This window comes from [Borrelia] finlandensis (genome assembly GCF_000181875.2).
GTDB lineage: Bacteria > Spirochaetota > Spirochaetia > Borreliales > Borreliaceae > Borreliella > Borreliella finlandensis.
In genome coordinates, this window is record NZ_ABJZ02000005.1 from 576,715 (window position 1) to 634,385 (window position 57,671).

Annotated in this window: 43 protein-coding genes and 5 tRNA genes (2 of these 48 only partly in view); 34 read left to right on the forward strand and 14 right to left on the reverse strand. The window is 28.7% G+C overall.

The window, feature by feature from the left end; genetic code table 11:
• Both BSV1_RS04035 and BSV1_RS04040 read left to right on the forward strand, forming a co-directional pair.
• A protein-coding gene (locus BSV1_RS04035; protein ID WP_008882670.1) for a BB0569 family chemotaxis protein crosses the window boundary here: on the forward strand, positions 1 to 1,404 show its 3' portion. It extends 369 nt beyond the left edge of the window; 1,404 of the gene's 1,773 nt are visible here — the last part of the coding sequence; the start codon falls outside the window, past its left edge; the stop codon is at positions 1,402 to 1,404.
• Positions 1,405 to 1,444: 40 nt separating this feature from the next.
• Positions 1,445 to 1,819 carry a response regulator gene (locus BSV1_RS04040; protein ID WP_002557158.1) on the forward strand — a complete coding sequence of 125 codons (375 nt, stop codon included), beginning with the start codon at positions 1,445 to 1,447 and terminating at the stop codon, positions 1,817 to 1,819.
• Between the two features lie 260 nt (positions 1,820 to 2,079).
• On the opposite strand, the gene BSV1_RS04045 is transcribed toward BSV1_RS04040, so the two are convergent.
• Both BSV1_RS04045 and pyrH read right to left on the reverse strand, forming a co-directional pair.
• Positions 2,080 to 2,163 (reverse strand) — tRNA-Leu (locus tag BSV1_RS04045).
• Between the two features lie 8 nt (positions 2,164 to 2,171).
• Positions 2,172 to 2,861, reverse strand: a complete 690-nt coding sequence (gene pyrH, locus BSV1_RS04050; RefSeq protein WP_008882658.1) for a UMP kinase — start codon at positions 2,859 to 2,861, stop codon at positions 2,172 to 2,174.
• Between the two features lie 199 nt (positions 2,862 to 3,060).
• On the opposite strand from pyrH, the gene BSV1_RS04055 reads away from it, so the two are divergent.
• The 4 genes from BSV1_RS04055 to pyrG all read left to right on the forward strand — a co-directional run bounded on the left by BSV1_RS04055 (position 3,061) and on the right by pyrG (position 7,648).
• Positions 3,061 to 4,137, forward strand: a complete 1,077-nt coding sequence (locus BSV1_RS04055; protein WP_008882777.1) for a glycosyltransferase family 2 protein — start codon at positions 3,061 to 3,063, stop codon at positions 4,135 to 4,137.
• Positions 4,138 to 4,199: 62 nt separating this feature from the next.
• On the forward strand, positions 4,200 to 5,006 hold the full coding sequence (locus BSV1_RS04060; protein WP_008882779.1) for an ATP-binding cassette domain-containing protein: 807 nt from the start codon (positions 4,200 to 4,202) through the stop codon (positions 5,004 to 5,006).
• Positions 5,007 to 5,012: 6 nt separating this feature from the next.
• The gene (locus BSV1_RS04065) at positions 5,013 to 5,864 is read left to right on the forward strand and encodes a hypothetical protein (protein WP_008882825.1); all 852 of its coding nucleotides are present in this window, start codon (positions 5,013 to 5,015) and stop codon (positions 5,862 to 5,864) included.
• 179 nt (positions 5,865 to 6,043) lie between these two features.
• Positions 6,044 to 7,648 (forward strand): glutamine hydrolyzing CTP synthase, encoded by a 1,605-nt coding sequence (gene pyrG / locus BSV1_RS04070; RefSeq protein ID WP_008882402.1) that lies wholly within the window; start codon positions 6,044 to 6,046, stop codon positions 7,646 to 7,648.
• 16 nt (positions 7,649 to 7,664) lie between these two features.
• On the opposite strand, the gene BSV1_RS04075 is transcribed toward pyrG, so the two are convergent.
• Positions 7,665 to 8,189, reverse strand: coding sequence for a DUF1761 domain-containing protein (locus BSV1_RS04075; RefSeq protein ID WP_008882472.1), 525 nt, complete (start codon positions 8,187 to 8,189; stop codon positions 7,665 to 7,667).
• Positions 8,190 to 8,328: 139 nt separating this feature from the next.
• Here BSV1_RS04075 and BSV1_RS04080 point away from each other — a divergent pair, with 139 nt between their 5' ends.
• The 5 genes from BSV1_RS04080 to recG all read left to right on the forward strand — a co-directional run bounded on the left by BSV1_RS04080 (position 8,329) and on the right by recG (position 16,577).
• Positions 8,329 to 8,916 carry a hypothetical protein gene (locus BSV1_RS04080; RefSeq protein WP_008882483.1) on the forward strand — a complete coding sequence of 196 codons (588 nt, stop codon included), beginning with the start codon at positions 8,329 to 8,331 and terminating at the stop codon, positions 8,914 to 8,916.
• Between the two features lie 257 nt (positions 8,917 to 9,173).
• On the forward strand, positions 9,174 to 10,343 hold the full coding sequence (locus tag BSV1_RS04085) for a methyl-accepting chemotaxis protein (RefSeq protein WP_008882612.1): 1,170 nt from the start codon (positions 9,174 to 9,176) through the stop codon (positions 10,341 to 10,343).
• Between the two features lie 88 nt (positions 10,344 to 10,431).
• Positions 10,432 to 13,917, forward strand: coding sequence for a DNA polymerase III subunit alpha (gene dnaE / locus BSV1_RS04090; RefSeq protein ID WP_008882335.1), 3,486 nt, complete (start codon positions 10,432 to 10,434; stop codon positions 13,915 to 13,917).
• An 11-nt stretch (positions 13,918 to 13,928) separates the two neighbouring features.
• Positions 13,929 to 14,507: a YggT family protein gene (locus BSV1_RS04095; RefSeq protein WP_008882421.1), complete on the forward strand. Its 579-nt coding sequence runs from the start codon at positions 13,929 to 13,931 to the stop codon at positions 14,505 to 14,507.
• Between the two features lie 9 nt (positions 14,508 to 14,516).
• The gene (gene recG, locus BSV1_RS04100; protein WP_008882842.1) at positions 14,517 to 16,577 is read left to right on the forward strand and encodes an ATP-dependent DNA helicase RecG; all 2,061 of its coding nucleotides are present in this window, start codon (positions 14,517 to 14,519) and stop codon (positions 16,575 to 16,577) included.
• Here recG and BSV1_RS04105 read toward each other — a convergent pair.
• Positions 16,574 to 17,362 (reverse strand): M15 family metallopeptidase, encoded by a 789-nt coding sequence (locus BSV1_RS04105; protein ID WP_008882753.1) that lies wholly within the window; start codon positions 17,360 to 17,362, stop codon positions 16,574 to 16,576. The genes recG and BSV1_RS04105 overlap by 4 nt on opposite strands.
• Before the next feature lie 118 nt (positions 17,363 to 17,480).
• Here BSV1_RS04105 and BSV1_RS04110 point away from each other — a divergent pair, with 118 nt between their 5' ends.
• The 3 genes from BSV1_RS04110 to murD all read left to right on the forward strand — a co-directional run bounded on the left by BSV1_RS04110 (position 17,481) and on the right by murD (position 21,715).
• The gene (locus tag BSV1_RS04110; RefSeq protein WP_008882846.1) at positions 17,481 to 18,830 is read left to right on the forward strand and encodes an MATE family efflux transporter; all 1,350 of its coding nucleotides are present in this window, start codon (positions 17,481 to 17,483) and stop codon (positions 18,828 to 18,830) included.
• A 165-nt stretch (positions 18,831 to 18,995) separates the two neighbouring features.
• A complete protein-coding gene (locus BSV1_RS04115; protein ID WP_002656270.1) occupies positions 18,996 to 20,330 on the forward strand; it encodes an MATE family efflux transporter in 1,335 nt (444 codons plus the stop codon).
• A gap of 29 nt (positions 20,331 to 20,359) precedes the next feature.
• The gene (murD, locus tag BSV1_RS04120) at positions 20,360 to 21,715 is read left to right on the forward strand and encodes a UDP-N-acetylmuramoyl-L-alanine--D-glutamate ligase (protein ID WP_008882535.1); all 1,356 of its coding nucleotides are present in this window, start codon (positions 20,360 to 20,362) and stop codon (positions 21,713 to 21,715) included.
• On the opposite strand, the gene BSV1_RS04125 is transcribed toward murD, so the two are convergent.
• Entirely contained in the window at positions 21,712 to 22,755 is a 1,044-nt protein-coding gene (locus BSV1_RS04125; protein WP_008882476.1) for a lipid II:glycine glycyltransferase FemX, read from the reverse strand. The genes murD and BSV1_RS04125 overlap by 4 nt on opposite strands.
• Before the next feature lie 9 nt (positions 22,756 to 22,764).
• Entirely contained in the window at positions 22,765 to 24,969 is a 2,205-nt protein-coding gene (metG, locus tag BSV1_RS04130) for a methionine--tRNA ligase (protein WP_008882759.1), read from the reverse strand.
• 155 nt (positions 24,970 to 25,124) lie between these two features.
• Between metG and BSV1_RS04135 the strand changes: the two genes are divergently transcribed.
• A complete protein-coding gene (locus BSV1_RS04135; protein WP_008882475.1) occupies positions 25,125 to 25,919 on the forward strand; it encodes a 5'-methylthioadenosine/adenosylhomocysteine nucleosidase in 795 nt (264 codons plus the stop codon).
• 105 nt (positions 25,920 to 26,024) lie between these two features.
• Positions 26,025 to 27,062 (forward strand): phosphate acetyltransferase, encoded by a 1,038-nt coding sequence (gene pta, locus BSV1_RS04140; RefSeq protein ID WP_008882399.1) that lies wholly within the window; start codon positions 26,025 to 26,027, stop codon positions 27,060 to 27,062.
• Here the strand turns inward: pta and rsmA are convergent.
• A complete protein-coding gene (rsmA, locus tag BSV1_RS04145) occupies positions 27,045 to 27,890 on the reverse strand; it encodes a 16S rRNA (adenine(1518)-N(6)/adenine(1519)-N(6))-dimethyltransferase RsmA (protein WP_008882372.1) in 846 nt (281 codons plus the stop codon). The two genes, pta and rsmA, sit on opposite strands and share 18 nt — an antisense overlap.
• Before the next feature lie 36 nt (positions 27,891 to 27,926).
• Positions 27,927 to 29,177, reverse strand: coding sequence for a ComEC/Rec2 family competence protein (locus BSV1_RS04150; RefSeq protein ID WP_008882510.1), 1,251 nt, complete (start codon positions 29,175 to 29,177; stop codon positions 27,927 to 27,929).
• Between the two features lie 115 nt (positions 29,178 to 29,292).
• Between BSV1_RS04150 and BSV1_RS04155 the strand changes: the two genes are divergently transcribed.
• Positions 29,293 to 30,006 carry a CPBP family intramembrane glutamic endopeptidase gene (locus BSV1_RS04155; protein ID WP_008882579.1) on the forward strand — a complete coding sequence of 238 codons (714 nt, stop codon included), beginning with the start codon at positions 29,293 to 29,295 and terminating at the stop codon, positions 30,004 to 30,006.
• A gap of 25 nt (positions 30,007 to 30,031) precedes the next feature.
• Positions 30,032 to 31,969 carry an AMP-binding protein gene (locus tag BSV1_RS04160; protein WP_008882613.1) on the forward strand — a complete coding sequence of 646 codons (1,938 nt, stop codon included), beginning with the start codon at positions 30,032 to 30,034 and terminating at the stop codon, positions 31,967 to 31,969.
• 28 nt (positions 31,970 to 31,997) lie between these two features.
• On the opposite strand, the gene argS is transcribed toward BSV1_RS04160, so the two are convergent.
• From argS to BSV1_RS04175, 3 genes are read right to left on the reverse strand one after another with little or no spacing between them, the layout of a single operon-like run.
• Positions 31,998 to 33,755: an arginine--tRNA ligase gene (gene argS / locus BSV1_RS04165; RefSeq protein WP_008882509.1), complete on the reverse strand. Its 1,758-nt coding sequence runs from the start codon at positions 33,753 to 33,755 to the stop codon at positions 31,998 to 32,000.
• A 20-nt stretch (positions 33,756 to 33,775) separates the two neighbouring features.
• Positions 33,776 to 34,402 carry a hypothetical protein gene (locus BSV1_RS04170; protein ID WP_008882738.1) on the reverse strand — a complete coding sequence of 209 codons (627 nt, stop codon included), beginning with the start codon at positions 34,400 to 34,402 and terminating at the stop codon, positions 33,776 to 33,778.
• Between the two features lie 21 nt (positions 34,403 to 34,423).
• The gene (locus BSV1_RS04175; protein ID WP_008882811.1) at positions 34,424 to 36,571 is read right to left on the reverse strand and encodes a methyl-accepting chemotaxis protein; all 2,148 of its coding nucleotides are present in this window, start codon (positions 36,569 to 36,571) and stop codon (positions 34,424 to 34,426) included.
• A gap of 268 nt (positions 36,572 to 36,839) precedes the next feature.
• Here BSV1_RS04175 and BSV1_RS04180 point away from each other — a divergent pair, with 268 nt between their 5' ends.
• A complete protein-coding gene (locus BSV1_RS04180) occupies positions 36,840 to 39,047 on the forward strand; it encodes a methyl-accepting chemotaxis protein (RefSeq protein WP_008882729.1) in 2,208 nt (735 codons plus the stop codon).
• 9 nt (positions 39,048 to 39,056) lie between these two features.
• Here the strand turns inward: BSV1_RS04180 and murB are convergent, their stop codons facing one another.
• Positions 39,057 to 39,965 (reverse strand): UDP-N-acetylmuramate dehydrogenase, encoded by a 909-nt coding sequence (gene murB / locus BSV1_RS04185; protein WP_008882348.1) that lies wholly within the window; start codon positions 39,963 to 39,965, stop codon positions 39,057 to 39,059.
• A 51-nt stretch (positions 39,966 to 40,016) separates the two neighbouring features.
• On the opposite strand from murB, the gene BSV1_RS04190 reads away from it, so the two are divergent.
• The 4 genes from BSV1_RS04190 to BSV1_RS04205 are packed head-to-tail and all read left to right on the forward strand — an operon-like array spanning position 40,017 to position 45,050.
• Positions 40,017 to 41,459: a cysteine--tRNA ligase gene (locus tag BSV1_RS04190; protein ID WP_008882767.1), complete on the forward strand. Its 1,443-nt coding sequence runs from the start codon at positions 40,017 to 40,019 to the stop codon at positions 41,457 to 41,459.
• A 3-nt stretch (positions 41,460 to 41,462) separates the two neighbouring features.
• Positions 41,463 to 43,019 (forward strand): IPT/TIG domain-containing protein, encoded by a 1,557-nt coding sequence (locus tag BSV1_RS04195; protein WP_008882647.1) that lies wholly within the window; start codon positions 41,463 to 41,465, stop codon positions 43,017 to 43,019.
• Positions 43,019 to 44,272: a serine hydroxymethyltransferase gene (gene glyA, locus BSV1_RS04200; RefSeq protein ID WP_008882549.1), complete on the forward strand. Its 1,254-nt coding sequence runs from the start codon at positions 43,019 to 43,021 to the stop codon at positions 44,270 to 44,272. The genes BSV1_RS04195 and glyA overlap by 1 nt, the downstream gene beginning before the upstream one ends.
• Before the next feature lie 25 nt (positions 44,273 to 44,297).
• The gene (locus BSV1_RS04205; protein WP_008882694.1) at positions 44,298 to 45,050 is read left to right on the forward strand and encodes a J domain-containing protein; all 753 of its coding nucleotides are present in this window, start codon (positions 44,298 to 44,300) and stop codon (positions 45,048 to 45,050) included.
• A 54-nt stretch (positions 45,051 to 45,104) separates the two neighbouring features.
• Here BSV1_RS04205 and BSV1_RS04210 read toward each other — a convergent pair whose 3' ends face one another.
• Together BSV1_RS04210 and BSV1_RS04215 are read right to left on the reverse strand one after the other, a co-directional pair.
• Positions 45,105 to 46,961, reverse strand: a complete 1,857-nt coding sequence (locus BSV1_RS04210; protein ID WP_008882776.1) for an integrin-binding adhesin P66 — start codon at positions 46,959 to 46,961, stop codon at positions 45,105 to 45,107.
• A gap of 235 nt (positions 46,962 to 47,196) precedes the next feature.
• Positions 47,197 to 48,699, reverse strand: a complete 1,503-nt coding sequence (locus BSV1_RS04215) for an L-lactate permease (protein WP_008882389.1) — start codon at positions 48,697 to 48,699, stop codon at positions 47,197 to 47,199.
• Positions 48,700 to 48,769: 70 nt separating this feature from the next.
• Between BSV1_RS04215 and BSV1_RS04220 the strand changes: the two genes are divergently transcribed.
• From BSV1_RS04220 to clpX, 11 genes are all read left to right on the forward strand, one after another.
• The gene (locus BSV1_RS04220; protein ID WP_008882426.1) at positions 48,770 to 49,987 is read left to right on the forward strand and encodes a D-alanyl-D-alanine carboxypeptidase family protein; all 1,218 of its coding nucleotides are present in this window, start codon (positions 48,770 to 48,772) and stop codon (positions 49,985 to 49,987) included.
• Between the two features lie 4 nt (positions 49,988 to 49,991).
• On the forward strand, positions 49,992 to 50,483 hold the full coding sequence (gene cheD / locus BSV1_RS04225; RefSeq protein WP_008882754.1) for a chemoreceptor glutamine deamidase CheD: 492 nt from the start codon (positions 49,992 to 49,994) through the stop codon (positions 50,481 to 50,483).
• 2 nt (positions 50,484 to 50,485) lie between these two features.
• A complete protein-coding gene (locus BSV1_RS04230; protein WP_008882828.1) occupies positions 50,486 to 52,465 on the forward strand; it encodes an ATP-dependent helicase in 1,980 nt (659 codons plus the stop codon).
• 116 nt (positions 52,466 to 52,581) lie between these two features.
• On the forward strand, positions 52,582 to 54,012 hold the full coding sequence (pepD, locus tag BSV1_RS04235; RefSeq protein WP_008882481.1) for a beta-Ala-His dipeptidase: 1,431 nt from the start codon (positions 52,582 to 52,584) through the stop codon (positions 54,010 to 54,012).
• Between the two features lie 132 nt (positions 54,013 to 54,144).
• Positions 54,145 to 54,217 (forward strand) — tRNA-His (locus tag BSV1_RS04240).
• 24 nt (positions 54,218 to 54,241) lie between these two features.
• Positions 54,242 to 54,315: transfer RNA gene (locus BSV1_RS04245), tRNA-Arg, on the forward strand.
• A gap of 79 nt (positions 54,316 to 54,394) precedes the next feature.
• Positions 54,395 to 54,475, forward strand: a tRNA-Leu gene (locus BSV1_RS04250).
• A gap of 5 nt (positions 54,476 to 54,480) precedes the next feature.
• Positions 54,481 to 54,552: transfer RNA gene (locus BSV1_RS04255), tRNA-Gly, on the forward strand.
• Positions 54,553 to 54,592: 40 nt separating this feature from the next.
• Positions 54,593 to 55,957 carry a trigger factor gene (tig, locus tag BSV1_RS04260; protein ID WP_008882404.1) on the forward strand — a complete coding sequence of 455 codons (1,365 nt, stop codon included), beginning with the start codon at positions 54,593 to 54,595 and terminating at the stop codon, positions 55,955 to 55,957.
• 14 nt (positions 55,958 to 55,971) lie between these two features.
• Positions 55,972 to 56,556: an ATP-dependent Clp endopeptidase proteolytic subunit ClpP gene (clpP, locus tag BSV1_RS04265; RefSeq protein WP_008882329.1), complete on the forward strand. Its 585-nt coding sequence runs from the start codon at positions 55,972 to 55,974 to the stop codon at positions 56,554 to 56,556.
• A gap of 23 nt (positions 56,557 to 56,579) precedes the next feature.
• Positions 56,580 to 57,671 carry the 5' portion of an ATP-dependent protease ATP-binding subunit ClpX gene (gene clpX, locus BSV1_RS04270; protein WP_008882385.1) on the forward strand. Its footprint extends 201 nt past the window's final position, so the window shows 1,092 of its 1,293 coding nt (coding positions 1–1,092); it begins with the start codon at positions 56,580 to 56,582; its stop codon lies beyond the right edge, outside the window.

Below are 57,671 nucleotides of genomic sequence, written 5' to 3' on the forward strand. Positions count from 1 at the left end.
TCTCTTGATATGGAAATAATGTCTATTAATACACTAACAGTTGCTATGAGAGCGGGTAAGGCTGGTGGAGCCTTTTCTTATATTACGAGTGAAATTAAGGTTTTAACCCAATCTATGATCAAACAGGCAGATCAACTTACAAGCAAGGGGCGCGAGGTTAAAATTGGTCTGGATAGAGCTAAAAATCAAGTATATGAAAGCAATACAGCTGAAAATAAAATTCTTGAAGAATTTAGAGATAATTTAATGAAAAAAATAGATGCTTTTTCAGATGGAATAGGAAGTGTTATTGCTCTTTATGATGATATTTTAAAAGTTTTATCTGAATTTAAGTTTAAACTTGTAAATTCTATTTCTTATCTTCAGTTTCAAGACAGGCTAACTCAATCTTTGCAACATTTAAATATTATGTATTCCAATATTGATGTTTTTAAATTTAGAGATATAAGTGAGATCCAAAAATTAAAAATTTTATCAGTTTTTACTGATACATCAAAAGTTATAGTAAAAGATGTTCTTGAAAAGCTTGAAAAAAATTATACTGTTTTTGAGAAATTTATTGATTCCTCTCTTAGTTCTATTCAAACCATTAACGATTTAAGGTCTGATAATTCTTTATACATAGATATTCCTAAAATAATAGAACAATTTTCTAGTATTTTGTCTGATCTGCTTAGAAGAATTGATGATGTTGAGAAGAATAATTCTAATTTTTTGAATTTATATTATGAACAGGTCAAGCTTATAAAATCATTAGAATTAATGTTTTCAAATATTTCAGCTATTTCTGCTAGGTTTCAAAATATTAATATAGCCTCAAAGATAGAAGTTGTCAAAAGATCTGAACTTAAAGCCATGGAGGGCAATATTTCAGAAATGTCTAAGATTATCAAAGAAATTGATTCTAACATTACCAAGGGAATAGAATTTTTAGATCAAATAATCTTTTTTCTTGAAAAAGTTGTTAAGGATTATGACAATAGATTTTATCTTGAAAAGAATTATTTTAATAAATTTAAAAAATTATTTATGGAAATTAAAAATGATATTCTTGATATTAAGAATATAGCTATTGATAATATTTTGTCTTATGAGGTTTTTTCAATTGAATTTATGGAAATATTTGAAGAGATGAAATTAGAAGTCTACAATGTTAGAAATTTAAAAAATTCTCTTTTAGATATAGATAACTTTTTAAGCAATATGGAAAGCAAAATAAATTTCAATCTTAATCTAGAATTATCTAAGATTGGAATTCAATCTGTTGAGATTGAAGATAAAGAATTTGTTAATAGAATTGCTAATCGATTTACTTTATTTGTTCACAAAAAACACTTATTATCTTTGATAGAGGAAGCCAAGGATGTTCATTCCTTTGATGAGGGTAGTGTAATTTTGTTTTAATTTTTATATACTTTTTAGGAGGGTTTTAGGAGAAAATTAGATGAAAAAAAGAATTTTGGTTATTGATGACAATAGGGCAATAAGGCAAAGCGTTGCTTATATTTTAGAACAAAACGGTTTTGGAGTCTCAGAAGCAAAAGATGGTTTAGAAGGGGTTTTAAAATTTAAAGAAGCAGTTGGGCAAGGGGATAAAGATTTTGACCTTGTTATTACAGATATCAACATGCCTAATTTAGACGGCATTGGTGTTATTAAGCAAATAAGGGAATTTGGCAGCTTTGTTCCTATACTTGTTCTTACCACTGAATCTGAGCAATCTAAGGTTGATGAAGGCCGTAAAGCGGGTGCTACTGGTTGGCTTGTTAAACCTTTTAATCCTGAAGCTTTAATGAAAACAATCTCAAAGATATTTTAAGTTTATATTTGCAATTAATTTGTAGACTTTAAAGTTTTATTATAATTAAAATGATTTTCAATATGTTATTTTAGAATAAGGACAACATATTGAAGGGGGTGTTTTATCCTTATTTTAATAATATTAAATTTTATTAATCATAACATTAGATTTTTATTAGTATAAGCAAGTAATTTATGAAAGAAAATTTTTCTTAAAAGAAGCAATTATTTTACTAGTAATGCTTGATAATCTTGAAGCTTCTAAAAAAGCAATCAAAATACCGGTAGTCGGAGTCGAACCGACACGAAGTTGCCCTCACCAGATTTTGAGTCTGGCGCGTCTACCAATTCCGCCATACCGGCATCAACTTTTATTTTACTATAACAGTGCCAAAAAAATCATTATTTTTGTTGAAAACTTTTTCTAAGTTTTCAATATTATTTCCATTTACTATGTAAAGGGTAAGTCCGAGTTTTGAAGAGAGCTTTGTTGCTATTGGGTCAAAAGGTAAATTTAAGCCCGGATTCCACTTTTGGCCCACAATGTTTTGTAATTGTGTCCAATTTAATTTTTTAAAAGCCGTTGCGTTTTTAAATTTTTTTGGATCTTTATCATAAACTTGATTTACGTTTGTTATATTTATGATATCTTTTTTATTAAATTTTTCTGCAAATTTTACGGCAATGTAATCTGTTGAGAATCCTGATTTCCATCCGGAAGCAATTAATATTTTTCCTTTAAAAGAAAAATTTTTTAAGGGATTGGTGACAATTTTGTCTTTACAAAAGGGATTCATTACTTTGCGCAGAAATTCTGCGTTTAGTCTTGTTGACATTATCCCAATCTCATCAAGCTCATGAACTTTAAAATCAGGATTGATTTTTTTATAAGCGTCTTGGTATTCTCTTGCAACTCTTCCTCCACCAACTATTAAAATGATTTTTCTTTTTTCATTTTCTAGTAGCCATTTAAAAACAAAGTTTTTAAAGTTTTTAATGAATTCTATGTTGATTTGATTTGAATTTATTACTCCTCCCCCAAGACTTATTATTTCAAGCATTCAAGCTCCTTATTTAGGTTAATGTTTTTTAAATTTTTTACTTTTAATAATATAGCAATTTCTGCTAAACTTTTCATTAAAACAAGTTTGAAACAATACAAACTTGTTAATTATATATTACAATTTAATTGTTATGCAAAAAATTAAAAGAATTTATTGTTAAGTATTTTAGCTTTGATTTTGCTTAGCAGTTTTTGTTTTGGAGGATATTGTGCATAAGTATAAAGTTTCTGTTATTATTTGTTTTTTTAATTCGGCTGAAACTCTTGATGCAATGATAAAGGATGCTGTTAATCAAACATTAAAAGATAAAGAAATTATATTAATTAATGATGGTTCTTATGATGGTAGTTTAGAGATAGCAGAAAAATATGCCAATAAATATAGCTTTATTAAGATTTTTAGTCAAAAAAATATGGGACTTTCTGCTTCTAGAGACAAGGGACTTTCTGAGGCTCAAGGGGAATATGTTATTTATTGGGATGGTGATGATTCTGTAGAGAGCACCATGCTTGAAGTTCTGTATAACAGAGCAAAAGCAGATAATTCTGATGTTGTTTGTTCTCAATTTTATATTTATTTTCTTGCAATAAATGTAAAAAGAAAATCTCTGCTTCCTTTTCCTAATTATCCATTAACAGGCAAGGAGGCGTTTAAAAATTTGCTTTTTACTGTTTATGCGACTTTTGGAAAGAAAAATTTTGTTGTTGGAACGTTATGGGATAAATTAATTAGACGGGAATTAATTTTAAAGAATAATATTCGGCAGCAAAATGTAGTATTTGAAGATATAGTTTTTGTTATGCAAATTTTCTTAAAAGCTTCTAAAGTTTCTTTTGTAAATAATTATTTTTATACTAATTTTCAAAGAATGGGAAGCATGAGCTCTTCTATTAATGTTTTACATAAATCTAAATTATCTCTTAATACAATGGAAACTTTATTAAAAAGAGAAGGTATTTTTAACGAATGTCAAAATTTGTATAAAAAATTTTTCTTGCAATTTTATTATTTTATTTCTTTTAAGCAAATTTATATTATTAGTTGGAATATTCCTGATAAGCTTGTTTATAGGGCTTATAAAGAAAAGCTTATTTCTGTTCTTAATGAGATTAAAGGATTACCTGAATTTCAAGATTGTTATGAATATGCAAAAAGTTTTGGATTTAATGAAATTCAAATTTTACCTAGAATTATGCTAAAAATTTGGAATTTTAGCTCAAGACTTTATGTAAATTTTTCTATATTTATTTATAAGTTTTTCATAAAAAATTGAATTTATATTTTTAATTTTATTATTTTTTTATGTTTTGACTTTTAATATATTAAGGAGTGTTTATGGCTATTGAGGCTGTTAATGTAAAATTTTCCTATAAGAGAAAAGAAGTCTATTCAGATTTAAATTTAAACATTGAGACCCCTCAAGCCTATTTGCTTCTTGGCAAAAATGGAGTTGGAAAAACAACTTTACTTAAACTTGTAAGTGGACTTTTGGAGCCCCTAAAAGGGAAAGTTTTATTTAACTCTTTAGCAGCTTTTCCAAGAAATCCCTTGAATTTAGTGAATTTGTTTTTTATTCCTGAAGAATTTTCACTTCCCAGATTGTCTTTAGCTGAATACAGCAAGGCTTTATCTATATTTTATCCAAATTTCAATGAGGCAGATTTTAAAAAATATTTATCGGATTTTGATCTTGATATTTCTCTTGATCTATCTTCAGCTTCTTTTGGACAGAAGAAAAAAAGTATTATTGCATTCTCTCTAGCTGCAAATGTTTCTTGTTTATTGTTTGACGAGCCAACAAATAGTCTTGATATTGTTTCAAAAAATGTTTTTAGAAATATGCTTTCTAATTTAAAGGATAGAATCATTTTTATTACAGGCCACAATGTAAGAGATTTGGCAGGGGTTGTGGATTATTTAATCATTGTTGGGGAAAAGTCAATTCTTTTTTCCAATTCAGTATCTTATATTAATAAAAATTATAAGATTAAAATTATCAGCGAGCTAAATGGAAATGAATTATATTATGAAAAAAATAAGGATGGATTTAAGGCGCTTTATTTTGAGAGTAGCAATGGAGCTGAAGTTGTTGATATTGAGTTTTTCTTTTTATATGTTACTGAAAATAAAAAGAAGAGGTAATAAAAGATGTTTAGCTTAAAAAGATTTTTGAATTTATTTTATTTTGATTTTATTTACAATAAAAAATTCTATACTTTATTAATAATTCAAGTTTTAGGAATGATATTTATATCTTATTTGCTTGTTAGATTTTATTTTAATTTTTCAGCAATTGATTTTTTAAAATTTTTTGCTCCTAAAATTTTTATTTTAACCTTGATTATATCGATTTTTACCATGTTTGATTATTACAAAGTGATTCATGATCCGTTTAGGAATATTCTTTATTTATCTTTGCCTGTTTCAACCTTTGAGCATTATTTTTTCAATTTAATTAAATATTTATTTGCGCTACCTTTAATTTTAATATTTATTTATTATTTAGGGGTTAATATTTTTTTATTCCTAGATAATGCATTCTTTTTAAGAGGTGGGGGTGCTGCATTCTTAGAATTAAGATATTTTTATGATTTTTTATTTGTTCGTTATTTTAATTTTTTATCTATTTTTCCAATCTTTATGTTTTTTAGAATAACTTTTAAAACGCATCCTTTTGTTAAGGTTTTGATATCCTTTTTAGGGACCATTGTGTTATTGTTTTTTTTCACGTCTTTTCTTTATTTGGGTTTTAAATATGTGCCATGTTCTTCGGATTTAATTTTTTCTTTTGACAGATTTTTAGGAGACTTATTTTTTAAAATAGTTTATAGTTTGGGATTTTTTTTATATTTGGCTTCATATTTTAAGATAGTAGAGTTTGGAAGTATTAGAAAAAAAAGCAATTTGTTTGCTATTCTTGGGTTTTTAGTTTTTTTGGCAATATTTAATTATTACTATTTAAGCAAAGGTTCATTATATTGTTTTGTTAATTATAATTAAAATAGTTTAAAAGATTTAAAACAATGGCTTAGAAATAGCTTTGTAGCTAAGCATTAATAATTTTTATTTTAATTTAATGTTTTTGTTTTAATGCAAGTCTGTTTTATTATGATTTGTGAATTCTTTTTAAGCATAAGCTTAATTGGATTTAAATTTAAAGTTTTAATTTTGGGGTATACATGAAAAAAAACTTAAAGATTTTAGTAATAACAGGAGGCGTGATCTCTGGAATTGGTAAGGGAGTTACATCGGCAAGTATTGCAAGGTTGTTTAGATATGATTTTAGAGTTACTCCAATTAAATGTGATGGGTATTTAAATACTGATCCTGGCACTATTAATCCTGTTGAGCACGGAGAAGTTTTTGTGCTTGATGATGGAGGAGAGGTTGATATGGACTTTGGCCATTACGAGAGGTTTTTAAATCTTAATGCCAAGTCTAGTTGGAACATTACAATGGGCAAGATATACAAAAAGATACTTGAAAATGAGCGAAAGGGCAAATATTTGGGAAGAACAGTTCAGCTTATTCCCCATGTTACTGATGAGATCAAATCTACAATTTTTCAGATTGCAAGTTCTGAGAATAGTGATATGTTGATAATTGAAATTGGTGGAACCGTGGGAGATATGGAAAATATTTTATTTATTGAGACAGTAAGACAAATAAGACAGGAGATTGGGGGTGGTAATATTTCTTTTATTCATTTAACCTATGTGCCAAGTCCAGCTGGAATTAATGAGCAAAAATCTAAACCTACCCAACAGAGTGTTAAAACCTTAAATAAAGCAGGTATTTTCCCCGATTTAATTATTGCTAGAAGTTCACAAGTATTGACAGACCAAATCAGAAAAAAAGTGGCAATGTTTTGCAATGTTGAGAGCACTTCTATTATTGACAATGTTGATGTTTCTACTATTTATGAAATTCCTATATCTTTTTATAAGCAGGGTGTACATGAGATTTTAAGCTCTAAGTTAAATATTAAGGTTGTTGATCCAAAGATAGAAGAGCTTTCAAAGCTTGTAGGAGTTATAAAATCTAATTTTTTTGCGCCTAAAAAAATTATTAATATTGCTATTTGTGGTAAATATGCTGAACTTGATGATTCTTATGCATCAATTAGAGAGTCTTTGGTTCATGTTGCAGCCCATTTGGATTTGCTTATTAAAAGCACTTTAATTGATTCTAATGATTTAAATGAAAGCTGTTTAAAAGAGTTTGACGGCATTATTGTTCCTGGCGGCTTTGGAGGCAAGGGGTATGAAGGTAAAATTATGGCTATTAAATATGCTCGTGAGAATAATATTCCCTTTCTTGGAATTTGTCTTGGTTTGCAGCTTGCTGTAATAGAATTTGCTCGCAATGTTTGTGGAATACTTGATGCTGATACGGAGGAAAATTTAGCAAAAGACAAGCCCTTAAAAAGTCCTGTTATCCATTTACTTCCTGAGCAAAAGGGAATTAAAGATAAGGGCGCTACAATGAGGCTTGGTGGATATCCTGTGATTCTTAAAAAGAATACAATAGCTTTTAAACTTTATGGCCAAGATCGGATAATTGAAAGATTTAGACATAGGTATGAAGTTAACAATGATTATATAGATTTATTTGCAAAAAATGGGCTTATAGTATCTGGATTTTCAAGTGATTTTAAAATGGCAAAATTAATAGAAATTCCTGAAAATAAATTTTTTGTAGCTTGCCAGTTTCATCCAGAACTTATTACAAGAATAGAAAATCCAGCCAAGCTTTTTCTAGGACTAATTAAAGCTTGCATTTGAGTGTCTATTTGATTGCTTAGTGAGTAGGCAGGTTTTCAAAATTAATGTTTGTAGTGCTCTCAAATTGGAATATTTTATAGCTTAAAAATAATTTAGAGAATATGGTTAGTAATATTATTGTTAAAAGGTCAAAAAAAGCATTAGCTATTGTTAAATTAAATGGTCTTTTTTCATAGATTATATCGTTTATTACTTTGGGTAAGCTAAAGGCAAGCCAAGTTATGCTAGATATTAGTATTGCAGATAATATATTGTAATTTAAGTCTGTTAAGCTTCCAAGAGAGTTGTTAGTAAGAGTTATTAGATTGTTGAATAAATTGATAAGAGCATTTATTAAAAAACTTTGTAATAAATGATTTAAAGCTAAAACAAAGATAGCAATTATTTTATATTGTTTTTTTTGAGTATTTAATGTGTTGGCACTAGTAATTATTTTTTTTAATAATATTTTTCGGTATATTGTTTCTAATAATATTTTAAATAAAGTCATGCTGACTATTAATATTAAATTAATATTTGAGAACATGAATTTGATTAACATAATTTTCCCTTTCATTTTCGGCAATGATTTAATTATAATTAGTATATAATAAAATATTTTGATTTCTTTAATAAGATTTGTATTTTATTATATTTATATAATAGCTTTAATTTTTGGCAATTTTTATCAGGAGGATTGAATGAAAGAAGAAGACATTAGAAAAACAATTTTAATGAAAAGGCTAGTTAAATATTTTTTTGATGAGCTTAAGTATAGAATGAAGATTCGTTGTCTTAGAATAAGCAATAAAGAGATGAGCACTAAGTACATACTTCTCAATCTTTTTAGGAAAATTGCAAATCTTCCTTTTAATAAGCAATATGAAATAGAAGAGCAGTTTGCTCTTGAAGTTGGCGAGAGAGTTGTGCTTACAGATGCTGTTTTGATTAAAAGAATTGATCATGAACGATGTGTTATTGTTGGGATTGTTGAGGCAAAAACGGATCAAGTTGATCTTGATTATGAATTTAATAGATTTTTTATTCAGGACAAAAAAATCAACGTTCTTTTTTGGCAACCCAAAAAAGTTATCCTCAAGCAAGATGATAAGTTGTTTACAGTAGAATCAGACGATATTTTTAATTTTGACAACGATTTTAACTTGCCAAAAGTTAAAGCTAAATTAGAAGAGTTTATTGATATTTTTTTATGTTTTTTTTCTTACAGAGATGTTCTTTTTGAGTATAATGAAGTTAGTGGGCGTTATTCTTGGGTAAAAAGAAAGTAAATTTAATTTAAAATTAGTTTTAAATTAAATTAAATTAAATTAAATTAAATGAGGAGAATGATTTGTATCTTTAGATGGTTTTATGGTTTAAGATGAAAGCTTAAATTTATTTCAAAGTAATTAATTTTTACCATTTAAATGTAAAAATATTTTTTGTTTATTGATGTATTTAATTTGATATTAAAAGTTGAAACAATGTGTCAAATTAAGTACTGGTGACTCTATTCAAAAAAAAGTTTTTATGGTAGAATCCCTTTATGAAAAAATTTTCGTTTTTTAAAAAAAAGAAAAAAGCTGTTGATTTAAATCTTTTAAATGTTGTTGGTAATGACAAAAAAGATTTGAGTACTTACGAATATAAGGCTCCTGTTAAGGAAATGCTAAAGGGATTTTATCATACCAAAGCTTCCATTTCTACTCTAAAAATAGGGTTTGAGTCATTACAAAGGATTTTGTTTTCTGAAATAGAAGATTTTGATCAGATATTTTCTACTTTTGTTGAGATGACAAATAATGCTCGTAATCAGATAAGCGTTATTTTTAGTGATCTTGGTAAAAATAATAAGGAAAAATTAAATCAAATATCTTCTGTTATTGTTGGAATTCAAGGCAGCTTAGAAACAATAAGTAATTTTTTAGGTGCTACCAATATGATTTCTCTTAATGCAAAGCTTGAGGCTGCAAGAGCTAAAGAATATGGTAAAGGATTTTCTGTTGTTGCAGATGAGATCAAGCGACTTTCTGATCAGGCAAAAGGTGTTATGAATATGATTTCTGTAAAGGAAATTGAGGAGGTTTCTAAAGATTTGATTTCTCATAACCTTAAGGATTTGCAGATTGATATTGATAAGTTCTTTGCCGAGATTCTTGAACAGCTTAATTATCTTGAGAACATATTTAAGCGCTTTTCAAGGAGTCAAGAGGAATTTTCTTCTTTGATTGAAAGTCTTGAGAGTATAGATGCTAATATGGCTTATTATTCAAGAAGCTGTGATTCTTTGATTGGCTCTGATACTTTTATGCTGTCTAATGATGAATTTTTAAAAGAGCTAGAATTTATTATCTCAGACCAATTTTCTTGGATTAATAATTTGAGATTACTTGTTGAGGGGCAAAGGACAATATTCATTCAGACAGATGCTTCCAAGCATGGGTTTGGATTGTTTTATAAAGGATTGTCCCCCAAGAATGATGCTATCAGGCAGTTGTGGGAAGAAGTATACATTCCTTATTTAAATATTAATAAGTTTGCAGCTGAAATTTTGATTATATTTAGGGTAGAGAATCGTAGTGATAGCGGTTTAAGGCAAGCTAAAGATTTTTTGTCTCAAGCTGAGAGTTTATCTGAAGAAATTGTTAGAAAACTTGAGCACATTAAAAAGATGGTAATTGAATTGGATGATCAAGGAATTAGTATTTTTTCTTGATTATTTTGATAAGATTTGTTGCAATAATTTAAATTAGAGATTTAAAAATTATTATGACTTTTTTAATTTTTATTTATTTGGCTAAGGTTTGTTAAAAATCAAGTTTTATTTTGATAAAATAATTTTAGGTATGAGTTTTAGGTCTAGGTTTATTCATCTTCATGTTCATTCAGATTATTCTCTTTTGGATGGAGCTGCAAAAATATCAGATATTATATCAAAAGCAAAAAAATGCAATATGTCGCATATTGCATTAACAGATCATGGCAATCTTTTTGGAGCTATTAAATTTTACAAAGAAGCTAAAAAAGCAGGAATTAAGCCAATAATTGGCATTGAAGCCTATATGGCAAAAACTTCTAAGTTTTTAAAAAAACAGGATGATCTTGGAAAAATGTCTTACCATTTAATTTTGCTTGCCAAGAATGAGTTGGGTTATAAAAACCTATTAAAGTTAACAAGTATTTCTTATCTTGAAGGGTTTTATTATCGTCCAAGGATAGATAAAGAGGACCTTGAAAAATATTCAGAAGGTTTGATTTGTACTTCAGCTTGCATTGGGGGGCTCATTCCAAGACTTATTTTGGCCAATAGATTTGAAGATGCTAAGAATGAAATTCTTTGGTTTAAAAAAGTTTTTGGCAATGATTTTTATCTTGAGCTTCAAAGGCATGGTATTAAAGATCAAGACATTGTAAATGAAAGGTTGGTTAAGTATTCTAGGGAACTTGGAGTTCCTTTAACAGCAGCCAATGATTCTCATTATGTTAACAGAGAAGATGCAACTGCTCAAGACATCATTGTTTGTATTGGTACTGGCGCTAAGAAAAGCGATGAGAATAGATTAAAAATGGAAACCAATGAATTTTATATTAAATCTCAAGAGGAAATGTGTGAACTTTTTAATGATTTGCCTGAAGCTTTAGAAAATACTGTAAGGATTGCAGAAAAGTGTGATGATTTTAAAATAACTTTTCCAGGCCCTATTTTGCCTGATTATCAAATTCCTGTTGAATTTAATACTCTTGGTGAATATTTGGAACATCTCACACTTGAGGGGTTGAAATTTAGATATAAAAATTTGACAAGCAAAATAAAAGATAGAGCTTTTTATGAATTGAGCGTAATAATTGGAATGGGCTTTGAAGGCTATTTTTTGATTGTTTGGGATTTTATTAAATTTGCTCATGATAACGATATTCCTGTTGGAGCTGGGCGTGGTTCTGGTGCTGGTTCAATTGTGGCTTATGCTCTTAGGATTACTGATATTGATCCTTTAAAGTATAATTTGCTTTTTGAGAGATTTTTAAATCCCGAGCGTATTTCTATGCCCGATTTTGATATTGATTTTTGTTTTGAAGGCAGAGATGAGATTATAAAATATGTTACCAACAAATATGGAGAAGATAAGGTAGCTCAAATAATTACTTTTGGAACCTTAAAGCCTAAGGCTGTAGTTAAGGATGTGGCTAGAGTTTTAGATATTCCATTTGCTGAATCAAATGAACTTACTAAGTTTATTCCTGATGGTCCTAAAGTTTCTTTAAAAGAGGTTTTAGATGACAATTCTTTGAAGGAGTATTTTACTAGCAAGCCTGTTTATAAAGAATTAATGAATGCCGCATTGGTTCTTGAGGGAATGAATAGACATGCTTCAACTCATGCTGCAGGAATTGTAATTTCTAAAACCCCTTTAACCGACTATGTGCCTCTTTATAAGGATTATAAGCAAGGTTCTGTTTCTACTCAATACACAATGGATTTGCTTGAAGAATGTGGGCTTGTTAAGATGGATTTTCTTGGTTTGAAAACATTGACGTTAATAAAAAATGCAGAAAATCTTATTAGAAGTGTAAATCCAGATTTTAAAATAAAAAATATTCCAGATAATGATGTTAAGACTTTTAATATGCTAGGAGAAGGAAGAAGTGCGTCTGTTTTTCAGTTTGAATCTGAAGGAATGCAGCAAATTCTAAAAGACGCAAAGCCTGATAGCATTGAAGATTTAATAGCTTTAAATGCTCTTTATAGACCAGGTCCTATGCAATTTATTCCTCAATTTATTGCTGCTAAAAAAGGTGTTAAGAGAATTAAATATCCTCATCCCGATTTAAAGGAAGTTTTAAGACCAACTTATGGGGTTATTGTTTATCAAGAACAAGTAATGGAAGTTGCAAAAATAATTGGGGGCTTTTCTCTTGGCAAGGCCGATATTTTAAGACGTGCTATGGGTAAAAAGAAAGAAGACGAGATGAATGAAATGAAAGTCGACTTTTTAAGAGGCGCTATTGAGAAAGGATATGACAAAGAAATTGCTAGTGAAATTTTTGAACTTTTAAAGCCTTTTTCTGGGTATGGATTTAACAAATCGCATGCAGCGGCGTATTCTTTAATAGCATATCAAACCGCTTATCTTAAGGCTAATTATCCTGAATATTTTATGGCTGCCAATTTGACCAATGAAATTAATAATAATGATAAGCTTTCTTATTACATTGAAGAGTCAAAAGCTATAGGTATAAACGTGCTCAAGCCCGATATAAATCGATCATTTAGGGAATTTCGTGTAACTGATTCTGGAATTTCTTATGGGCTTAATGGGATTAAAAATCTTGGAGGAATTGTTGTTGATTTAATAATTGATGAGAGAGAAAAAAACGGCAAATATAGTTCTTTTGAAGATTTTATAAGACGCGTAGATGATAAAGTAATTAATAAGAAATTTTTAGAATCTGCAATAAAATCTGGACTTTTTGATAGTTTGGATCAAAATAGAAAAACTTTATTTGAAAATCTTGATCGTTTGATTGAAGTTGTTTCAGAAGATAAAAATAATAAAAAACTTGGTCAAAACAGCTTATTTGGTGCTCTTGAAAGTCAAGATCCAATTCGGCAAAGTTTTAATTATCAAGCCTTTAAAGAGTATTCTTATTCTGAGCTTTTAGGATTTGAAAAAGAGCTTTTAGGATTTTATGTGTCGGGTCATCCTCTTGATCCTTATAAAAAGGCAATTGACAGTTTTTCCAGTTTAAATGTTTTAACAGATCTTGCTGCCAAAAAAGATAGCATTGTTCAATTTTCTGGCATTTTAAATTCAGTAAAAGTTATTCAAACTAAAAGAAATAATGCAAAAATGGCTTTCGGTGTTATAGAAGATTTTAAAGGCGCAATAGATATTGTAGTTTTTACAGAAAGCTATGAAAGATATAGAAATTTTTTACTTGAAGGCAATGTTATTGGGGTTGTGGGTAGGCTTACGTTTAACAGAGACAAATTTTCAATTGTGGTTGAAAAAGTTGTAAATATTGAGAGACTTTCCGAAGATAAAATAAATAATATTCATATTAAGTTTTTAAATAATAAATTAAATGACCTACAATTACTTAATTCTTTAAAGGAAAGTATAAGTAATTTTGAGGACAATTCTGGATTTTCAAATGTTTATTTTTATTTAAGGGAAAATGGTAAAGATTTGAAATTAAAAATGAATTCGATTTTAAATTTTGTGCCAGATGAAGATAAGCTTGATAAGTTGAGAAAGTGTGTGATAGTTGAAGATGTTTGGGTTGATTAGGAGGTGCTGTTTTGGTTGTTTTAATACAAATTTTAATGGTATTTTTGCAGATTTATAGGATTTTAATTTTAATTAGGATCCTTCTTAGCTGGCTTGTGTCTTCAGGGATTAATACCAATGTATTTTTCAGATTTATACATGTTGTTACAGAACCATTTTTATCTTTTTTTAGAAAAATTCCTCTTTTTACATTTGGTATGTTTGATTTTTCTCCAATTGCAGCTTTAATAACTTTGACTATTTTTGAAAGAATGTTGGCTTATGGGAATTATAAGCTTTCTACATTTATTATTTTATTTATTGTTGAAGTTTGGGGGATATTTAGAAGCATTTTTATTGCTATAGTTTTCTTTTTATTGTTGAGATTATTATTGTTGTTTTTGAATTTGTTCCAAGGCTCAGACTTTTTTAAAACAGTCGATTCATTTTTACTTCCTTTGTCCACTAAGATAAGCGGTGTGATTACTGACAAACACATGTCTTATACTTTACGTTTGATTGTTGGGAGTGCTTTAATGGTAGCATTTATAATTATTATTGAACAAGTTGTATTTGTTATTAGAGTTTTAGGAACATATTTGCCTTTTTAGGAGATTAAAATGTTTTTACATGAGTTTGAATATGAGTTTAAAGGTATAGGTGGTCTTGGTGAGAAAGGGGTTGAAAGGTTAAATAATCTGCAAATTTTTAATGTTAAAGATCTTATTGAGTTTTTTCCTGTAAAGTATGAAGATCGTCAAAATATACAAACTTTTCCAGATTTTTCTAAGGTGAAAAGTTGCGATATGATGACGGTGTTCACAGTTCTTGGGCATAAAAAATTTGGGGATAGTTCTAAAAAAAATTTAAAGTTAACAGTTAAAAGTATAAATGAGGAACCTTTCGAAATTCTACTTTTCAATAGGGCTTTTTTAGAGAATGTTTTTAAAATAGATAAAAAATTTTATATTTATTCTAAATTTACCTATAATGATTATAGTGGTTTATGGAGTTGTTCTAATTTTGACAGCGAAGTTTACAGTGACAAGCCTGAAAGGTTTAAAAAAATTCTTCCGGTTTATTCTTTGACAGAAGGATTAACGTCCAAGAAAATTTCATTATATGTAAAAGAAGCTCTTGAATATTTTTTTAAGTTTGGGCAAACAGACATTCCCAGATTTTTAATAGAAAAGTATTCTTTATTATCGTTAAGTGATGCTTTAAAAGAGATTCACTTTCCAAGTTCATTAGAAATGCTTGAAAAGGCAAAAAAGACATTAATTTACAGAGAAATTTTTTTGCTTCAGTTTTTTTCAAGGTATAGATCTTCTAAGATTCTTTTTCGAGAAAAAAAAGATTTATCAAAAGATTTGCTTGAAAAGGTTGTCTCGAGCTTGCCCTTTGAGCTTACAGGAGATCAAAAAATTTCTATTGATGAGATATTCTTTGATCTTAACTCTTCTAAGCCAATGAATAGATTGCTTCAAGGTGATGTTGGAAGTGGTAAAACCCTTGTTGCCTTGCTTTCAGGACTTCCTTTAATTGAAGCTGGATATCAGGTAGCATTTATGGCTCCTACAGATCTTTTGGCTCGTCAACATTATGATAATTTATCTAACATATTGGCGCCTTTTAACATTTCAATGACTCTTTTGACTGGTAGTTTAAGAAAGAGGGATAAGGAGCAAACTCTAGAAAGCATTAGAAATGGGACTTCTGGTTTAATAGTTGGAACACATGCTATTTTTTACGAAAGTACAGAATTTAAAAGATTGGCGTATGTTATCATTGACGAACAGCATAAATTTGGAGTTGTTCAAAGAGAAGAGCTTAAAAACAAAGGAGAAGGGGTGGATATGCTTTTAATGTCTGCAACACCTATTCCTAGAAGTTTTGCATTAACACTTTTTGGTGATCTTGAAGTTTCGTTTATTAAAACCTTGCCTAAGGGTCGTTTGCCTATTACTACTTATTTAGCAAGGCATGGAAATGAAGATAAAGTTTATGAGTTTTTAAGAAAAGAGCTCTTAAAAGGTCATCAGGTTTATTTTGTTTATCCATTAATTTCATCTTCAGAAAAATTTGAATTAAAAGATGTTAATAATATGTGTTTAAAATTAAAAGAAGTGTTTGGCGAGTATGTTGTGGACATGCTTCATTCTAAGTTGCCATCTGATTTGAAAGAAGAAATTATGAAAAATTTTTATTCGAAAAAAGTAGATATTTTGGTGGCGACTAGTGTTATTGAGGTTGGAATTGATTGTCCAAATGCAACTTGTATGGTGGTAGAGCATGCTGAGCGTTTTGGGCTTTCTACTTTGCATCAAATTAGAGGTCGTGTTGGTAGAAGCAATTTACAATCTTTTTTCTTTTTGCTATATAAAGAGCCTTTGACAAGTGCTGGCAAATTTCGATTAAAAACTATAAAAGAAAATTTGGATGGATTTAAAATAGCAGAAGAAGATTTAAGGCTAAGGGGGCCTGGCAATTTATTTGGACTTGAACAAGCAGGATATTTAAAATTAAAAATAGCTAATTTTGTTAATGATAGAGAAATCATAGTCTTGATTCGAGAAGAGCTCGATTTATTTTTTTATGATAATTCTGCTTACGATAAGCTTGATATTGATTTACTAGACAATCTTTTTTGTTCTTATTTGAATGCTGGAAGAAGTATTTAGTTTGCATATTTTTCAATTAGGTTAATAAGGTTTGTTTTGTTCTGGTTCCAAAATTCAAAAAGCTTGTGTTGTAAATTATTAAAATATTTTTTCTGAATAAAGCATGGCTTAGGTCCTATGTATAAGTAGTGCCAAGGCTCTGCTTTATATCCAGTTTCCGTTTCAAATCCTTTTGGGTATGAAATGGAAAATCCGTATTTTAGAGAGTTTTCATAAAGCCATTTTCCTTCTTTTGTGTTTAGTAAATTATCATCTATATTTATAAAATCTATTGCTGTTCCCATATGATGTTGAGAATGGCCCGGAATTGCTGATTGGGTTTCTGCAACTTTCCTACCATAAGTTTTGACATTGTAATCAAATAAAAATTTTTGATATTCTTGCGTTCTGTAAGCGGATTTGATTTTAATTTCAATTCCAAATTTTTTTGCATCTTTTATTAGTCGAATTAAATCTTCGATTAATATTTTTCTTACTTTAATAGTCTTTGCTCCAAGATTTTTAAGATCTTTAAAATCATCAATATTTACCAGATCAGGTATTTTATAATTTTCAGGAATTGGTATTTTTTTATTTATTAGGGTTAAGAGATTATTTTTTTCTGCATCTACTAAGGGTTTTATTTCTTTTAAGAACTGAATAGGATTTTTTTCAATAAAATTTTTGCATTCCTTATTCATTGTTTGGGCAATCTTTAACAGTATTTCTAAATCTTTTTTTGAAATGTTGTTAGCCAGCAAGGACAGGTTAATAAATAGAAATAATAAAGCATAAATTGATTTCATATTATTTAATTATAATATATTTTAGTATAATTAGTAGTTAATTCTAAATATATGTATATTCTAGATTGGATTAAATTTAGTTAAAAGTAATAAATAAAGGAGATTGTATATAAGGAATATGATCAAAAAGTTTAAAAATTATGATCAGATAATAAAAGAGCTATTTGTTATAGCTATTCCTACAGCTTTTGAATCGCTGTTATTTCAAATGGTAACTTTTTTTGATAATTTTATGATTTCCTATTTAGGCTCTTTTCACGTTACGGGAGTTTCTTTGGCAAATAGAGTAACTTTTCTTTTTTTTATTATTGTGTTTGGGCTTGGTACGGCTTTAAGCGCTTACGCTTCCCAAGCAATTGCAAAAAAGAAGTTTCTTCAAGTAAGACAATCTTTTGCTTATATATTATTAATTGGAACTACAATAGGAATAATTTTTTTCATATTTTCATTTCTTTTTCCAAGAAACATTATAAAGCTATTTACAGCTAATCAGGATTCTTTAAATTTTGGATCAGAGTATTTAAAAATTATTTCATTGTCTTATGTGCTAATGGCATATTCTTTTTTATCGGCTATGGGATTTAAGAGTGCTAAAGAAGTAAAAATACCTTTATATGTTACTTCTATTGTTGTTTTAATAAATATTGTTTTTAATTATATTCTTATTTTTGGCTTTAGCATGGGAATAAAAGGTGCCGCATATGCTACTGTGCTTGCTAGAATTGTTGAGTTTGTTTTTTATTTTTTATATAGTTTGATAAACAGTAATTCATATTATCGGATTAAGTTTGGCGATTTTTTTGCTCCAAAGGTAGTTACTAGGGCTAATTTGAAACTGATTATACCTGTTTTGTCTCACGAGATTTTTTGGGTTTTAAGTATAACTATTTTACATGCATTTTATGCTCGTGTTGGGAGCATTGAATACGCTTCATTTGCTGTTGCATCAAATCTTTTTGATATTTGTTTTGTATTGCTTCATGGTATGGGACTTGCAACAGGGGTTGTTATTGGGCATTTAATGATTTACGATAAGAAACATGTCAGGTCGGTTGGATTTTTTTTATCTTTTTTAGGATTTCTTTTGGGCATTTTTGTAGTTATTTTGCTTATTGGAATATCGAGCTTTGCACCTTATATTTTTAGTAAATTAGATTCTCCCGAACTTGTTAGCGTGTTTATTTATGTTTTTGCAAGTATTGTAGTTTTTAAAGCTTTTACGGCACAAGTTCTTGTTGGAGTTTTTAGGGCTAGCGGTATACCAAATGTTTGTTTTTTTATTGAATCGGGAGTAATTGTTTTTTATACGCTTCCAGTTGCTTATTTATTGGTGTTTTATACAAATTTAAGTTTACCAATAGTTGTTTTTATTGTAAATCTGGAAGAGATTATTAAAAATATATTTATTATAATTGAATTTTTTCACGATGATTGGATACGAGAGATTGAGTATGAAGAACTTGCTTGAGTATGGGGTAGCGTGATATATTTAGTGTTAATAAAAATTTTAATAATCTTAGTGAATCTAGAATTCATTCTAATTGTGCTAATTTTAAAGCAATTCCTTTTGCTTTATTGTAGGTTTCGGTATTTGTCTTTACAAAAATCTTAATTTTTTTATTTGGAGAAATTTATGTATTCATTGGGTGTATCGAAAAAGGATAAAATTTATAAAGATCTTTTAAAAATTGCGATTCCAACTGCTATTGAGTTTTTTTTATTTAATTTTATTTCTCTTACAGATAATGCTATGGTTGCGTATCTTGGTGACTATCCTGTTGCAGGAGTTTCTCTTGCAAATAAATTTTTTGAACTGTTTGTTACTATTGGGTTTTCCATGGCAGGAGCTTACAATATAATTGCTACAAGACAATACAATCAGGGTGATTTTAAGAGCTTTAGAAATACGTTTTTTATTAGCATATTAACCATTATTTTATTTTCTTTTCCGTTTATTTTGATTTCCATAGTGAATCCTTTTTTTTTACTTAGATTGATTTCTAATGATGAGCGGGCGGTTTACTATGGAGCAGCTTACTTAAATATAGCTATTTTTTCTTTCGTATTTGCAATCATAAAAGGACTTATTGCTAATGCTCTTAAGGTTGTTGAAATTGTTAAATTTCAAGTTTACATTTCTGTTTTTTCAGTGCTTTTGAATTTTGTATTTAATTATATTTTTATTTTTGTTTTTCATATGGGAGTAGTTGGAGCTGCTATTGCAACAACAGTTATTCGTACTTTAGAGCTTATTGTTTATCTTGTTTGTACAGCTTTTAACAAAAATTCAATTTTGCACTTTAAGTTAGATGATTTGAATATTAATATTAAGCCGTTTGCTCAGCTAATTAAATTTTTTATTCCAATTCTTTTAAATGAGTTTGCTTGGTTTTTTGGCTATCTTGTATTGACATCGATTTTTATAGGAATTGATACTCATAAATATGCTGCTTACAGCATATCTTTTTCTATTTATTTTATTATCTTTAATATAATTCATTCCTTTTGTATTTCTTTAAATATTATGATGGGCTATGAAATGCATAATAGTAAAAAAGAAATCATGAAAGTTGCAATATATTTGAGTAAAATTGGCCTTAAGCTTGCTTTTTTAACATCTTTTGTATTGTTTATATTTTCATTTTTTGCTCCTTATATTTTTTATACATTAAAGTATTCTCACCTTATAGGAATTATTTTAAGGTATTCTTCTGTTTCTGCCTTTTTCATGGCTCTTGCTTTTCAGTATCTTTTTGGATTTTTTCGTGCAGGAGCATCTCCAAGTTTTGGCGCTATTATGGAAGGCTCTGTAACTTTTGTTTATACTATTCCTATTGCTTTTGTTTTAGCGAATTATACAAATTTGCCTTTTGAAATTATTGTTTTTATTCCATCTCTTGAGGATGCAATCAAACTTGTTGTTTCACTTCCTTATTTTTATAGTGAAAGGTGGATTAAATCCGTTTAAACAGTTGACAGGTTTGATATAATTTTATTGTGCTTTTAGACGAAATTAAAAATTTAAATTTTTTAATCATGGGTTTAGGCCTTAATGGAGGAGGAGTAGCTCTTTCTAGATTTTTATTAAAGCGTGGGGCAAAATTAGTAATTACTGATCTTAAAAGTGAGACGGAATTAGCTTTAAGTATTGATGCTTTAAGAGATTTTGAGGATCAAATTAGATATGTTTTAGGCAAACACGATGTAAACGATTTTAAAAATGCTGACATTGTTGTAAAAAATCCCAGTGTGAAACCCAATAATAAATATTTAAAGTTTGCAAAACGAGTTGAGACAGATATTAGCTTATTTTTAATGTTTAACAAGAACCCTATAATTGCAGTAACAGGCACTAAAGGAAAATCTACTCTTGTGTCTCTTTTGTATCAAGCTTTGAAAGAAAAATATCCGGGGGTAAAGCTTGGGGGTAATATTGGTGTATCTCCTTTAAGTTTTTTTGATCAACTTGATGGAAAATCTCCTTTGATTTTAGAGCTCTCTTCTTGGCAGTTGCAATCTTTAGAGAATTTTAATCCTATTATTAGTATTATTACGAATGTTTACAACGATCACCAAAACTATTATTTAAATTTTGATGACTATATTATTGATAAGTCAAAAATTTTTGTAAATCAAACTTCAGGAATTGTGATTATTCAAGATCAGGCTTATTACAAATATTTTTCAAAATTTAAATCAAAAGTCAGAGTTATTTTATTTTCCGAATTTAATCCTTGTGATTTTGATCAAGATATTTTTTATTGCAATGAAGGCAAAGTATATTTTAATGACAACTTGATTGGAAGTTTTTCTAATTCACGAGCTGTTTTTATAATTCCTAAAGTTATTACTTTTTTTGTTTCGTATTATTTAAACATAGACCTCAATCATACGGGTCAGATTTTAAATAATTTTAAAGGTATTGAGCACAGATTAGAGCTTGTTAAATCAGTTCAAAATGTAATGTTTTATAATGATACAGCTTCAACTATACCCGAGTCTACTGTTTTATCTGTTAAAAGTTTAAAAACCAAAGATAACCGTATCAACCTAATTGTTGGGGGAACCGATAAAGAACTTGATTTTTTAAGTTTTAGCAAGATTACATATATTGTGAGAACTTGGATTTTAATAAGAGGTAGTGCAACTGTAAAAATTATTAAGATTTTAGAAAAAAGTAGCATACAATATTTTCTATTTGATTCTTTAAGAGATGCAGTAAATTATGCTTTCAAGATTTCAAGTCCGGGTGACATTGTGTTATTTTCTCCTGCCAGTGCTTCTTTTGAGCTTTTTAATAATGAGTTTGATAGAGGTTTGCAATTTAAAAATTTAGTTAATAATCTTGGTTAAATTTTTTTCCTTATTACTTTGTAATAGAAGTATCTAAGTTTTTCAAGATTTGCATAAATTTTATAAATAAAATTTTTGTAAGTAAAATCATAACAACCAATTCTGTGAATAATATTTCCTCCAAATCCTGTTTTAAAACCAAAAAGACCATATAAGGGGTGGTTTTTATTTGCAATTGGGGGAATTCCTAATAAATCATATTCTTTTATTTCTAATTTTTTTAACATTTCTATTGCTTTAAATTGTACAGCGTAATTGGGCATTAAATTTCTATATTCCTTGCTTGAAGCCCCATAAAGATAGACTGCTTTTTCTTTGTAAATTCCCACTATTATGCCAGAAATAATTATGTTGTTGTAAAATGCAATTATCAATTTTATTTGAGCATTTTTATCTTGTTTGAATATTTGAATTAGGTTTTGTATATATTCTTTTGAGTGAATAGTAAATTTATCTCTTTTGCTAGTTTCTTTGTATAGCTTGTAAAATTCACTTAAATGTTTAAATTTATCATCTATTATTATATTTAGATTTTTTTTTGTGCTGAGCTTTATGTTGTATCTTGTTTTTTTTTTCATGTTAAGCAAAATATTCTCAAGAGAATTATTTAAGTTTAATATTGTTGTGTTTGCGGGTTGTATGTCATCAAAGGATTTTTTTAGATATTTGATTTTAGTTTTTAATGGAGAGTATTTGTCATTCAGTGTTCTTTGGTGGTAATACATTAAATCGAATCTTAAAAAAATTGTATTTTTATGTAAGTAGGGTTTTATTTTTATGCTAAATTCTTTAATACTTTTACTGATTTTATCAATATTAATGTTTTCAAGAATTTTGTTTGAGAATTCTGGATGTGGAATGTATGCTAAGTAAAAATTTTTAAATAGTCTTCTTTGCATTACAACAATTTTGCCAAGAACATCGCTATCAAATGCTATGGCTTTCCAATTACTGTTTTTTGTTGTTTTTATCAATACCCACAGTTCGCTTTGAAGATAATTTTCTTCCATTTCTTTTGTTTTTATTTTTTTAATAGTCATTAATAGCTCTTAGCAAACTGTTCCGTTTGGAATATCTTTAGATAAAATTTTGTTCTTAGAATTTTCTAATATTAAATTTATTCCGTTTATTTTAAGCTCTCCGTTTTCTGCTATTATATTGGTTTTTAAAAATTTATTTATGTCAATTTTAGGTGGACAGGCAAGATCTTTATTCTGATCGTTTTCAAGTATTATTCTCTCTCCAGCAATAGGATTTTGGATTGAATCTTCTACAATTATAACTTTAAAATTTTTATTTTTGTCCTCAGCAGCTATTAGCATTCCTTCAGATTTTATTCCCCTAAACTTTGCAGGCTTTAAATTATCCACTATTATTATATGTTTTCCCAAAAGCTCTTTTTCTGTGTAATATCCTTCAAGGCTGCTTGCTATTTGTTTGTCCTTGTTAGTTCCGTCATCTAGTTTTAATATAAATAAGTTTTTAGCCTCGAGATTTCTTTCTATTTTATTTATTTTTACAACCCTTAAGAGCACTTTCTCTCTAAACAAGTTTTCCGGTTGCTCTTTTGCTATAGGCAAGTTTTCTGCTTGTTCGTTTTCTTTCATGTTTTTCTCTCCTGAATATTTTAGCTTTAAATTATTAATTTTTTTTTGCTCTAGCTTATTGAATAATATTTCTGTGAATTCAATTTTTTTAATTCCCGATTTGGTTCCAAGAATTTTGGTTGAAAATTGATAACTGTTGCCAAAGAATCGTTGTATCTTTTTACTTGTTTCGGGAATGAATGGCATCATTAAAATAGATAAGTCTCTGATTAGGTATATTAAGTTTGAGATTAGTTCTTTTGTTTCTTGTGGAGAGTTGTTTTTTCTTTTCCATGGTTCGTTATCTTGAAATATTTTATTTCCAAGGGAGGAAATTTTAAGTATTTCTTTGAGCGCAGATTTTAGTTCTGTCTTTTTAAAAAGATTTAGTATTTTATTATATTTTGGTGTTATTTGTTTCCAAAATTTATTTTGAATTTCTATTGTTTCTATTACATCTCCAAAGAATTTTCTTTGAAATGTTAATACTCTGTTTACAAGGTTTGAAAAATTATCAATAAGCTCTGTATTTACTCTTTCCATGAGATCTTGCCACATAAATTGAAAATCAGATTTTTCAGGCCTGTTATAATAAATATAAAATCGCCAAATATCAGAGGGGATTCCTGTGGTAATAGCATCGTTTCCAAAAATTCCTGTTCCCTCTGATTTTGAAAATTTAAGATTTTCGTAATTTAAGTATTCGCTTGATGAGAGTTGATTTAATATTGTCCAATTTTCTTCACTTCCAATTTCTATGCAAGGGAATATAATTGTATGAAACAATATATTGTCTTTCCCAATAAATTGTACAAGATTTACTTGATCATTGTTTTTCCACCAAGATTCCCAATTTTTGATAATGTTTTTGGTAATTGAAATGTATCCTATTGGAGCATCAAACCACACATAAAATACTTTATTTTCAAAACCCTTTTTAGGCACAGGAATTCCCCATTTAAGGTCTCTTGTAATTGCTCTTTCTTTAAGGCCATCTCTTAAAAAAGCTTTTGTCATTTTAAGGGCATTGGTATTCCAATTTTTGCTAGTATCTGGATTTTTTATCCATTTTTCAAGTTTTGTTTTTATTTTGGGAAGATCTAAATAAAGATGATTGGTTTTTTTCAAAATAGGTTTGTTTTTACAAATTATGCATTTTGGATTTATTAGGTCTGTTGGATTTAGAAGCTTAGAACAGTTGTCGCACTGATCTCCTTTAGCCATGCTTTGGCATTCTGGGCATTCTCCTATTACATATCTATCAGCTAAGAACATTGAATCTTTATTGCAATAAAACTGTTCAGTTTCCCGCTCTTTTATATAGCCGTTTTTTTCTAATTGTAGGAAAAAATTTTGTACAATGTCTTGATGGTGCTTGTTGGTTGTGCGACCGAAGATGTCAAATTCAATATTGAACCATTTGTAAATTGATTTATGTATTTCATAATATTTATTGCAAAGTTCTAAAGGGGTAGTATTTTCAATTAAGGCTTTGGTTTCTGTAGCTGTTCCATATTCATCTGTTCCACAGACGTAAAGAGTTTCAATTCCCGACATTTTCGAATATCTTGCAAAAGCATCAGCTGATAGTACTTGAACTAAATTCCCAAGATGAGGTATGTTATTAACATAGGGTAGAGCAGCTGTAACTAGATTCATTTTTTTCATTCAGTTTCCCCTTTTTTTATGCTATTAATATTGTAATATGGATAGGATATTTTTTTTCAATATCTTTTACAAAAATTCTTTTAAAAGCAATTCAGTTTTGGCTTTTTTTGTAAAAAATGATATAAATATTCTTTTACTATAAGGAGTGTAAGTTTATGAATAATTGTTTAATAAAGTTTTTTATTTTTTTATTAGTTTTTTCAAACAGTTATGTTGCTTTTTCTAAAAATGTCAATGTTTTAATAATAACTGCTATAGACTCTGAGTTTGAGCAGATAAATAAGCTTGTGTCTAATAAGGAAGAAATAGTACTTAAGGAGTATGGTCTTAATAAAAAGATTTTAAAGGGAAAGATGTCCAATCGCGATGTTATGGTTATTATTAGTGGGGTTGGCAAGGTTAATGCTGGTGTGTGGACTAGTTATATTTTATCAAAATACAATATAAGTCATGTAATTAATTCTGGAGTTGCTGGCGGTGTTGTTAGTGCTAAATACAAGGATATTAAAGTGGGAGATGTGGTGGTGTCTTCAGAGGTTGCATATCATGATGTTGATTTGACTAAATTTGGATACAAGGTGGGGGAGTTTAAAGGATTGCCTCAAAAATTTAGTGCCAATAAAAATTTAATTAAGAAAGCCACAGAGGCTGTTAAATTAAAGGTTGGGGGCTCTAATGCATATTCAGGATTAATAGTTTCAGGAGATCAGTTTATTGACCCAGCTTATATTAACAAAATTATAGGAAACTTTAAGGATGTAATAGCTGTTGAAATGGAAGGCGCAGCAATAGGGCATGTTTCTCATATGTTTAATGTACCTTTTATAGTTATTAGGTCAATATCTGATATTGTAAATAAAGAAGGGAATGAAGCTGAATATAGTAAATTTTCTAAATTAGCTGCTTTTAATTCAGCCAAAGTTGTACAAGAAATTTTAAGAGTGCTTTAATAAATATTTAATTTTTATAATTGAAAATTATGCATAAAAAAAAGACATTTTTAAATAAAAAATCTTTTTTTATGCATTTATCAATCTGTATTATATTTTTATAAGGTGTTTTGTTTAAAAGATTATGTTTTTAAGAAGGCAAAGATATTCGTAAAAGAGAATAAGCTTAAGGCCAATATAGTTTTTCCCGAAAGTAGTGATTCTAGAGTTTTAAAGGCAGCTGTTATTGTTTTGCAAAAAAATCTTGCAGATTCAATTATTTTGATAGGTAAAAAAGATACTGTCATTAATTCTTTAAAAGAATTTTCTAATTGTAATGATATTTTAGAAAGAATAGAAGTTGTTGATCCTGGTTTTTTTCCAGATATTGAAATGTATTTGGATGAATATTGGAGTTTGCAAAAGCTAAAAGGAGTTACAAAGCAAAGTTTAAAGACTCAAGTTTTAGATGAAATTACTTTTGCTATGCTTATGGTAAGATTTGGTTATGCCAAATCTTGTGTTTGCGGGGCGATTTCAACTTCTGCTAAGGTTTTGTCTAATGCTTTAAGAATAATCCCCAAGTTGGAAGGTGTTAAGATTATATCATCTTTTATGATTATGGATACTTTAAGTATTGCTCGTAATGTTGATTGTTGTTTTGGACATGATGGAATCTTATTTTTTGCAGATTGTTCTGTAGTGGTCAATCCCAATTTTTTAGAGCTTGCAGAAATTGCATTGCAAAGTGCTAAATCCTTTAAAGATATTTTAAATGCAAAGCCCAAGGTTGCTCTTTTAAGTTTTTCAACAAAAGGGTCTTCTAGTGCTAAAGAAACTGAAAAAGTAAAAAATGCTTTAAATATTGTTAGGAATAAAGAGCGTGATTTACTTATTGATGGTGAGCTTCAGCTTGATTCAGCCATAATAAAAGATGTTGCAGAGAAAAAATGTAGAGAATCTTTAGTAGCAGGTTCTGCTAATGTTTTAATATTTCCCAATTTAGATGCGGGGAATATTGGTTATAAATTAGTAGAGAGATTTGCTTTTGCCAAGGCCTACGGTCCCTTTTTGCAAGGTTTTTCCAAGCCCATTAGCGATCTTTCAAGGGGCTGCTCTGTTGACGAAATTGTATTTGCAAGTGCTTTAATGATAAGTATTTAAAGTATTGGAAATTTGTATAAATTCTTCAACAGAAATGTTTTCAGGTCTTTTGTCTAAATATTCTTTTAGAAAATTTTCTCTCAGGGTGGCTTTATTGGCAATGAAATTAATAATAGTGTTTTTTAATTTCTTTCTTCTACTTGAAAATACAGTTCTAACCAATTTGTTGAATTCTTTGAAGTTTTTTATGTTGTTTTTTTTAGGAACTAATTTTAGTGTTGTGGACTTAACTTTAGGTGCAGGATAAAAATTGCTTTCTCCTATGTCTAGTATTTTAATTGCATTGAAGTGTGATTGTACTAAGACTGTAAATGAAGAATAGTTTTTGCTATTTATTTTTGCAGTTATTCTGTCGGCTAATTCTTTTTGTATTGTGAATACCATTTCTTTTAAAAAGTTTTCTTCAATTAATTTAGATATTACTTTTGATGCAATATTGTATGGCAAATTTGAAAATATTTTATCAATGTTTTGATTTTCGTTTTTGTATTTTTTTAAAAAATCCCCTTTTATCAATTTAAAGTTTTTTAATTTTCCAAATTTTTCATTTAATATTTCTGAATATTTTAAGTCAATTTCAAATGCGGTTAAAAGATTAGTTTTTTTTAATAAAATCTCAGTCATTGCGCCAATGCCTGGGCCAATTTCCCAGATTTTTTCATTTTCTTTTATATCCAAGCTTTCTATTATTTTTTGCCTTATGCTCTCATTGATTAGATAGTTTTGTCCCCACAATTTTCTTGGAGCGATTTTTCTTTCTTTTAATGTTTGTTTTATGCTAGTTATACTGTTATAGTTGATATTCATAGATAAAAGAGATAGTATCATATTATTCTTAATAATGGCAGATATTTTTAAATTATTTTAATTTTTTTTAGTTTCGTTATTATAAATAATGTAAGTTATAAGAAAAATACTCAATATTAAAAATATAGGTATTTGATGGTGCTTGACTATAAAGAATTTGCTAAAAAATGCTGCTGTAATTTTTATTGTTTGAAATATGTAGGCATTTATAAGGTCAAGGGGAAAAAATAAATTTAAACTTGAAAAGTAAGTTATTAAGCTTAATATTGTTATTGCTAAGAAAATTGATATTAATGGAATAACTATTAAATTTGACAGTATTGAGATTGGTGCTAGATCAAAATTATTAACATAAATTACTGGCGAGGTGAATATTTGAATAAAAAATGTTGTAAGCATTGATGATGTCAGTCTGTTAAGACCGTATCTATTTTTTAGATGAACCGATGCTGATATTCCTATTGTTGCAAGATAGGAGAGTTGAAATCCTATTGAATTTAGCGTTTCGGGGAATGCAAGAGCATTTATTATAAAGCTAATAGATGTGCAGCTTATTAAATTAATTTTGCCGTAAATTAGTTTGTATATTATAAGAGATTCTGTCATTAGAAATGCTCTTACCGTTGAGGGCGCAAATCCAGTTAATATTAAATAATTTAATAAAATTATGCTTAATATTAAGTATTTTAATTTTTCATTTGTGATTATTAAAAGCAAATAGTAACTTATTAAACTTATTAGATAAAAATGCAGTCCAGATACTGCCAAAATGTGAGCAATCCCCGCATTTTGAAATAATGTTTTTTCATATTTTGTTATTTCTGATTTGATATTCAAAATTATTGCTTTTGAAAAATGGGAATAGCTGGGATTTAGTGTAGTGAAAAAGTTGTTTAAGGTGTTTGTATATTTTTCTCTAAGCTTGGCAAAAAAGGGCCTTTTAATAAGTTTTATTTTTTGATTTTCAATTTTAATGATATCTCCTATTTTGTAAATATTTTCAATATTTTTGAAGCTATGTTTGTATATATTTGATTTATTATCAATTACTTCTACAATGGTTTTTGAATCTTTTTTAAAATTTTTAATGTTTGTTATTTGATAAATATTTTTTTTTAATGTTTTAAAATTTAATCTCGCTTGAAAACTTAATAGCAATATTGTGCAAAAAATAAAACTAAGTGCTAAGTGTTTGTTGTTTTTTATAATAAAAAATAATGCTAGCATTGTATTAAAATAAATTAAATTGAGTTTTAAATAATATTGAATTAATAAATTAAGTGAAATAAGGACAAATATTAAAATCATTTATAATATTCTTATTTTTATTTAGAAATAATTATATTCTAAATTTTAATTTGTTTTGATTAATCAATCAATAATCATTCGTTGACAATTAATAATTATTTAATTACAATACTTTATGCAATTGTTAAAAAATAAATATCCATTCAAGCGGGCTTTGCTTGATCTTTTTTTGGTCTATACCATTGTTTATTTGGCATCTCCTTTTGTAAATGTTAATTCAGAATTTTGGAATGTTGATGAAAATCATTTTTATTTTTGGATTTCAAGATCTTTTTTAATTATTTTTATAATTTATTTTTTTAAACTTACCAGTTCTTATGATGATTTTAGAGTAGAATTTTTTATTCCTAAATTTAAATTTATTTTTCTTTGGGATTCTGTTTTAATTTTTATTAAAACAATATTGATTGCAATGATAGTCATTTTTTTAATAGCTTTTTTGCTTGAATATTTGTTGCCAGAATCGGTACTTGTCTATTATTTTCAAAACAATGCTGGATTTAATTGGAAGATTAGCAGTAAAAAAGCATTTTTTTTAATGACTTTTACCTCTTTTTTTACAGGAGCTTTTGAAGAGCTTTTTTACAGGGCTTTTGTTATTACTAAGTTTACACAAATGGGATTTCCTGTTGTAGCTACCGCCATTCTTAGTAGTATGTTTTTTGCTTATGGGCATTTATATTATGGAATTTTGGGATTTTTGGTTACATTTATATTAGGGATATTTTTTGCTTTTACTTATTTAAGGTATAAAAATGTATATTATGTGATTTTTATACATAGTTTTTATAATATTATTGTTAGCAGCTTGTTGCTTTTTTTGAATTAATTTTAAATTGTTTTGAGGGGGATTTATGAGTGATACTGTGCCTAAGCGTTTTAAAGATGTGGTAGCTCTTTATAGCGAGCTTGATATTTTTATATATAAGGAAGGGGAATCAAAAAGTTTTAAGAAGCAAATATACGCTGATTTTTGGAATGAGACAAAAAGAGTGGCTTCTGGGCTTTTGCATTGTGGCATTAAAAGGGGAGAAAAGGTTGTAATTATTTCTGATTCTAGAAGAGAATGGATAATAATCGACGTTGCTACTTTGGGGTTAGGCTGCGTTGATGTTCCCAGGGGAAATGATTCTTCTGAGGATGAATTAACTTATATTATTAACCATTCTGAATCTACTTTTATTTTTGTTGAAAACAATAAGCAACTTCACAAGGTTTTATCCAAAAAGCATGATCTTAGATTGGTAAGATGTATTGTTGTTATTGATGATGATAAATCTTATGAAGAAAAAATAGGAAATATTACTGTATTTTCTTATAAAAAATTACTAGAACTCGGAACTGAGTATTTAAGAGCTAATCCAAAATCATTTGATATGGAGATTGAAAAAGGTTCTTCAAAAGACATTGCAACTATAATATATACTTCTGGTACAACGGGCATGCCAAAGGGAGTAATGTTGAGGCATGAATCTTTTATTTTTCAATTAGATAGACTTTATGATTATCTTCCAACACTTAAACCCGGCAAGATAATGATTTCTATTCTTCCTCTTTGGCATTCTTTTGAGCGGGCTTGTGAATATATAGTTGCTTTAAAGGGCATAGCAATTGCATATTCAAAGCCCATAGGTCCTGTTTTGTTAAAAGACTTTTTACTTTTAAATCCTCAAATGATTATTTCTGTACCCAGAATTTGGGAAGGTATAAGAATAGGTATTATTAAAAAGGTATCAGAGTCTTTTATTAAGAAGTTTGTGTTTGGAGGGTTTTTAAAAGTTGGGATTATTTATGCAAAGCTTAAGGAGAGATTTTTAGGGCTTTCTCCTATTTATAAAAAAACTAATTTTCTTATTTCGCTTTTTTCAAAATTATTTTTATTTATTGGGATTGTTTTAATTTTTCCTATTAAATTATTGGGTGATATTTTAGTATTTAAAAAAATAAAAAATGCTCTTGGGCAAAATTTTGAATTTGGAGTTTCTGGTGGTGGGGCATTGGTTGATTATGTTGATTATTTTTTTAAGGCCGTAGGAATTAAAGTGCTTGAAGGTTACGGCCTTACTGAAACGGGTCCTATTTTGAGCGTTAGGCGTTTTAAAGGCCCTGTAGCAAAAACTGTTGGCCCTATTTTGCCAGATGTTGAATACAAAGTAGTTGGAATTGATGGTAGAGTTTTGCCTTATGGAGAAAAAGGCGAGCTTTGGGTCAGGTCGCCACAAATAATGAGCGGCTACTTTAAGGATAAGGTTAAGACAAGTGAAGTTTTAACAGAAGATGGTTGGTTTAACACTGGGGACTTGGTTAGATTAACAATTAATAATGAAATTTCAATTGTTGGTAGAAGCAAGGATACAATTGTTCTGAGGGGGGGGGAAAATATTGAGCCTGAGCCCCTTGAGAGAGTTTTGGGTAAATCTTTGTTTATTGAAAATATTATGATCGTTGGTCAGGATCAAAAATTTTTGGGGGCTGTTATTGTGCCTAATTTTGATAATCTTGAAAAATGGGCAAATTCTAGTGGAGTGTCTTTTTCTTCTAGAAGTGATTTGTTAGCCAATGAGGACGTCAATAAACTTTATTCTAAGCATATTTCAGACACTATTAATACCAAATTAGGTTTTAAAAATTTTGAAAAAATAGTGGGCTTTGTTTTACTTCAGGATCCTTTTACAATTGGAGAAGAGCTTACCAATACTCTTAAGTTAAAAAGATATTATATATCCAAAAAGTATGAAGATAAAATAAAATTAATTTTTAGCAAAAGTGACTTAGATTTAAACGGATATTAGACAAGAAAATTTTGTAAAATTTTCTTGTCTACATTTTTAACATATAGGGGATATTGAGCAGGTACATGCAATTTTTTATTGTTTGTAATATGGCTTTTAAAAATTCGATTCTTGCGGCTGTTAAATTGATATTGTTTGTATCTATTACTTTAACTTCTTGATAGTATGTGCTAAAATGCTTTGCAAGCGAGTATGAATAGCTTGTAAGTATTGAAGGGTTTAAATCTTTTGCTGCATTGATTATATTTTCTCCTAATTCTGATATAATTTTAATAATTTCCCACTCTTTTTCATGTTTTAAAAGTTCAAAATCAATTTTTTCCATTACAGGAATAGAAAGTGCTTTATATTTTTCAAGAATGCTATTAATTCTTGCTCCAACATATTGGATATATGGTCCAGAATTTCCTGTAAAAGACAGGCTTTCTTTTTTATTAAATACAATGTCTTTATGTATAGCTGATTTTAGCAGATAATAGTGAATTGCTCCCAATGCAATATTTAAAGCATTTTTTTTAGCGCTCTCTTTGTTTTCAATTTTTTGTGTCATTTCGGGCATTATTGATTCTATTAGGTTTGAGATTAAGTTATCCGCATCAATTACATTGCCTTCTCTTGATTTCATTTTTCCATCAAGAAGATTAACCATTCCGTGTGACAAATGAATAAGTTTCTTGTTTTTAGAAAGGCCTAATTTTTCTGCTACAAAAAATAAGCTTTTGAAGTGCTGAATTTGTTCGCTTCCAACTACATAAATCATTTCTTCAAAATTAAATTCTTTTGTTCTAACTGCTATATTTCCTAAATCTTGGGTAAGATAGATAGATGTTCCGTTTGATCTTATGAGTACTTTTTGTTTTACCTTGGTGTCTGCGTTTTCATCTGAGTCTGAGGGTAAGTCAATGCATATTGCGCCATCTTCTCGTTTGTAACAAAATCCTTTTTCAAGCCCTTCTAATACGACATTTTTTCCAATTTCAAAAATTTCACTTTCAAGGTAAATTTTATCAAATGAGGTGTTTGTAATTTCGTATGTTTCTTTTATTCCTTCAATTGCCCATTTATTTAACTTTTTCCAAAGTTCAATTGTGCTTGCATCTTTTTGCTCCCAGAGTAAAAGTAAATCTTGAATTTCTTTTTCAGCATTTTCATTTTCTTGTGAGTATTTGTTGTATTTAACATAAAAATCGCCAATTAAATGATCTCCTTTTTTAAAAGCTTTTTCAGGGGTAATGCCATTTCCAAATTTTTTGTATGCAAGCATTGATTTGCAGATATGAACTCCTCGGTCATTTATTAAGTTTATTTTTGTAATTTTTGCACCCACGGCCTTTAATATTCTTGACAGACTTTCTCCTATTACGTCATTTCTAAGATGTCCTACATGCAGTGGTTTGTTTGTATTTGGTGATGAAAATTCTAATATTATTTTTTTATTGTCTAGATATTTGCTTGTTCCATAGGTATCTTTTTGAGCATTTACCATTTGTATTGTATTATTTATATATTCTTTTCTAGAAATTTTGATGTTTAAGTAAGGCCCCATAGCTTTAATTTCATATTTAGTTTTAAGATTTTTTATTATTTCTTCAGAGATGATTTCAATAGGGAGTTTTAAGGTTTTACTAATTTCAAACATTAATATGGAAATATCTCCCAGATCACTTTTTGGAGGTTTTTGAATATTTATATTGATATTATCTAGCTTTATGTTATTTGATAATGCTAGATTGGTAACTATAACATTAATTTCGTCTTTAATCTTTTTTTTAACACTTTTATTCATTTTTTTCCTCTTTAACACTTTTAGTAATTTTTTTCCTCTTTAACACTTTTAGTAATTTTTTTCTCTTTAATTTTTGTTAGCATATTGATTAATAGCAAAATTAAAGACGCTACAATAAAAATGTTTGAGCTATGGGTCGACATTTTTGTATTTACAAGTCCCTTTATTATATGTATTTCGTTGTTAAAAAGTTTTAAATTGCCCGTGCTTAATATTTCTCTAATAAGTGAGGTTGTTGAGCTTAGGGCAATGAAAATTAAAATTGGAATTTTAGAATATTTAATTATCATTGATGGGTTTTTTAGGATTTTAAAGGGTTCGTTTTTGTGAAATGATATTATTATGGCTATTAAAATGGGTATTGAAAATTTAAATTCTTTGTATAAAGTTGGTGTTAAGTAGAGCATGAATAAGTAAGTTAGACTGGTAAAAATTCCTATTATTAATAGATATATCCCTAATATATGGCTTTTTTGCTTTTTCAATTCTATTTGATTGATTATTAGGGCAGGAAGTATAATGCATATTGAAATCCAAACAGATGCGATACTAGCATCTAAAAAGTTTTTTGTATAAGCAAAAATAGGAAATAACATTAAATGACTTTTAAGATATTTTTCAGTATTATAAAATGTCTTTTTTTGCATATTATTTCCTTTTAATCTAATTTATTTGGTTTTAAATTGATTTATACTTTCGCTAATCCCAGAAATATGACTTGAGTTTGTAGTTCCTAAAACTTTAATACGCTCAATTGCTTCTACTAGCGTATTAATCTCTTCTTTTAAGCCTTTCATTGAGTTTGAGACCGTAATATTAATTTCTCCTAATAGTTTGATAGTGTCAATGATTTCTTTGTTGCCTCTAAACATATCATTTGAGCCAATTTTTACTTCATATGTTATTTCCCGCATTGTATTTAAAGCCTTTAAAATTTCTTGGCTGCCTATTGATTGCTCTTGCATTGTATGATTTATTTCTTCTATTACTTGAACTACTAAATTGATTGAATCGAATATTTGGTTGAAAGCTTTATTTGTTAATTCAGAGGTGTTTACGGTTTTGGTTATTGAATCCATTATTTCGTTAATTGATGAGGCAACAGATTCTGATTGTGATGTTACCTGTTCTGCCAGGTCTTTTATTTCTTCTGCAACAATTGCAAATCCTTTTCCGGCTTCACCAGCATGAGATGCTTCAATTGCGGCGTTCATTGAGAGTAGGTTGGTTTGACTTGCTATAGATGAAATTAAAGAGTTTGCTTCTTGTAATCTTGTTGAGTTTTTAAAAATCTCTTTGATTTGAGTAATAACTTCTTCTTGTTTTTTTCGCCCATCATCAGAGAACCTTTTTAGTTCTTCTGTGCTTTTTGCAGCCTTTTGAGTTATTTCTGTTATTGATTGTATTCCTCCTATCATTTCTTCTATAGCCGATGAGGACTGTTCAACGCTTGCGGCTTGAGTTTCAATTGAATTGTCAAGAGATGAAATATTTTTTGATAGGCTTTCAATTATATTTGTTGTATTAGAGATGAATTCTACCTGCTTTTCTACTTCTTCTTGTGTTTTTTCTATGTATTGATTTGAATTTTTTATTGTATTATGTGTTTTATTTATCTCGCTAAATAAATGGTCTCCATTTTCTTTAAGCAGCTTTACTCGTTCTTGCAGTGAATTGATTACATTTTTTAGATTTTCAATAAAATGACCAAAAAGATTTATTGTTGAGCTTATTGAATCTTTGCCTTTTGATTCGATTTTAAATGTTAAGTCGCCGTTTTTAACTTTTGGAATGACAACATTGAGTTTATCTATTTTTGATATTATTAAAGTTTTTATAGTTGATATCATTATTAATATAAAAATTATTACCAAGATAAATATAATGGAAAGCGAAACCAATCTCATGTTTTTAAATTCTTTTGAAAATATGTTGTTATAATCTATTTTTATTCCTAAGTACCAATTGGATGTTGTGATCCTTGCTAAGGAGATTATTTCATTTGAATTGCTTGTATTGTAATTTGCTTTTCCTTGAGATAATGCATTTAGTATTTCAGTTAATGTTTTTGGGTTAAATCCAAATATATGCTTTATGTTTTTTAAAATTTCATCTTTTCCTCCAAATGCATCACCATTGCTGTTTATTATGTATACATTAAAGTATTTTGATGAGTTTTCGGTGCTTGCATTTTGTTCTAGCAATGAGTTTTCCAAAAGCAGCAAGAGATATTCTTTTAGCTCAGCGATTTTTTCTGAAATGTCAGCATATAAAATAATATATCCAACATTAGATTTTTTTGAATCTGTTATTTTATATGCTATTGGAATATAAAAATTGTTATTTATCTTTGCTAAACTGTTGTGAAGAATTGAAATTTGAAATGTAGTTAAAGCTTTGCCCAATAGCAATTCTTTTAAACTTATGTACTGACCGGTTCTTTTTTTTTCGCTTGATGCGATTATGTATCCATCTTTGTTTGTATACTCTATTATTTTAATAAAGGAAGGAAGCGTAATTAAAATCTTGTCAGATACTAAGTGCTCTTCACTTTTATTATTTAGGATTGCAGACTGATAATCGTACCTAGTTGTTAATATGCTTAAAGCTTTTATTATTTCTTTAGATTCATCAGAAAAGCTTTTAATCATTGCCTGGTTAATGAATTTTGTAAAGTCTTGAAGTTCTTTTGTTATGATTTTTTTATAGCCTTGATCTAGTAGCAAAAAGGTTGTTGCAATAATTATTATTGTATATGCCAGAATTATAAAATTGAATTTATAAAAAAGGTTGGAGTTAAGTTTCTTTCTTTTCACTAAGTCTCCTCAAAATTTTGTTTTTTCATAAAATTTTTAAAACATTAAATTTTTAGTATTCTACATGTTTTATTATATAATTATATATGCATGTAGCTAAATAATAAAATAATTATTTGCAAATATTTGAAGGATTTAATCTTTAAGATTTAGAAAGAAAAGTCTAATTTGCCAATTGTTATTAGTAATTATTTATATATGATTTATGAAGGTGAAAGTTTTGTTTTAAGATTTTAATCATACTAATATTTATGTTTGGAGAGCTTTTATGACAGATGAGAATTTAATCGATGTTAATCTGAAAAATACTAAACGATTTCTTTATCTAGTTTTATTTGGATTCCTTTTTTTAAATTTTTTATTCATAGGCTATGCTTATATGAATCATAAAAATGAATATTTGGATCGCTTTAAATTTGATTCTAAGTTGTTTTTAAACAGTGTGTCTGCTGTTATTAAGGCCAAATATTCGGAATCCTCTAGGTTTCTTGAGGAGCTTGTAAGAGATAGCTATAGGTTTGGGATATTGGTGAATTCTTCAAAAAGCTTTCTTTTGTCTTCAAGTTTAAAATTAGGTGATAGTTTAGATGAAAATAGCGATTTGTTTTTAAGGTCAAGGGAATTTAGCTCTGTAGATAAAATTTTTAAAACTATTCCTTTAGTAGAAGATTCACTCGAAGGCATATTTTATATTCCTATAGGGAAAAATGTTTTAATATCAAATTCAAATTTTTCATCTTTAGGCTTAAAAGATGTTAGATTGGATCCAATTTATTCTGTTCCTGTAGAAAAAAATTCTAAGTATTATTCAAGATATATGCAAATAGATGGGAAAATTTATTCTATAATAAGTTTTCCAGTTAGAGATTCTGTTTCAACATTGGGTGTGATAGGGATTTTAATATGCTTTGATGAGTCGTTAGATATTATTGAAAATCAGTTATATTCTTCTTTTAAATTTGGTAGTAAAAATTATAATTTTTTTATGCTTGACAGAAATTACATGCCCATTTTTTTAAATCTTAATAATCTTCAGGCTAAATCTTTTTCTACAGCTTATAGTGAGAATTTTTTGAGTAAAGTTATAGCTTATGCTAAAAAAGATTCTTCTAGTTCTCAGTACACTTTTAATTATGAAAGAGATTTTTATTCTTTAAACTTTGTAAAAACCGATGATTTTTTGACTCAGGGGCTTATTTTAAATGTCAATTCCATTCCTATTATGTTTAAATCAAATTGGGTTATATTTGTTGCATTCTTATTATTGTCTTTTGCAATTATTTTTTATTTATGCAATACTTTTGTTTTTTCATTAATTAATGATTTTAACAGAATTGTTGACTATCAAAAATCAAAAAGCGATCCTTTTAGTCTTGAGTCTCCCTTAGCGGTTAAGTATTCTTCATCTGTTATTTCTTATATTAGTTCAAAGCTGGATAATCTGTCTTCTAAGAGTAATGAATCTTTTGAGAAGATAAAATTTTATTCTGAAGATTTGAATGAATATTTAGAACAAATAGAAACTGCCATATCAAATACTGAGAGTATAGATTCTAGCATTTTAGTTTACGAGCAACTAAGAGATACTTTTTCTAGATTTGAAAAATCAATTGTTGATATTTTAAAGGGCTTTGAATCTATTACTGATCCGATTAATGATCACAATAAGTATATATCAGAAATCTCTTCAAATTTTGAAGAGAGTGTTAGTTTTTTCTATAGTATAGATAAAAATTTAGAAATTTTTAATAAGGTTGCTACTATAAATTCTACTGATATTGAAAATATTAAAAGTAAGGTTTTTGATTTAAATATTGTTTTTGAAAATGTGAATAAAAATTTTGCAGATCTTTTGTCTCAAACAAATAGTTTGCAAAGTGTAAATAAGCTTTTGGTTTCAATTTCAGCTCAGACCAATATGCTTGCTATGAATGCAGCAATTGAAGCAGCAAAAGCAGGTGATGCAGGTAAAAGTTTTGCAGTTGTTGCTGAGGAGATTAGAAAGCTTGCTATTAATTCTGGAAAATATTCTAAAACCATTAAAGATGAACTTAAAACAGTCGACAGCATTATTGCAGTAATCAATTCAGAGATTGATACAATTTATAAAAATTTCATAGACATTCAAGATAATGTGGACAACAATTTTTCAAGACATGAGAAAGTAGATCTTACTCTTGCTAAGCATTTTAAAGAAATTGGCGAGTTTAAAGAAAGGTATTTATCTCACGATACTAAGATTAGAGATGCTAAGAATATGTATAAAGAAATATTTAATAATCATTATTTTGTTAGTGGCAAGTTTAACAACTTTAGTCAAGATTTAAAAGAGTTTAAAGTTTCTAAGATGAATTTAGATGCGGTAAGCTCTCTTCAAGAATATTCATCTTTAGTAAAATCTTCTAAGGATAAGATATTAAAGACAAAGGAATTGATTCAAAAGATTAATGATGAGATTAAAGATATTCTTTTTTAGTTTTTTTGATTATTTGAATCCTATGTAAAGAACTTCTTCTTCAAGTAAAAGTCCAGTTTTCAAGTAGACCTCAGCTTTTACTTTTTCAATTAAGCCTTTTATGTCTTTAGAAGTGGCATTGTTAATATTGATAATAAAGTTTCCATGATATTTAGATACTGTGGCGCCTCCAATGCTTAATCCTTTGAGCTTGCACTCTTCAATTATTTGTCCACTAGGCTTGAGAAATGCTTTATTGTTTTTAAAAGTGCTTCCACCACTTGGAAATAAATAATGACCTCTATTTATTCTTGCTTGTTTATTTTTATTCATTTTTTCTTCAATAATTTTCTTATTGTCTTTTTTTAAATTCAATTCAATTTTTAATATGAAAAAGTTTTTATTTTGAAAAGGTGATATTTTATACCTAAAGTCTTCTTTTTTAAATTCTTTGCAAATAGTTTTTCCTTTATCATCTATAAATGTAATTTTTTTTAGTATCTCAGAGATTTCATTCCCGAAACATCTAGCATTCATCCACACAGCGCCCCCTAGTGTTCCGGGTAGCCCATAGATAAATTCTAGGCCACTTAAGCCGTTATCAAGTGCAATTTTACATAAACTTTCAAAATCTGCACCACATTCGCCGACAATTTTATTTTCGTGAATTTCTATTTTGTTTAGATATCCGGTGTATATTATTGGAAAATCAATCTCTCTCTCGTCATTGACTAAAATATTCGATCCTCCCCCAAGAATAAATAGTTTAATTTTTTCTTCTATTGCTGCTTTAAAAACATTTTCAGCTTCTTTAATATTTTTAGGGGTGAAAAATAATTTCGAAATGTTTCCAATTTTATATGTTGTATAGTCAGCTAGATTTTTTGTTTGAGGCTTAATATTGATTTTTTTAAGAAAATTATTTAGGCTTTTAGGCATACGTACTTAATAATAGATTAGATTTTTTATTTTTTCAATTTTGAGAAATGTATGATTTTAAAGTTATATAATACTAGAACAAAGGATTTTTCAGAATTAACAAATTTTGAAAATGTTAAAGTGTATGCTTGCGGGCCTACTGTTTATAATTATGCTCACATCGGGAATTTTAGAACTTATATTTTTGGAGATTTATTAATTAAAACTTTAAGGTTTTTGGGGTATAAAGTTAATTATGCGATGAATATTACAGATATTGGGCATTTAACAGGCGATCTTGATGATGGAGAAGATAAGGTTGCTAAGACCGCAAGAGAGAAGGGCCTTACAGTTTATGAGATTAGTGAATTTTTTACAGAGGCTTTTTTTAACGATTGTAGAAAATTAAACATTGTATATCCCGACAAAGTGCTTATTGCGAGTAAACATATTCCCATAATGATAGAGGTTGTTAAAATTCTTGAAGAAAAAAAAAATACTTATTTTTCTAATGGTAATGTGTATTTTGATACTTCTTGTTTTAAAAGCTATGGTGAGATGGCCGGCATTGATTTGATTGATAAAGATATGACTTTGCCCAGAGTTGATGTTGATAAATTTAAAAGGAATAAAACCGATTTTGTTTTGTGGTTTACTAATTCTAAGTTTAAAGATCAGGAGATGAAGTGGGATTCTCCTTGGGGATTTGGTTATCCAAGTTGGCATTTGGAGTGCGCTGCGATGAATTTGGAGTATTTCAAAGATACTCTTGATATTCATTTGGGAGGAGTTGATCATATTGGAGTTCACCACATAAATGAAATAGCAATAGCAGAGTGTTTTTTAGATAAGAAATGGTGTGATGTCTTTGTTCATGGAGAATTTTTGATTATGGATTATAATAAGATGTCAAAGTCACGTGGAAATTTTATTACAGTTAAAGATTTGGAAGATCAAAATTTTTCCCCCCTTGATTTTAGATATTTGTGCTTAACGTCGCACTACAGGAACCAATTAAAATTTTCATTAGATAATCTTCAAGCAAGCAAGATTGCTAGAGAAAATTTGATAAACAAGCTAAGTTATTTTTATGAATCTTTAGATCCAGTTGATTTAAATACACTTAATAAGGATTTAAAAAATTTTGGTTTTAGTGTAGAAAAAGAATATTATGACTCTTTTGTAGAAAAAATTTCTTTTGATTTAAATGTTTCTCAAGGATTGGCTTTGCTTTGGGAGATAATTAAATCTGAAAATTTAAGCTTTGTTTCAAAGCTTAGATTAGCTTTTATTTTTGATGAGATTATGTCACTTAATCTGAGAGAAGAAATTTTAAAAAATTTACAAAACCATGATGTAGTTATTGATGAGAATATGAAGGCTTTGATTGAAGAGAGAAGAATAGCTAAATGTGAAAAAAATTTTAAGCGTGCTGATGAAATTAGAGACTTTTTTGCCAAAAAAGGTTTTGTTTTGGTTGATACTAAGGAAGGAACTAAGGTTAAAAGAGGCTAACATTTGGCTATTTTTTTAAAAAACAAATATTTTTATTTAAGCTTAATTTTTATTATTTTTTTATTTTTATTTGTTTTTTCTGGATTTTTATTTTATTCAAAGCCAATTATTTATGATATATCTCCAATTCCCACTTCGCACAAGGATATTATTGTTATTAAAGGAAATAATTTGGGCTACAGTACAGGGGAGATTAATATCAACAATAATTATTTGGTTAAAAGTAGCATTATTAGCTGGAATAACACGGAAATAGTTTTTAAAATTACAGATGAAGTGAATTCTGGACTTATTTTTGTAAAAGGCGAAAGGGGTACTAGCAATGAACTTTTTCTTGTTATTAGTAGGCAAGTGCCTGTTAAGCTTAATAGGAAAGATATCCCTTTTATTTTTTCAGAGGATAAAATAATTTTAAATGCAAATTCTTCAACTTTATTGCAGGGTATGAATTTGTTTTCGCCTTTTAATACTATTACAATTTTTCTTGAAACTAAGGATAAACTTTATACAATTTTACCTCAAAATATTTTAGATGTTTCTGAGAATAGAGTAGAATTTGTTTCTCCTAAAACTTTAAATTCTGGTGGTAAGCTTTATGTTTTATTGGACAATATTCAAAGCAATAAAATTCCGTTTTCTGTTAAAAATGATTTTTTTAAGTGGACTTTGAGCGATTCGAAAGAGTTTGCAATAATTGAAGAGATTTATTTTAGTCAAGATGTTAGTAGTAATTTTGATTCAAATCCCGAAGATATTAATTTCAATATCTTCTATTTAAGGCCAATTGAGAATGAGCGTCAAAAAATTACGGAGCGCAATAGTGAGTATCTTGATTTTAATATTGGTAATTTATTTTTTGAAAACCTGAAGACAAATAAATTTATTTTTAAGACCAGGGTAAAAACTTATAAACTTAATTTGGAATTTTTAGATGCGAAATACTTAGAAAGTATTGAAGTTAATAGAGATGTTAGCAATCAAGAGTACAAAAAGTATGTTCAAGACAAAAAAAAAGATTATTTATCTTACAGCTCTGTTGATTTAATGTCTTTAGATTCTTTAATTTTATCTAAAACCGCTGGCAGCAATTCAGTTTATAAGTTAGCTAAAGCAATTATTGATGTTTTGACTTCAAATTTTAAAATTGTTGAGAATAATTTAAGTTTAAAGGATTCTATTAAAGAAAGAAAAATTTCATCTGGCAATTTAATAGTTCTTACTAATTTGTTATTTTTAAAGTATGAGATTCCGCTGAGAAATATAGTTGGGCTTTACTATGATTCTAATTCTCTTAAATTAAAAGAGCATTTTTGGTTTGAGTTTTTTTTAACTGGGGTTGGTTTTGTATATTTTGATATAATAAATGCAGTATTATTTAAGGATAGCTCTAAGTATTTTTTGGATATGTCTGATGACTATATTCAATATGGATGCAAAGAGAGCTATGATAAAAATGAATTTTTTGATGGATATTTAGATTCTGGTTTTTTAAAGTATAAAAGCTTGACAAACGGAACGTATTCTTTAATGCATAGGTTTGTTTTGGAGGATAATTTTTAATGAGAGATGATCAAATATTTAATTTAATTGAAAAGGAAAAATTAAGAGAAAGAGAACATATTGAACTTATTGCTTCTGAAAATTTTACATCTTTAGAGATAAGGCAGGCTGTTGGCAGTATTTTAACTAATAAGTATGCTGAAGGATATCCTTTGAATCGATATTACGGTGGTTGTTCTTTTATTGATGAGATTGAAGCTTTGGCAATTTCAAGAGCAAAAGAGCTTTTTGGTGCAAAGTATGCCAATGTTCAACCGCATAGCGGATCTCAGGCCAATATGGCTGCCTTAATGGCTCTTATTAGCCCAGGTGACAGGATTCTTGGTATGCAATTATCTCATGGGGGGCATTTAACTCACGGCAGCAGGGTAAATTTTTCTGGTATATTTTTTAACACTTATTTTTATAGTGTTTCTAGAGATTCTGAGCTAATTGATTATGATGAAGTTCTTAAAATAGCTAGAGATTGCAGGCCAAATTTAATAATAGCTGGAGCTTCTTCTTATTCAAGAGAAATTGATTTTAAAAAATTTAGAGAAATAGCAGATGATGTTTCTGCTTACCTTTTGTGTGATATTGCTCATATTGCAGGCCTTATTGTTGCCGGTTTTCATAATTCTTCAATTGATGTGGCGCATCTTACTACAAGTACTACGCATAAAACTTTAAGAGGGCCAAGAGGTGGAATAATACTTTCTGGAAAGGATTTTGACAAATTAGTAAACTTTAATGGAAAAGAGAAGCCTTTGTTTAATGCTGTAAATTCTACAGTTTTTCCTGGAACTCAAGGGGGTCCTTTAGTTCATGTTATTGCGGGTAAGGCTATTGCATTCAAAGAAGCTCTTCAAGAAAGTTTTAAAGAATACATTGCTAACGTAATAAAAAATACTAAAGTTATGGCTGAATATTTCAAATCGGAAGGATTTCGTATTGTTAGTGGGGGCACAGACAATCATTTGTTTTTGGTTGATCTTAGTAGTTCGGATCTCACCGGTGCTGATGCTGAGAAATTACTTGAGAGTGTAAATATTACTTTAAATAAAAATGCTATTCCTTTTGATAAAAAAAGCCCTTCTTTGGCTTCTGGTATTAGAATTGGGGGCGCTGCTATTACTTCTAGAGGCCTAAATGAAAGCGATTCTTTAAATGTTGCTAAATTTATTGTTAGAGCTTTAAAGGCAAAGTCTGATATTGAATTAAAACAAATAAAAAAGGAAGTTGTAAGATTTATTAGAGATTTTGACATGCCTTGATTACGCTGGAGGTTATGATCAATAAATGCCAAGCCCAATTAGAGTGTTTTTTTTAGTGTTGTTGTTTATTTTTATTTTCAATCCCGTTTTAATAGCAATGCTTTTTATTTTATTTCCTTTTATTTTGATATTATTTAGTTTTTTAGGTGTTTTTAGAATATACTTTACAAGGGATTACTCATATTCTAGATCTAGAGAGTTTGAATTTTATAAACTTTCTTTTTTATTAATGGCTAAATTGCTATCTATTTTGGGAACTGTAACTGGGGAGCAGCTAAATTATGTCAATTTTATTATCAATTCTTTGAATTTGTCTGAGCGTGGTAAATCAGAATTGTATACTGTTTTTCATTCTGCTATTACTAAAAATAATAATGCTGATAAAATTTTATATACCCTTAAGCTTGGTTATTTTCAGCACAAAGATCTTTTTATATGGCTTTTTGCCATTCTTAAAGAAATTAACAGGCTTTCTAGGTATAAAAATTTAGAAGCTGAAAAATTTATTTCTTATGTTGGTATTTTTTTAGAACTTGAATCTGATGGTTATGAAGCCTATAAAGATATTAATATTAAAATTGTAAATCCCTATAGTGTTTTGGGTTTAACATATAGTGCTAGCGATGATGAGATTAAAAAGGCGTATAAAAGCCTTGTTATAAAATATCATCCTGATAAGTTTGCAAATGATCCTGTAAGGCAAAAAGATGCAAATGATAAATTTATAAAAATTCAAGATGCTTATGAAAAAATTTGCAAGGAAAGAAATATAAGGTAATCACTCAATTGTTTTTAAAGATAAAAAAGAAGGGCCAAAGCCCTTCTTTTGCTGTTAGCTTCCGCTGTAGGCTATTTTGAATTGCAAGAAAGCACTTCCAATAGCAGCATTATTTGTGTTTTTATTAGCAAGTTCTATAATGTTATTTGAATCCCAACCAAGAGAAATTGTTGTAAATCTTATTAGTTTTTCAAGGCTAAGTCCTGTTTTTAAATAAATTTTTGTAGCATTGCTTGAGAGTTTATTAGAAGGTCCTAAAATGTATGCTCCAATGTAAGGTACTACATATGCTTCTGTTGAAATGGATGCTATTGGAATTGCATAATCAAGATATAAAGCCAAGCCAAGTTTCATTGCATCTTCAAATGTCAGATTAGGGGTTGTGGCCTTTGTGCTTGTTGAGCTTTGTTCGGCTGGATTGTTTTCATTAGTGCTTGAAATTGTTGTAGGATAGTTTTCTACAGATTTTTGTCTTAAAATATCGTAAAGACCGATAGATGTTATCCATCCTAGTCCATTTATAATACCTTTTTTGTTGTCTTCATAGCTTGAAATTTCAACATTTAAGCTTTGAAATGCATTTTCAGATATGGTTTTTAATCTTTTTTCTGTATCTTTAGATCTGTAAAGGTTTTGTCCATAGCTTATTCCCAATGCAACTCCAGATTTTTTATCTTGTTCTCCAAAGAGTCTTGTACTGTAGGAATCAGATCCTTTAACTGCCCAGGATTCTTTTTCGCCGGTATCTTTATTCCAAGCAAAACCTATGCTTGCTCCTGTTGAAAATGCAATTCCCAATTCTGTGTTTTTACTGAAATTAAGAGCATTGCCATTTGGATCAAATATTTCAGTTTTTTTATTAGGATCTGAGGGTGTTTCTTTTTTGAAATTCGCTGCTTTTGAGATGTGTCCAAATACAGAAAAATCGCTTGCAAAAGGATCTATTCCAAAATCAGTTCCCATTTGCAAAATAAGATAGGTATTTTTATCATTAATTTTTGTTAATCCAAGCTTATATTGAGCTCCAAAAGATGCTAAAATTGCAGAATTTGATAAAGTTGGGCTCAATAAATCGTTGCCAACTATGGATTTATCTTTTAAAGAGTATGTTATTGATGAATTATTGAATGTCTCATTTCCATAGGCTCCTGACAAGCCAAAATTTAATTCAAAAGGTGTTTCTGCAATTACAGATTTAGTATCTTCGTTTTGATCAAGTAGATTTTTTATTGGCTTCCATGTTGCTTGAATTCCATAAAGGATTCCTTGATATGTTTTATTGTATGGAGTGTCTTTGTCATTCTCTTGATTTCTGTTACCCGTGCCTGTTCCCCCTATTGCAAATGTAAGGTCGAGTTTTGGGAGTTTGTATCCCAGCTGAATTGTTCCTATGTTTTTAGAAGTGCCTCTTGCAAGAATTGTCCCTCTTACTGCCCTATCATTGCTTGGGAATCCATAGTAAGTGCTTTTAAATCCAGTCATAGGTGCAAAACTAAATAAAGACTCTTTATTAAAGTCAAAATCTGTCATAGTACTTATTTTAATAAAAAAATCGTACATATTAATTTGGGCTGTAATATCTCCTACGTCAATTTTAAATTGATCGCCTTTTTTGCCTTCCGCTTTTAGTGCAAGATCTTCTACCTTAATGTAGGCTGAGAATGGATCGTCTTTGCCTAATTCGGGATTAGCTTCAAATGGTTTAAGCTTAATGGTAATTTTGCTTTTGTTTTCAAACCCAGGAACAAGCTCGTCCATATCTAATCTGAATTCACTTGTGTTTTCAAATCCAAATGTCGGCATCCATGGGTTTATTTTAAATATATCTTTTTCCTTTAATGTGTCTGCTGCAAATATTGCTGCAGATGTGGTTAAAAATATAATTAATTTATATAAAATCTGGCTTTTCATAATTATACCTTCCTGTTGTAATTATAACTTTTATTAGTTTTAGTTTTTAATTAAACGTATTAATAAATATATTATAGACATGCTATTATGTATAATATATTAACATATATATAATATTAAAATATTAGATAAAAATTCAAGGCCATATTATTATTTTGTGATTTTTGTATTATTCAAATCTATAAATAAGATTAATTTTAGTATAAATTAATCTTATTTATTTTAAATGATTAATTTATACTAAATAAACTAGCAATCCCGTTACTAAAATGTAGCATAAAGCATAAATTATTGTTTTTGATAAAAGCTTGCCCTCTTGTCCAATTAATCCGGCAGTTGTTGTTGCTATTGTGATATTTTGGGGAGAAATCATTTTTCCTCCAGTTGCTCCTGTTGTATTTGCTGCTGCAAGCCAGTAAGGATTTGCTCCAATATTTTCTGCCATTTGTGTTTGTAAAGGTCCAAAAAGAACATTTGAAACTGTGTCACTTCCTGTTAAAAATGTCCCAATAGCTCCAATTAGTGGGCTAAATAATGGTCCAAATTTACCCGTTATTATTGAGATTCCATTAGCAAGATCTCTTATCATTCCACTATGTGTCATTAATCTTGATATTGCAACAATGCATATGATTATAAAGGAAGATAATGCCATTTTTTTCAAGGTTAATGTAAATATTTTTAGCTGTTTTAACATTGGAACTCCCCGTATTGAATAGGATATTATTGTTGCAAGTATAATCAAGAAGCCCGGAGAGATAATCCATTTAAAGTGTAGGGGATTTGCTTCTGGATAAATGCTAATAGTGCTTTGAAAAGTTTTTAGGTATTCGTGAATTTTGTTAAAAAGAGGAGATACAAGTACTATAAAAGTTACTATTAAAATGTAGGGTGAGCAGGCAATAATTCCTTTTGATAAGGATATTGTGTTTTTGCTTTGTTGCTCAGTAGTTTCTTTATTTTCAAAAAACTTTGCATAAACTATTGTTATTGTCATAGAAAGAATGCTTCCAAGGATTGCAGGAAGTTCTGGACCCAAAGTTTTTGATATAAATACTTGAGATATTGCCATTGACATTCCTGAGAGTAAGGTAAGAAGAAATACTCCTTTTAATCCTTTAATACCTCCTCCTGTAAGAATTACCAGCACAAAAGGTATTGTTAAGGTTGGAAGTATTAGTTGGAATGCAATCTCAGATGAAACAATGTTAACATCCAAGTTAGTTGCTTGAGCTAAAGATGTTATAGGAATTCCCACAGATCCGTAGGCGGTTGATGAGGTGTTCATTATTAAACAGATTAAGCAGGCAAAAAATGGTTCAAATCCCATTGCTATTAATATTGATACAGGAATTGCAACAGCAGTTCCATATCCAGCAACTCCTTCTAAAAAATTTCCAAATCCCCATGCAACTAGCAATACTATAATTCTTCTATCAGAAGATACGTTTGATAAAATATTTTTAATAGTTTCTATATCTTTTTGATCTTTTGACATTTTGTATGTAAATATGGCAGCAATAATTACAGTTGCTATTGGCCATATCCCCATTAAGGCGCCCTCAAGCATTGCAAGACTTGTGTTTACTATTCCCAAGTTTTTATAAAATATAACTATAGCAACGGTGGCTATTAATGATATGGGTATTACATAGTAAGCTGGCTTTTTTATTATGCCAAGTCCAATAATTATTAGGATTATTGGTACCAAAGCTGTTATAAAATCATAAGAATTCATAAAAATGGCTCCTTTTTAATTGTATTGTAATTAACAATCAATAAATAATATATAATTTTAATATTACAACATGAATAGTATCTATGTTATTGGGAAATTGTTATTAACTTTATTTTTAATTTTTTCCCCGTTTTGTTATAATCTTTTTGCAGTTAATTTAGCTGAGATTAATAAATTATCGGAGTATGCAAAATCAATAGTTTTAATGGATTTTGATACTAAGCGAATACTTTATTCTAAGAAGCCCAATTTGGTTTTTCCTCCAGCATCGCTTACAAAGATTGTTACAATTTATACAGCTTTAATTGAAGCTGAAAAGCGAAATATAAAATTAAAAAGCATAGTTCCTATTAGCGATTCTGCTTCATATTATAATGCGCCCCCCAATTCTTCTTTGATGTTTTTAGAAAAAGGTCAAATTGTTAATTTTGAAGAGATTTTAAAGGGACTTTCAGTTTCTTCAGGTAATGATTCTTCTATTGCAATTGCTGAGTTTGTAGTAGGCAATTTAAATAGCTTTGTTAATTTAATGAATATTAATGTTTTAAATTTAGGACTTTTTAATATGCATTTTGTTGAACCTTCTGGATATAGCAGCGAGAATAAGATTACAGCACTAGATATGGCTTTTTTTGTGAAATCTTATATAGAAAAGTTTAAATTTATGCTTAATATTCATTCTTTAAAGTATTTTATTTATCCAAAGAGTAAAAATTTAGGAACTGCTTTGTCATCAAAATTTTTAAATTTAAAACAAAGAAATGCTAATTTATTAATATATGATTATCCTTACTCAGATGGCATTAAAACGGGATATATTAAGGAATCGGGCTTAAATCTTGTTGCTACTGCTAAAAAGGGTGAGAGAAGATTAATAGCAGTTGTATTGGGAGTTGAAAAAGGAATTAATGGATTTGGAGAGAAAATGAGATCTTCGATTGCAAAAAATTTATTTGAATATGGATTTAATGAATATTCTAAATTTCCTTTAATAGTAAAATTAAAAGAAAAAGTCTATAATGGTACAGCGGATACAGTTGCTCTTTTTTCTAAAGAGCCTTTTTATTATATTTTAACTAAAGATGAATTTGATAAAATTAATATAAGTTATACTGTTGATAAATTGGTTGCTCCACTTAGTGGGGACATGCCTGTTGGGAGGGCTATGATTTTTTTAGAAAATGAAAAAGTAGGGGATGTTGCTTTGTTTAGCGGCAAGGTAAAAAGATTAGGGTTTTGGCAAGGTCTTTATAAGAGTTTTATAAATTTTTTTTCAAGAGAGTATTAATTTTATGTTAAATCATTTTAATTTTAAATTAAAACGCGATGTTACGATAATAGTTCCTGGTGAAGCTTTTGTTTCAAATAAAAGGGTGATTTCTACAATTCTTGGTTCTTGTGTTGCTGTTGTGCTTTACGACGAATCAAACAATTTAATTGGAATGAATCATTATGTTCTAGTTAAGTCAGATCTTGACATATCTCCTGATCAAAGGGGAAGATATGGGATTTATGCTATTCCTATGTTAATAAATGCAATGCTCGAAAATGGAGCTAGTAAAAGTAATCTTAAGGCCAAGCTTTTTGGGGGAACTAATTTTATGGCAAAAGGATCGGTTAAGGTGGGGCTTGAAAATTCAGAGTTTGCCGTTAATACATTAAATAAGTATCGTATTCCAATCTTAGCTAAAGATTTTGATCAATCTAAGTCGAGAAAGATTTTTGCTTTTCCTGAAAACTTTAAGGTTATTGTGGAATATCCAGACGGAACAAAGGTTTTTTAATTTTGTCTAATGATGATTTTTTTAAAAATTCTCTCAATCAATTTCAATATGAAGCAGTTACTACTATTGAAGGTGCTCTTTTAATTATTGCTGGTGCTGGTAGTGGAAAAACAAGGGTTGTTACTCACAGAATAGCGTATTTGCTTTTAAAAGGCATTGCTCAGAGGGAAATTTTAGCCTTGACTTTTACCAACAAGGCTGCTAATGAAATGAAAGACAGAATTAAAAAAATTTTAAAAAGTCCTCTTAGTAATCTTATGGTTTCAACTTTCCATGCTTTCGGGCTTTTCTTTTTAAAAGAAAATTATAAATTGTTAGGATGTAGAAAAAACTTTAGCATTTATGATGACAATGATAGAATCTCTCTTCTTAAAGAGATTTTACTTGATGAGGGTCTTTTTAATAAAAAAGTTTCTTTAAATTCGCTTAGCAATGTTATTTCACTTTTAAAAAACGGTATTCTCACTCTTAATGATTTAAAGGAAGAAGATATAAATATTTACAGGCTTTATGAAGAGAGATTAAGGCTTTATAATTCTTTTGATTTTGATGATTTGATTTTAAAGCCAAAAGAATTGTTAAGTAATAATTCTGATATTAGAAATAAATATTCTAAGAGATATAAATATGTTTTGATTGACGAGTTTCAAGATACTTCTTTGATTCAATATAATTTTATTCGCCTTTTAATAAATCATAGTAATTTGTGTTGTGTTGGGGATGATGATCAGTCGATATATTCTTGGCGCGGGGCTAATTATAACAACATGTTGCAATTTGAAAAAGATTACAACGCTAAAGAAATAAAGCTTGAACAAAATTATCGTTCTGCAAAAAATATTTTAGATGTTGCCAATTCTGTGATTTTAAATAATAAAAATAGAAAAGAAAAGACCTTGTGGTCTTCAAAGATGTGTAGCAAAGTTATAGATGTTTTTATATTTGAGGATGAAATTCAAGAATCTGAGTTTGTTGCAAATCGAATAATAGAGCTTTCAAGGCTAGAGGGTTTTAAGTCTAAAAAGATAGGGGTTCTTATGAGAACCAATGCTCTTTTTAAAAACGTTGAGATGATTTTTAGAAGACAGGGTATAAAATATAAAGTTTCGGGGGGAACATCTTTTTTCCAGAGAAAAGAAATAAAAGATATTATTTCTTATTTGAATGTAATAATAAATCCTAAAAGTGATTATGATCTTCTTAGAATCATTAATGTTCCAAGAAGGGGGATTGGTAAGGAATATTTGAAAAAAATTAGAGATATAGCAGACAAGAAAGGTTGTTGTATTTATGATGCTCTTTGTGACATTACTTTTTCTTTTACAAATATTTCTAGTTATGACAAGGCTTTAAATAAGCAGGCCATTGAAAGCATAGAAGATTTTGTATCTTTTATTGAAGAGTATCAATATAAATTTAGTATAACAAAAAAAACGTATTCCAATATAATCAAAGAAATGATAGAAAGTATTGAATATTGGGGGTTTTTAGTTAGTGAAAATCCCAATTCAATCAAAGTGGCTGAATATAAGTATCAAAATATAGAAGGGTTTTTAAGTATAATTAAAAATTGGGAATCCAAACAATTTGGTGAGTTGAGAGATTTAAGCAGCTTTTTAAATTACATAGTTCTTCAATCTAACGAAGTAAGTGAGGAAGCTGAAAATATTAATATTAATTTAATGACAGTACATTCTGCTAAAGGTTTAGAATTTGATTATGTATTTTTTATTGCTGTTGAAGACAATATTATTCCTCATCATAGAATCATTGAAGATAGTGAGGTTGACTTAGAAGAAGAGAGGCGAGTTTTTTATGTTGCGTTAACTCGCGCAAAAGATTCTCTTGTCATTACTATGGCTAATAAGCGCAAAAAAGATAGGCAAATTTTTGATCAGTTGCCTTCAAGATTTATTTCAGAAATTCCTAAAGAATTTTTAAATTTTAATTATTGTGTAGATTTTGTTGAAAACAAAGCTTAACCAACATTATTAAATTTATTGAATGAATTTAAAGATTAATTTAGTATATTATATGATTAATTATAAATTAAATCTAAGTATATTTATGGATTTAATTTAATCAAAGGAAAGTTATTATGAGTATTGTAATTGATTCTTTTAAAGAGATATCAAAAATTCCAAGATGTTCAAGAAATGTTAAAGGAATTATTAATTTTATTAAGCAGAGAGCCAAAAAATTTGGTTATTCTTTTAAAGAAGATAGTGTTGGTAATATTGTGGTGCAGATAAAGTCAAATAATAATATTGATATGCATCCTATTATTTTACAATCTCATGTTGATATGGTTTGCGAAAAAAATGAATCCAGTTTGCATAATTTTGAAACAGATCCAATTAAAATTATTGAAGAGGGTGGATATCTTAAGGCAGTGGGGACTACCCTTGGAGCTGATAATGGGATTGGAGTAGCTATGATGCTAGGGATTATGAGCGAAGCCAATAGTTTTCCTCATCCTGATTTAGAACTTCTATTTACCGTTGATGAAGAAATAGGTTTAATAGGTGCTCTTGGTCTTGATTCTAATTTATGTAGTGGTAAAAGCCTTATTAATCTTGATGGAGAGGAAGAAGGTTATTTTACAGTTGGTTGTGCTGGATCAAGACTTGTAGAAATTGTTTTTTCTCCTCAGTATAGCCTTGTAACGAAAAAAACAAAGGTAGAGATTTTGTTTAAAGGGCTTAAAGGTGGCCATTCTGGAGCAGATATTCATTTGGATTTGGCAAATTCTTTAAAATTAATGTTTTTTGCTCTTTTTGAAATTAAAGCAAATATTAATTTTGAGATTGAATGCATTTTTGGTGGAGACAGTAGCAATGCAATTCCAAATGAAGCGAAGGCTTTAATCTTTATAGATGATAGCGATTATGATTTATTAAAGAAAGAGCTTAAACTTTTCGTACTTAAAGTTAGAAGTATACATTCTCTTGAAGATGAATTTGATATTGTTGTTAATAAAAGAGAATTTTCATCAGTTAAAGTTCTTGATGAAAATAGCAAAAATAAGCTTCTAAATATGGGAATGGGATTTTTACATGGAGTTCAAAAAGTAGAAAATTATGAAAATAAGCTTATAAAGACCTCTTTAAATTTTTCAAGTCTTTTAAAAATGCAAGAGGATTATATTTTTACTTTTTTAATAAGATCTTTATTGGACTCAGACAAAGAGTATGTTTGCAATCATTTACAATCAATAAGTGATTTGTCGGGAGCCAATTTGCGTATAATTTATGACTATCCTTCTTGGGAGCCTGATAAAAACAGCAATCTTTTAAAACATCTTCAAGGAGTGTATAAAGAGATGTATCTTGAAGATGCCAATGTTTCCATAATACATGCAGGGCTTGAAACAGGCATAATATCTTCTAGGTTGGGGGGTATAGAATCTGTTACTCTTGGCCCTTGGATTAAATGGCCTCATACTATTAGGGAAAGAGTAAATATTTCTTCAACTATTAGAGTTTATGATTTTTTAAAAAAAAGCTTAGAAAGATTTCAAAAATTTTAGTTTTAAAAAAATTTAATGTTTTATTATAAATTTTTTAATAAAAGTCTTATGGCTTTTATTATTTTTATCTTTTATTGACTTAGGAATTAAATATTTATAAAATATTATAATAATCATAGTCACTAGTTATTGGTGGTTGTAGCTCAGTTGGTAGAGCGTCGGGTTGTGGTTCCGAATGTCGCGGGTTCAAGCCCCGTCAATCACCCTTTAATCAATTTTATTTTTAACTGCATTCATAGCTCAATTGGATAGAGCGGCGGACTTCGAATCCGAAGGTTGCAGGTTCGACTCCTGCTGAGTGCGAAATTATTATTTATTTAGTAGATTAGGTATACTTGCAAAAGCTTTTAAGTTTTTGTATACTATTTTGAGTATGAAGTATGCAGGAGTGGTGGAATTGGCAGACACGCTAGACTTAGGATCTAGTGCCTTTGGCGTGTGGGTTCGACTCCCACCTTCTGTAAAAATGCGAAAGTAACTCAGGGGTAGAGTGTCACCTTGCCAAGGTGGAAGTCGCGGGTTCAAATCCCGTCTTTCGCTTTTTAATAATTATCAATAAAATTTAATTGAGGCATTAACAGTGATTTTGAGTAAAGATATTAAGCTTCTTCCAGGTTCAAAAGTTGAGGTTGTCATTAGAGTTTCAAAAAACGCTATTCAGGAAAAATACAATTCATTGTTGCAAGATTATTCTTCCCGCCTTAAGATTCAAGGTTTTAGAATTGGAAAAGTTCCTATTAATATTATTGAGAATAAATATTCTGAGGGTTTAAAAGCTACCGTTTTAGAAGAAGTGATTAATAATTCTCTTAAAGAATTTTTCAAAGAAGAGTCCAAAATGCCTTTAAGTTATGCTACTCCTACTGTAAAGGAAAAAAATTTAAAATTGAATCTTGACGAAGATTTTGAATTTACTTTTACATATGAGACTTATCCTGAATTTAAAATTCCAAGTTTTGATGAGATTGATATTAAAGTGGAGATTCCTGAAGTTTTTATTGATGATTCTGATATTTATGATGAGATTAAGAATCTTCAAATAGAAAATTCAATTATCATTGAAGATAGGGAAGGAGTTGTCAAGGAAGATAGCATTGTTAAAGTGGATTTTGTTGAGCTTGATGACCTTTCAAATGAGATAGTATCAACAAAAAGACAAGGCTTTGTTTTTACGGTTGGAAAATCTGAGACCTATTATGATTTTGACAAAGATGTAATTGGTATGAGAATAAATGAGGAGAGAGTTGTAGAAAAATCTTATATTGCAGATTACAAATTTGAAGAACTTGCGGGTTCTTCAAGAAAATTGAAGATTAAGATTAAGAGTATTAAAAAAAGAGATCTCCCCTTAGTAGATGATGAGTTTGCACAGGATATTAGTGATAAATATAATACACTAGATGATCTTAAAAATTTTGTAAGATCTAATCTTTTAAACATTGTTGAAGAAAAAAAAGATACTTTAAAGCTAAATAAATTTTTTTCTAATATTTCTGAAAAATTAGAAATAGATATTCCCCATTCAATGATTGAGGCTGAAATTGAAATTGCTTTTAAGGATACCAAAAGGCAAAATAAAAATAATATGAGCCTTGAAGAGTTTAAAAGTATTTTTTATTCTTCAGGATATATTGGTGGTGATAATTTACAAGATGAGATTCTTGGGAATTTGAAATCTAAACTGATAATGCAAAAAATGGTAGATTTAGACCCAATTAAAGTTGCTGAAAGCGATGTTGAAGATGAAATGGCCAGGCAGTCTAAGAATCTAGGTGTAAGTTATGAGGAGATTAAAAAATTTTATGAAGATCAAAATTTGATTTCTTATTTAAAGGATGATATTAAAAGGGAAAGAGCTAAGAAAAAAATTTTGGAAAATATTAAAGAGGTAAGGGGTAAAAAACTAAATTTTAAAGATTTTGTTAATTATAAAATTTGTGAGTAAGAAAAATGGAGTTTATGCATAATTTAATACCCACTGTAATAGAGAATACGGGAAATTATGAAAGAGTATTTGACATATATTCGAGATTGCTTAGGGAGCGTATAATATTTTTGAGTGGTGAAATTAATGATCCTAAGGCAGATACCGTGATTGCGCAACTTTTGTTTTTAGAATCAGAAGATTCAAACAAAGACATTTATCTTTATTTGAATTCTCCAGGCGGCAGTATTACTGCAGGTCTTGCGATTTATGATACTATGCAATATATAAAGCCTGATGTAAGGACAATTTGCATTGGGCAAGCTGCGTCAATGGGTGCTTTTTTACTTGCTGGTGGGGCTAAGGGTAAAAGAGAATCTCTGACTTATTCTAGAATAATGATTCACCAGCCTTGGGGTGGAATAAGTGGTCAGGCCAGTGATATTAATATACAAGCTAATGAAATTTTAAGACTTAAAAAATTAATAATAGATATTATGTCTAATCAGATAGGAGTTGATAAGGAAAAACTGGCTCTTGATATGGAAAGAGATTATTTTATGACTTCAAGCGATGCTCTTAAATATGGTCTTATTGATAGTATCTTAGTGAGGGAGTAGTTTTATTTTCGGTAAAAGTTTTTATGGCAAGAGTAAAAGGTCAAAAAGTAAAAGAGTGTTCTTTTTGTGGGCTTAGTGTCGCTGAGCTTGGTGGGAATGTTGTTATATCTAATGGAGTAGCGATTTGTCCGGAATGTTCTAAAATATGTCACAATCTTTTTAAAGAAAAGTTGTGTAAGCCGCTAGATTCTAAGTCCAACGATTTGCCAACTCCCAAACAACTTAAAGATCATTTAGACATGCATGTTGTTGGGCAAGAAGATGCTAAAAAAGTCTTATCTGTGGCTGTTTATAATCATTATAAGAGAATATTGAAAAATAATAAATATGACAATGGCATTGAGATTGAAAAATCTAATATACTTTTAGTTGGTCCCACAGGCAGTGGTAAAACTTTGCTTGCAAAAACGTTGGCTGCAGAGATGAATGTGCCATTTGCAATAGCAGATGCTACAACTTTGACAGAAGCAGGATATGTTGGCGAGGATGTAGAAAATATTTTGCTTAAATTGATACATGCTGCTCATGGGGATGTTAGCTTAGCTGAAAAAGGGATTATCTATATAGACGAGATAGATAAAATTGCTAAAAAAAATGAAAACGTCTCAATAACAAGAGATGTTTCTGGAGAAGGGGTTCAACAGGCTTTGTTAAAGATAATTGAAGGCACGGTTGCCAATGTTCCTCCAAGAGGCGGTAGAAAGCATCCCTATGAGGATACTATTGAAATTAATACTCAAAATATACTCTTTATATGTGGTGGTGCTTTTGTTGGGCTTGAAAACATTGTTAAGAATCGAATAAATAAAAGTTCTATTGGGTTTTCAGCAATTGAAAAAAAGAATATAAGAGAAGATACTTCATTAAAGTATTTAGAAATGGAAGATTTGATTAAATTTGGCCTAATACCAGAATTTGTTGGCAGACTTCCTGTGCATTCATATCTTGAAAAGTTGAATAAAGAAGATTTGTTGAGAATATTGGTTGATCCTCAAAATTCTATTGTTAAGCAGTATTATCATATGTTTAAAATGGATAATGTTGAATTGGTATTTGAAAAAGATGCTTTAGAATCAATTGTAGATGAAGCCATTTTAAAAAATACTGGAGCAAGA

Excerpts from the sequence above, each read along its gene's own strand:
- BSV1_RS04065 (WP_008882825.1), top strand. The coding sequence starts at position 5,013 with ATGTTTAGCTTAAAAAGATTTTTGAATTTATTTTATTTTGATTTTATT.
- clpP (WP_008882329.1), top strand. The coding sequence starts at position 55,972 with ATGCATAATTTAATACCCACTGTAATAGAGAATACGGGAAATTATGAA.
- BSV1_RS04160 (WP_008882613.1), top strand. The coding sequence starts at position 30,032 with ATGAGTGATACTGTGCCTAAGCGTTTTAAAGATGTGGTAGCTCTTTAT.
- BSV1_RS04080 (WP_008882483.1), top strand. The coding sequence starts at position 8,329 with ATGAAAGAAGAAGACATTAGAAAAACAATTTTAATGAAAAGGCTAGTT.
- BSV1_RS04210 (WP_008882776.1), bottom strand. The coding sequence starts at position 46,961 with ATGAAAAGCCAGATTTTATATAAATTAATTATATTTTTAACCACATCT.
- pyrG (WP_008882402.1), top strand. The coding sequence starts at position 6,044 with ATGAAAAAAAACTTAAAGATTTTAGTAATAACAGGAGGCGTGATCTCT.
- BSV1_RS04150 (WP_008882510.1), bottom strand. The coding sequence starts at position 29,177 with ATGATTTTAATATTTGTCCTTATTTCACTTAATTTATTAATTCAATAT.
- BSV1_RS04115 (WP_002656270.1), top strand. The coding sequence starts at position 18,996 with ATGTATTCATTGGGTGTATCGAAAAAGGATAAAATTTATAAAGATCTT.
- rsmA (WP_008882372.1), bottom strand. The coding sequence starts at position 27,890 with ATGATACTATCTCTTTTATCTATGAATATCAACTATAACAGTATAACT.
- BSV1_RS04105 (WP_008882753.1), bottom strand. The coding sequence starts at position 17,362 with ATGAAATCAATTTATGCTTTATTATTTCTATTTATTAACCTGTCCTTG.
- glyA (WP_008882549.1), top strand. The coding sequence starts at position 43,019 with ATGAGAGATGATCAAATATTTAATTTAATTGAAAAGGAAAAATTAAGA.
- BSV1_RS04180 (WP_008882729.1), top strand. The coding sequence starts at position 36,840 with ATGACAGATGAGAATTTAATCGATGTTAATCTGAAAAATACTAAACGA.
- BSV1_RS04205 (WP_008882694.1), top strand. The coding sequence starts at position 44,298 with ATGCCAAGCCCAATTAGAGTGTTTTTTTTAGTGTTGTTGTTTATTTTT.
- BSV1_RS04155 (WP_008882579.1), top strand. The coding sequence starts at position 29,293 with ATGCAATTGTTAAAAAATAAATATCCATTCAAGCGGGCTTTGCTTGAT.
- BSV1_RS04220 (WP_008882426.1), top strand. The coding sequence starts at position 48,770 with ATGAATAGTATCTATGTTATTGGGAAATTGTTATTAACTTTATTTTTA.
- recG (WP_008882842.1), top strand. The coding sequence starts at position 14,517 with ATGTTTTTACATGAGTTTGAATATGAGTTTAAAGGTATAGGTGGTCTT.
- BSV1_RS04190 (WP_008882767.1), top strand. The coding sequence starts at position 40,017 with ATGATTTTAAAGTTATATAATACTAGAACAAAGGATTTTTCAGAATTA.
- BSV1_RS04170 (WP_008882738.1), bottom strand. The coding sequence starts at position 34,402 with ATGCAAAAAAAGACATTTTATAATACTGAAAAATATCTTAAAAGTCAT.
- argS (WP_008882509.1), bottom strand. The coding sequence starts at position 33,755 with ATGAATAAAAGTGTTAAAAAAAAGATTAAAGACGAAATTAATGTTATA.
- BSV1_RS04060 (WP_008882779.1), top strand. The coding sequence starts at position 4,200 with ATGGCTATTGAGGCTGTTAATGTAAAATTTTCCTATAAGAGAAAAGAA.
- BSV1_RS04135 (WP_008882475.1), top strand. The coding sequence starts at position 25,125 with ATGAATAATTGTTTAATAAAGTTTTTTATTTTTTTATTAGTTTTTTCA.
- BSV1_RS04085 (WP_008882612.1), top strand. The coding sequence starts at position 9,174 with ATGAAAAAATTTTCGTTTTTTAAAAAAAAGAAAAAAGCTGTTGATTTA.
- pepD (WP_008882481.1), top strand. The coding sequence starts at position 52,582 with ATGAGTATTGTAATTGATTCTTTTAAAGAGATATCAAAAATTCCAAGA.
- pyrH (WP_008882658.1), bottom strand. The coding sequence starts at position 2,861 with ATGCTTGAAATAATAAGTCTTGGGGGAGGAGTAATAAATTCAAATCAA.
- BSV1_RS04110 (WP_008882846.1), top strand. The coding sequence starts at position 17,481 with ATGATCAAAAAGTTTAAAAATTATGATCAGATAATAAAAGAGCTATTT.
- BSV1_RS04075 (WP_008882472.1), bottom strand. The coding sequence starts at position 8,189 with ATGTTAATCAAATTCATGTTCTCAAATATTAATTTAATATTAATAGTC.
- BSV1_RS04125 (WP_008882476.1), bottom strand. The coding sequence starts at position 22,755 with ATGACTATTAAAAAAATAAAAACAAAAGAAATGGAAGAAAATTATCTT.
- BSV1_RS04215 (WP_008882389.1), bottom strand. The coding sequence starts at position 48,699 with ATGAATTCTTATGATTTTATAACAGCTTTGGTACCAATAATCCTAATA.
- murB (WP_008882348.1), bottom strand. The coding sequence starts at position 39,965 with ATGCCTAAAAGCCTAAATAATTTTCTTAAAAAAATCAATATTAAGCCT.
- metG (WP_008882759.1), bottom strand. The coding sequence starts at position 24,969 with ATGAAAAAAATGAATCTAGTTACAGCTGCTCTACCCTATGTTAATAAC.
- BSV1_RS04040 (WP_002557158.1), top strand. The coding sequence starts at position 1,445 with ATGAAAAAAAGAATTTTGGTTATTGATGACAATAGGGCAATAAGGCAA.
- cheD (WP_008882754.1), top strand. The coding sequence starts at position 49,992 with ATGTTAAATCATTTTAATTTTAAATTAAAACGCGATGTTACGATAATA.